Here is a 57,671-nt window from a genome sequence, read left to right as displayed (position 1 = left end):
ATCGGCAGTAAATCGGCCGGTATGACAGGCAAATTAAGCGGTAGCATATTTGCCGACCCACACTCCAATATTACTTTTGATGCCATTTCGTTGGTGAAAGAGTTGGGTGGCAATGAAGATTATGGCTATAATAACTACAACACTTACATTCAGGTTAAAAAAGGAACTGACGTTGAGGCGCTTGAAAGTAAAATAAATGCGATTTATAAAAGGGAAATGCTCAAAAACGGTGCTGATCCAAAGGAAGAAACTTTTAAAAACACAAAAGCTTTCCTCGATCCGTTAAAAAACCAACACCTTAAACCAAAGGCCGGTACCGATGCCAATTATAAAATACTAGTGGCTTTATCGGTTTTAGGCGTTTTAATTTTGGTAATTGCCTGTATCAATTTTACCAATCTGAGTATAGCACAGGCAGCCAAACGTGCTAAAGAGGTTGGCGTTAAAAAAGTAATGGGGGCTTACCGCTATCAGTTGGCCTTACAGTTTTTAACAGAAATACTGATCCAGTGTTTTGCCGCAACCATTTTGGCGCTGATTATGGCCGAAATTATCCTGCCAAAATTTAACAGCCTGTTTGTGGTAAATTTATCCATCTGGACAGCCAATAATGCGCTGTTTTGGCAGCTTCCGCTCATCCTCATTTTTATTACGCTAATTGCAGGCATATACCCGGCAATGGTTTTATCGGGCTTTAAACCGGCACTGGTTTTAAAAGGTAACTTTCAAACCAGTAAGCAAAGCTATTGGCTGCGCAATAGTTTGTTGGTATTTCAATTTAGTATTGCTGTAATTTTTATAACTGGTTTGCTCATCATCAACTCGCAGTTAAAATATATGCGCACGCAGGATATCGGTTTCAAGCCAGAGCAGGTGGTGTATATTAAAAACCTGGCTTATTTTGCTTCTCCCAGCAAGTTTGAGCCGATAAGGGATAAAATATCCAAAATTGAAGGCGTAAAATCGGTTACCGTTGCCAATGCTGTACCTGATGGTTCAGAAAGTGGAACCAACCGGTATACGGTTGATGGAGAAGAGCAAAGTTTAAGTTTTACTGATGTAGATTTCGACTACTTTGAAACGTTAAATATTAAGATAAAAGAGGGAAGAGCTTTCTCCAGGGCTTTTAAAACTGATACCGCAAACAGTGCTATACTGAATGAAGCTGCTGTAGCAAAATATGGCTTAACCGATCCAATCGGCAAAACCATTAGCGGTTGCCAGCATAAAGCATATCAGATTGTCGGTGTAATTAAAGATTTTAAAGCGCTTGGCTTCGAAAAAGCAGTACCGCCTACCATTTATGCGATTAACGATCCCTGCGGAAATCCGAAAACGGAAATTATGCTAAAAATCGAAGAAAGCAGGATGTCGGAAGTGCTGAGTACTTTAAAATCGCAATGGCACGAAATCAATAAATTGGATGGAGATAATTTCCGCTACCAGTTTCTTGATGACATGTACGGTAAACTATTTAAAAAGCAAGAGCAGCTGCAATCTGTATTTTTTGCTGCGGCCATGCTCACCATATTCATCGCCATACTCGGGCTGTTTGCTTTTGCAAAGTATATTACCAATGGCCGGATAAAGGAAATTGCCGTTAGGAAAATATTGGGAGCGAGCAACCTGCAGATCTTTAAGCTCATTAACAGTTCGTTTTTTACAATGGTGCTTGTGGCCAATGTCATTTCGTGGCCACTGGCTTATATTTTAACCAAAAAATGGCTCGAAACCTTTGCTTACCGCATAAATCTGCCAATTTTTCCATTTATAGCCAGTGCAGCCTTAACCATTTTATTAACCATTGTTACCGTGAGCATCCAGGCCAATAGCGCCGTGAAAGCAAAACCTGTTGATGCCCTTAAATACGAATAAAGGTTGAAGGTGGATGGTAATAAGGTAGAGGGCTTAGGCGGCCTAAATTTTAAGAAATATTAAATAAAACACAATGGCTGGAAGATATAAGGTAATACAGTAGAAGGCTTAGATACTTCAACCTTCAAACCCTTAACCTTCCAACCTTTAACCTCATAAAGATGTTCAAACTTAACCTAAAAATTGCCTGGAGAAACCTTTGGAAAAACAAGGGTTACACGTTTATTAATATTCTTGGTCTATCGATCGGGATGGCAAGCTGTATTCTTATCTTTATTTTTATCCGTTATCAGATGAGTTTTGATGAAGGCTTTAAAAACGAAGACCGGATTTACCGCATAGTATCAACATGGGATTACGCCGATGGAAATCAGTTCTCTTCACAAGGCGTTCCCTTGCCGCTTACACCCGCCATGCGAAATGATTTTACACCCTACATGGACAAAATTGCTGCGATAGAAAAGAGTGCAGGATTAATCAAAATTACCGATGCCAATGGAAAAGAAAAGCTTAAAAGCATCGAGAATGTATTTTACATTGAGCCCGATTTTTTCCAGATTTTTAATTACAATTGGTTGTCCGGTAATTACAGGGCCTTGGCTAGCCCGGGCAATGTGGTGCTCTCCAAAGAAATGGCCACCAAATTTTTTGGCGATTGGCAAAATGCTTTAGGCAAAAGTTTAAATTTTGATGGAAATACAAACTATACAGTTAGTGGTGTAATTGATGATGTTGCCGAGAATAATTCAATTCCGCTACGGATTATGCTTTCGTATAAATCTTTTAAAGACCGCAATTTGACCAACTGGGGTTCAGTAGGCTCTAATTCTGAAAGTTACTTTAAATTAAAGCCGAATATCCATATTGATGCATTGCAGGAACCTTTAAAGGCTTTCGTGAAAAAATATTATGTAGAAAATGCACCGGGTAAAGAAGGACATTTATTTCAGCATCTGAGTGATATTCATTACAACTCAAAATTTGGGAATTTCTCGGGCAGGATTATGCCGAAGAAGCAGCTTTACGGTCTGGCGGTAATCGGTTTCTTCCTGATCATTACCGCATCAATTAATTTTATAAACCTGGCAACAGCACAGGCGGTAAGCCGTTCAAAAGAGGTTGGTGTGCGTAAAGTGATGGGCAGCCGAAGAAGCCAGCTTGTGGTACAGTTCTTAACCGAAACATTAACCATTGTATTAATCTCATTGTTAATTGGTTGTGTATTAACTGAAATAGCTTTGCCCGGCATGCAGCGCCTTTTCAACTCAAAAATCTCTTTCAGCATTTTCGAGCATCCAATTATTCTGGTTTTTATGTTAGGCTTGGTGGTGTTTGTCAGTTTTCTAGCCGGGTTTTATCCAGCCATGGTCATGTCGCGCTTTAATCCAGCCTTGGCCATTAAAAATAAAATTTCAGCAAATACCGGGGGACTTGGCTTAAGGAAGGTTTTGGTGGTGGTTCAGTTTGCACTTACCGTTACCTTGATAATCGGCACATTGGTTATCCTCCAGCAAATGAAATATATCAGGGAGCAGCCACTTGGTTTTAATCCAACCGCTGTTGCCATGGTCGATCTCCCGAACGATAGCCTCACCACACAGCGGTTTTCCAGCTTTAAGGCCCAGTTAAAACAGATTCCAGGGGTGCAGGAAGTTAGTTTCTGCCGTACAGCACCCTCATCTCAAAATAACAACGGCAATACTTTTTCTTACAATGGAGGTAAGGATCAGGATTTTCAGGTGAATACCAAAAATGCAGATGAAGATTACCTCAAAACTTTCGACCTGAAACTCGTTGCCGGTAGAAACCTGGTTAAATCAGATACCATAAACGAATACCTGGTAAACGAAACTTTAATTAAGAAACTAAATATCCGTAACCCGAATGAAGCCATCGGGAAAATGATTTCGATGGGGGGAATGAAAGCGCCAATTGTGGGTGTGATACAGGATTTCAAAAATAAAAGCCTGCACGAGGCTATCGATCCGATTTTGATTGGAGCACTTAAACCTAGATTTTTTTACGCCGCCATTAAATTAAACGCTAAAGAAATGATGGGAACCATGAAAACTGTGAGTAAAATATGGCAGGCTACCTTTCCCGAGTCGGTTTATAACGAGTCGTTTTTAGATGAAGAAATTAATAATTACTACCAGGGAGAAAAAATAATGGGTACCCTGTTCGAGGTTTTTGCCGGTGTAATTATTTTCATTTCTTTTATCGGGCTGTTCGGATTAATTTCGTTTGTGGCCACCCAACGCACACGTGAGGTGGCTATTAGGAAAGTTTTGGGCGCCTCTACACTCGAACTGGTTAAAATGCTAAATGGCTCATTCCTGATGATGGTTTTTATTGCCAATGTTGTGGCCTGGCCATTAGCCTATTTATTTGTGTCCAAATGGCTATCTGGCTTTGCCTACCGCATCAATATCAGCATTTGGCCTTTCGCACTGGCCATGCTCATTTCGATGGTCATTACTTTAATCACGGTAAGTCTCCGCTCTTATAAAGCTGCGGTTGCCAATACTATTGATGCACTTAAATACGAATAAAGGATGAAAGGTGGAAGGTAATAAGGCTTAAGTGGCCTAAATTTTAACTTTCCAACTTTAATAAAATATTAAATAAAACATAATTGTTAAGGGTAAAAGCGGTAGAAGGTTTAGATATCTCAACCTTACAACCTTTAAACCTCCAACCTTCAACCTCAGAAAGATGTTCAAACTCAACTTAAAAATTGCATTGCGTAACCTATTTAAAAACAAGGTTTATGCAGCCATTAATATTGGTGGCTTGGCCCTTGGCCTAACTGCTTTTCTGTTAATGCTTTTGTACATTAATCACGAAGAAAGTTACGATACCTGGTCGCCAGATCTGAAAAATGTTTATCAGATAAGGGAAAAACATAACTTCTTTACGCCTGATAACCAAGATCATTGGCAGGAGATCAGCAATTCGAGGGTAGCTGTTCTGGTTAAAGAAAACGTACCTCAATTTAGCGCGGTTACCAAGGTAGATCAGGATTGGGGGAGCGGTTTTTCGGTTAAAATCGACCATGCCGATCCAATATTGGTAAAAGGAATTAAAGATGCCGATTCTGCATTTTTCAATGTTTTCCCCTACCAGTTTGTTCAGGGAAATGGAAATACGGCTTTGAAAGAACCCAATACAGTTGTTCTAAAACAGCATTTGGCCATTAAGTTATTCGGAACTGACCATGTTTTGGGTAAAACATTTAAATTGGTGAGATGGAGGGATGATGAAGGTACACCACTAAAAATTACCGGTGTTATTGCTGATGTGGATGCACCCGAAAGTATAAGCTTTAATGCCATAAGCCATACCGGAGATCAAGATCATGACCCCGATCAGATTGGCAGTTCGCATTATACCCAGGTGTACGTAAGATCGGTTGATCAGGTAGATACCTTATCAGCCAATAAAAGTTTACAAAAGGTATATGTAGATTTTAAAAAGAAATCGTTTGCCGAAGAGAAACTGAATTTCAAAGATGTTTACAAAAACGGCAAAACTCCCGGACTTAAAGCCATTCCCTTAAAAGAGGTGCACAGCAATCCGCCTTTTGCCATTAACTGGATAAACAAATTAAAGCCCGTAATCGGTATCACTGTTTTTCTGCTGCTCGTATCCATCATTAATTTTGTTAACCTGGCCACTGCACAATCCGTTCAAAGAGCAAAAGAAGTTGGTGTTAAAAAAGTGCTCGGTGCCTATAAAAAACAGTTAATGGCTCAATTTTTGATCGAGTCGGCCCTGCAGAGCGTTGTTTCACTGTTTTTAAGCATAATTTTAATTGAAGTGCTCTTGCCTGCATTTAACCAACAGTTTAATGTTCAGTTAAGTTTTTGGCACAATGCCTATTTTTTTAGTCTGGCAGGTCAGCTTATGGCGGTTTTTCTTCTGGTTACCCTTTTGGCCGGTTTCTATCCCGCATGGATTTTATCAAATTACAATCCCGTTTCGGTACTTAAGGGCAGCTACGAAAATAGTTTGAAAGGCGTGGTACTGCGTAATGTGCTGGTGGTTTTTCAGTTCGGAATATCTGTAACTTTTATTATTGCCATTGGCGTAATGCAAATGCAGACCAAATACATCAGCAATAAAGATCTGGGCTTTGAACGCAGCAAGCTGGTTAATCTCCAAACTGGTTATGATGAGGGTTTTGCCGATAAGATCAGGCGTATTCCGGGGGTTAAATATGTTTCTACCACAACCCAGGTAATGGGGAATGCCTTTAACAATAAAAGTGAAATTATTTATAAAGGACGCGAAATTAACTTAAACGGCGTAACTGTTAACATCGATGCCTTACAGACCCTGGGCGTAAAGCTGGTATCCGGACGGTTGTTTTCTAAAGCTTACCAACAGGATACCGTTAATTCGGTAATCCTTAACCAAGCTGCGGCCAGCCTGCTGGGCAAAAACGTAGTTGGACAAACTTATGGAAAGGTTGATTATCGGGGTAAAACAATTACCTTTCAGGTTGTGGGTGTGATCAAAAACTACCACAACGAGGGTTTTGATAAGGCCGTATTGCCCACCGTTTACAAAGTAACCAAATTAGGGGGAACTTCCAATACCAATAACCTGTTGGTGAGTTTTGATACCGAGAATTATAAGGGGATTATCGGTAAAATAGAAACAGAATGGAAAAAACTTTATCCCGATTTTCCTTTGCGGTACCAATCTATGGATGAGGCTTTCTCCGAAATCCTCGAAGAAAACAAGCGCTTTATGAACATGATTGTTCTTTTTAGTGTGGTTTCGATTTCTTTATCGCTGCTCGGCCTATTTGCTCTATCTACTTTTGTAGCAAAACGCCGTACCAAAGAAATTGCGGTTAGGAAAGTTTTGGGTGCATCAAACATGCAGATTGTAAACCTTTTAAACCGGTCTTTTATGGCCCTGGTAGTAATTGCCAATTTAATCAGCTGGCCAATAGCCTACATTTTGGTTAAAAAATGGTTAGAAGGCTTTGCCTACCGTATAGATATGCCGATTTTTCCCTTTTTTATTGCCAGCGTAACATCAGTTATTATTGCAGTTTTAACCGTAAGCATTCAGGCAAGGAAAGCGGCGGTTAGCCAACCTGTACATGCACTTAAATATGAATAACGGCGGGAAGGCAGAAGGTTTTGAGGTAGAAGGCTAAGTTGCCCAAAACCTTCCAACCTTTAACCTTTCAACCCTCAACCAAAAAAAATATGATACAACTTACCAATATCGAAAAGTATTACGCCAATAAAGGTGTTAAAAATTATGTTTTACGCCTGGTAACCACAACCATTAAACAGGGCGAATTTGTTTCCATTATGGGGCCATCAGGCGCAGGTAAATCTACGCTGCTCAATATTATAGGCATGTTGGAAGAGCCAACCTATGGCACCTACCAGTTTTTGGGCGAAGATGTAACGGCCCTGAACGAGCGTAAGCGTATTGAACTTTACCGCAACCATATCGGCTTTGTATTTCAGGCCTATCATTTAATTGATGAAATGACGGTTTACGAAAACATAGAGGCCCCACTTTTGTACAAAAAAGTTGGAAGTGCTGAGCGCGCCAGCCGGATTGCCGATTTGTTAGACCGTTTTAACATTGTGGCCAAAAAAGACCTCTTTCCAAATCAGTTATCAGGCGGGCAGCAGCAGCTGATGGGCATAGCCCGCGCACTGGCGGCCCAGCCCAGCATCATTTTAGCCGATGAACCTACCGGGAACCTGCAATCGGCACAGGCCGAAGAAATTATGCAGTTATTTAAAAAACTGAACCAGGAAGATGGCATTACCATTATCCAGGTAACCCACTCCGAAAAAAATGCACAGTACGGAAACAGGATCCTCCATATTGCCGATGGTGTTGTGAAAGAAGATATTGCTGTTTTAAATTAAAATCTGGTGTAACCGGGCTAACCACAGCTAAGCACATAACAATTATCCTATTGTTTATCTTTTTTAGCTGTGGTTAAACTAACTTTGCTACATGCAAAAAACTTTTACCGATCAGCTCGGAAGAGAAATTACCCTCAATTTTCCCCCAAAAAGGATCATTTCTGTTGTACCCTCGCAAACAGAGCTGTTGTTCGGCCTGGGACTGGACAAGGAAATTATCGGATTGACCAAGTTTTGTATTCATCCGATAGAAAAGTTTGCAGAACGGACCAAGGTAGGTGGTACCAAAAAGCTGAATATTGATTTAATTAAAGATTTAAAGCCCGACCTCATTATCGGCAATAAGGAGGAAAACACACAGGCCGACATAGAAGAATTAGCCCAATATTTCCCGGTGTGGATGAGTGATATCTTTAATTTGGAAGATGCCATGAAAACCATTGGACAGATAGGGGAGCTGGTAGACAGGCAGCCAGAAGCCAGTTACCTCAACCATTTAATATCAGCAGGTTTTAACGATTTAAAAACACTTGCACTCCAGCATCAGTTGGCTAAAAAAGTAGCCTATCTCATTTGGCGAAAGCCCTACATGGCGGCGGGGAAAAATACATTTATTGATGATATCCTGTTGACTAACGGTATGACCAATGTTATCAATCAGGAGCGCTATCCAGTAGTAACGCTCGATGAACTGAAAGCAAGCAACTGTGAACTGATTATGCTTTCTTCCGAGCCTTATCCTTTTGCCGAAAAACACATAGAAGAGATACAGGCGGCCATTCCCGATGCTAAAATTATGTTGGTTGATGGTGAGATGTTTAGCTGGTACGGAAGCCGCTTAGTTAAAGCAGTTCAGTATTTTTTCGAGTTCCAGAAAGAATTTTACTAGTTTCGGGTATTAAATCACATCCCAATGAAAAAAATATTGATCATGTCGCTATTTGTGGCTTCGCTTTCCAGCTGTATTTCCATGAAAAAAAACGGTTATACCGGTACTGTTACGGTTAATGGAAAAATCGAAAAGCTGGGAATGAGTACTTTTCAGTACGGCACACATTTAATAAAAGCCGATAATAAAACCTATGCCTTAAAAAGTGCAGCCATAAACCTTGATAACTATGTAGATAAACCGGTAACGGTAAAAGGTAAAAAGGTTGCAGGTTATCCGATTGATGGAGGTCCTGAGCTTCTTGAAGTAACGCTTGTTAAGTTTTAAGATTGGGCGGTTAGGAGAGTGCTTCTGAAGCGAAGAGTGTATTGTGGTGATATGATAAATTATCTGCCAATATAATATGCTGTATTTCAGCTGTTATTAAAAATAGCTCAATTTTATGTTGTTACAAAGCGCAACTAAAATTTGAATATTCAATTTAGTTTCTATCTTTGCAGTCCTTAAAACAACCTAAGCGGAAGTGGCGTAATTGGTAGCCGCACCAGACTTAGGATCTGGCGCTTCACGGCGTGGGGGTTCGAGTCCCTTCTTCCGCACAATACGATAAACCGTTCCGATTTAAAATCAGAACGGTTTTTTTATTACCCGTTCCGTAAGAACGTTTCACGGGTAGCCAATTTCAAAATTGGCGTTTTCATCGGGATAAAGCATACAGCGGGATTGCATTAACCTAAACGCTACCGAACCTGCTTTCCAAAAAAATAAAGCCTGTTCCATGGTTTGTGCCCCCACAAACCATCACCAAAACTCCCACTAAACTTTTTTTTAATTTTTTTCTCCTTAAAAACTAAATAGTTACCATTTTGCAATCAAAATAATCAATAAAATATTGCCGATAGCTTTTGATTATTCAATCTTGTTTCTATCTTTGCAGTCCTTACAACATCCTAACTGCGGAAGTGGCGTAATTGGTAGCCGCACCAGACTTAGGATCTGGCGCTTCACGGCGTGGGGGTTCGAGTCCCTTCTTCCGCACAACAAGATAAAGGCCGTTCCGATTTAAACATCGGAACGGTTTTGTTTTTTAAAACATTGATTAATAAAAATTGATGTGCTGTTTTAATTGGAGCGATATGTGCCATTTGTCTCAAATCTCATATCTCAATATTCAAATCTAATTGCACATCTCAATACTCATATCTCAGAAAAAATGAATATTACACAGGAAAAAACCGGCAACTTAAATGCTGTTGTAAAAATCAAGATCGCACCTGCTGATTACACTGGAAAAGTAGAGAAAGCCATTAAAGATCAAGCTAAAAAAGCACAATTACCTGGTTTCCGTAAAGGAATGGTTCCTGCGGCCCACATTAAAAAAATGTATGGTAAAAGTATTTTGGTAGAAGAGGTTAACAACCTGTTAAATGATACCTTATCAAACTACATTGCTGAGCAGAAATTAGAGATTTTAGGTCAGCCACTTCCAAAAATGGATGATGAGCGCGAATTTAAATGGGATAATACCGATGATTTCGAGTTTGATTACGAGTTGGGTTTAGCACCTGCTTTTGATGTAAACATTTCATCTAAAGATAAATTTACCGAATACGTTGTTAAGGCAGATAAAGAAACTTTAGAAAGCCGTATCAAAAATATCCGCCGTAGCTATGGTAAAATGACCAACCCTGAGGTTTCTGCTGATGGCGACGTGTTGTATGCCGAGTTAACCCAGTTAGGTACTGATGGTGCTGCTTTTGAAGGTGGTATTGTAAGTACTGCAACCCTCCGTTTAGATCAGGTTAAGGATAAAAAAGCACTTAAATCTTTAATCGGTTTAAAGAAAGATGATGAAGTAACTATCGATATCCAGAAAGCATTTGAAGATGCAGCAGTAATTGCTAAAGCTTTAAATATTTCGGAAGAAGATGCAGCTGATTTAAAATCGAACTTCAAATTGGTAGTTAAAAATGTAAACCGTTTAGAAGAGTCTGATTTGAACCAGGAGTTTTTCGATAAACTTTTTGGCGAAGGTACAGTAACTGACGAAGCTGGTTTCAGGGCTAAAATTACCGAAGAGGTAGAAAGCATGTTCAAACAAGATGCTGAGCGTAAACTTTCGAACGATATTTACGAAGATCTTTTAAAGAAACACACTTTTGAATTACCAGATGAGTTTTTACGCCGTTGGTTAAAAGCAACAAACGAAAAATTAACCGATGAAGAATTGGCAGAAGGTTATGACGATTTTGCTAAAAACCTGAAATGGACTTTAATCGAAAACAAAATCATTAAAGATAACAGCATCGAAATTAAATATGAAGATGTTGTTCAGGCGGCTAAAGCTAAATTAGATGCGCAGTTCAGAATGTACAGCCCAAGCCCGCTTCCAGAAGAACAATTAGCACAATATGCAGTTCAGTTCTTGCAAGAGAAAGAAAATGCAAACCGTGTTTTCGAAGAAGTTAAAGCTTTAAAAACTTTCGAACAGATTAAATCTATCGTTACCCTAGAGCAAAAAGACATAGACTACGATAAATTTGTAGCGCTTGCTGAGAAAAAGTAATAGCGGTTGGCGCTTGGCGCTGAGCGTTTAGTAAAGAGCCTAAGCGTTTTGAAAATGATTGTGCTATTCCTATATTTAGTTATGGCCCAATTTAAATTTCAATCGCTCGAAGTTTGGCAGTTATCGATAGTTTTAACTGATAAATTACTTGATATAGCTGACCGATTGTCAGTTGATAAAAAATACAGATTTGCAGAGCAGCTCAATGGGGCTGCTCTTAGCATATCCAATAATATTGCAGAAGGCTCAGGCTCTGTTTCAAATAAGGAATTCGCTCATTATCTGAATATTGCGCACCGTTCTACCTTTGAGAATGCAAATATTTTAGTAGTTTTAGAACGGAGAAAATATATTTCTGACATAGAACTGAATGATTATCTGGAAGATTTAGATAAATTGGCACGGAAATTAACCAACTTCAGGAAATATTTATTAAAATAACCCGCGTATTTGGTTTAGGCTTAAGACGCTTATCGCAAAACGCCAAACTCTATAACCATGAACATAGATTCACAAGAATTCAGAAAATTTGCCGTTAAACATCAGGGGATTGGCGGTTTACACGTAGATAAATTTATTGCACAGGCTAATCTTTCACCGCAATCGATGACGCCATATATCATTGAAGAACGCCAGTTGAACGTAGCTCAGATGGATGTTTTTTCGAGGTTGATGATGGACCGTATTATCTTTTTAGGCGATGCGATTTACGATCAGAATGCAAACATCATTCAAGCTCAGTTGTTGTTCTTACAATCAACCGATGCAGATAGGGATATTCAGATCTATATCAACTCTCCAGGTGGTTCGGTGTATGCTGGTTTAGGTATTTATGATACCATGCAGTATATCCAGCCAGATGTGGCTACCATCTGTACAGGTATGGCAGCTTCGATGGGAGCGGTTTTATTGGTTGCAGGTGCAAAAGGAAAACGTGCTGCATTGCCTCACTCAAGGGTAATGATCCACCAGCCATCGGGAGGTGCACAAGGTGTAGCATCTGATATGGAGATCAACCTGAGAGAAATGTTGAAATTGAAAAAAGAATTATACGATATCATTTCAGAGCACTCTGGCCAAACTTATGATTGGGTAGAGAAAGCTTCAGATCGCGATTACTGGATGACTGCCGATGAGGCAAAAGGATTTGGTATGGTTGATGAAGTGTTATCGAGAAACGCGAAAAAAGATGGCGAAACAAAATAAAGAATCCCGTTGCTCATTCTGCCATTCTGGCAAGCATGAAACTTTAATGCTGATTGAAGGTATGGATGCATTTATCTGCGATAAATGTGTTACCCAGGCCAACCAGTTGCTTGCGCAGGAATTAGGAACCAAAGGGACAAAAAATATTCAGGAGGCGATTAATTTATTAAAGCCTCTTGAAATTAAACAACACCTTGATCAGTATGTAATTGGCCAGGATGATGCGAAAAAAGTGCTATCGGTTGCTGTTTACAACCACTACAAACGTTTAAACCAGAAAGTGGATAAAGACGAGATCGAGATTGAAAAATCGAACATCATGTTAGTGGGAGAAACCGGAACAGGTAAAACGCTTTTGGCTAAAACCATTGCCAAGATTTTACATGTGCCATTCTGTATCTGCGATGCAACTGTTTTAACAGAGGCAGGTTATGTAGGTGAGGACGTAGAAAGTATCTTAACGCGTTTGCTTCAGGCGGCAGATTATGATGTAACAGCGGCAGAGCGTGGTATTGTTTATATTGATGAGGTAGATAAGGTTGCGCGTAAAAGCGATAATCCATCTATTACACGCGATGTATCAGGCGAAGGCGTTCAGCAGGCATTATTAAAGATTTTAGAAGGTACAGTGGTTAACGTTCCACCTCAGGGCGGACGTAAGCACCCCGATCAGAAAATGATCCCTGTAAACACGAATAATATCCTGTTTATCTGCGGTGGAGCGTTTGATGGTATTGAGCGTAAAATAGCTAACCGTTTGCGTACACAGGCTGTAGGATATAAAGTAAAGAAAGATGAGACCATTTTGGATCTTAAAAATCTTTATAAGTATATTACACCGCAGGATTTGAAATCTTTTGGATTAATACCCGAATTAATTGGACGTATTCCAGTTCTTTCTCACTTAAACCCACTGGATAAAGAATCGTTGAGGAATATCTTAACCGCGCCTAAAAATTCACTGATCAAACAATACGTTAAGCTTTTTGCTTACGAAGATGTTAAATTGGTTTTTGAAGATGATGTTTTAGATTTTATTGTGGATAAAGCAATGGAATATAAACTTGGTGCGCGTGGGTTAAGATCAATTTGTGAGGCAATTATGCTCGATGCGATGTTTGATACACCAACGCAGACGGATGTCAAGGAGTTGCACATTAATCTCGATTACGCGATAGAGAAATTTGAAAAGGCCGACTTTAAAAAGTTGCAGGCCGCATAAAAAATCAGATCCTTCCCGTAATTCGGGAGGGATTTTTTTTTATATACTATTTGTTAACGCTATGCTCAAAGCTATAAGAATATGAACGAAGAAAAAGACGTAAAGAAAGACGAAGCGGCAGTAGAGAAATCGAAAAAAGTAAAAGAAGTAGAAAGCCCGGTTAAATCGGGGCTAAAATCAAAAGATGAAATCGTTAAAAACTGGTTGCCACGTTACACAGGCAGGCCATTAGATCAGTTTGGCGATTATATCCTGTTAACCAATTTCAGCAAATATGTAACCATGTTTTCTGAATGGAACGATAACGCACCAATTATGGGCTTAGATAAGCCTATGCAAAGCGTTACCGCAAACGGAATTACCATTATTAATTTTGGGATGGGAAGCCCATTAGCGGCAACCATGATGGACTTATTGACCGCCATTAAGCCAAAAGCCGTGCTGTTTTTGGGTAAATGTGGTGGTTTGAAAAAGAAAAACCAACTGGGCGATTTAATCCTGCCCATTGCAGCAATCAGGGGAGAAGGAACATCTAACGATTACCTGCCTGCAGAAGTGCCCGCACTGCCAGCCTTTGCCCTGCAAAAAGCCATTTCTACCACCATCCGCGATCATGGAAGAGATTATTGGACCGGGACCTGTTACACCACTAACCGCAGGGTTTGGGAGCACGACAAAGAATTTAAAAAGTATTTAAAAACTTTAAGGGCAATGGCTGTGGATATGGAAACGGCTACTATTTTTACCACAGCATTTGCCAATAAAATTCCGGCAGGTGCTTTGCTTTTGGTTTCCGATCAGCCGATGATCCCTGAGGGGGTTAAAACTGCAGAAAGCGATAGCAGTGTAACCGAAAAATATGTAGAAACACATTTAAGGATTGGCATCGATTCGTTGAAACAGTTAATCAATAACGGTTTAACGGTGAAACACCTGTTGTTTTAAGCTTAATCATGAGAAGAAGCCGTCACCCTGAATTTATTTCAGGGTCGTTGAGTGGAGGGGTTTCAATAGGAAAGATGCTGAAACAAGTTCAGCATGACGCCTGAGTGAGGAATTTCATAATGTTATAAACAAAAAAAGATCGGCCGATAGCCGATCTTTTTTTTGTTTCAATCAATCCTAATCCCTTATCCTAAGTAAGATTTTAAGATTTTGCTTCTTGATGTATGACGCAAGCGTTGTAACGCTTTATCTTTAATCTGACGAACACGTTCACGTGTTAAGTTAAATTTCTCGCCAATTTCCTCTAAAGAAAGTGGGTGGTTAGAACCCAAGCCGAAGAATAAAACAATAATTTCTCTTTCCCTTTCAGTTAAAGTAGATAAAGAACGCTTAATTTCTTCTGATAAAGATTCGTTGATTAATGAGCTATCTGTGTTTGGCTCATGGTTTTCCAATACATCCAATAGTGTATTTTCTTCACCCTGAACAAAAGGCGCATCCATTGATACGTGACGGCCAGAGTTGCTTAGCGTGTCCGAAATCTTATCAACAGTAGTTTCTAAAATATCTGCCAGTTCTTCTGGAGAAGGTTCACGTTCATATTCCTGCTCTAGTTTAGAGAAAGCTTTACTGATTTTACTTAATGAACCTACCTGATTTAAAGGCAAACGAACAATACGGCTTTGCTCGGCAATTGCCTGCAAAATAGATTGACGGATCCACCAAACAGCATAAGAAATGAATTTGAAACCTTTGGTTTCATCAAAGCGTTTTGCTGCCTTAATTAAACCCAAATTCCCTTCATTAATTAAGTCTCCTAGTGTTAAACCTTGATTTTGATATTGTTTTGCAACAGATACAACGAAACGCAAGTTGGTTTTAGTTAATCGCTCTAATGCAGCTTGATCGCCCTCACGAATCTTCCTTGCTAAAATTACTTCCTCTTCTGCTGTTATTAAATCTACTTTACCAATTTCGTGAAGGTATTTGTCTAAAGATTGACTTTCACGGTTGGTAATGGATTGCGTTATCTTGAGTTGTCTCATTTATACGAATTGTGTGCTCTTTAATTATTGAGTGTGCAAAGTTACGAAATTGTATAGCAATCCGAAAGGATAAAATGCTGAAAATGTTACTGTTTGCACAAGTTTTTTACAGTTTTACTTACAACAAAAATCATTCCAAATAAAATATTGGCATTATTTGTACTACAGGATTGGTTATAGTTGTTATTCGATTATAATTTATTGTAAAACAATAAATTTATTTTGATTTATAATAATTAATTGTTTAGGTTTGAGCTGTAAATAATTGAATAAATATGACGTTTATCGAATTTATATTATTTATGGCAAAAAATAGAACCAATGGTTTTTTGTGGGATTTTAGGATCAGAATTTTTGTCTGATTTTTTGTTCAACAAAATTTCATCCGACCAAAATTGAAATCGCTTTGTACAGTTAAAGAGATGCTTAATTTTTAAAATTATGAATAAGTTCACCCTAACTCTAAGCAAATGCAGTATATGGCCTAATCGAATATTCGAAAAGGCTTATACAAGAAAACGACTTAACGATTATAAACTATGGATAATATTTTAAAGGTTTTTAAGTATGCCGGCTTAAGCCTGGTATTTATTGCGCTGGTATCTATTAGCAATCATTTAATCAGTGCAGTGGGTAATTATAACAATGGCCAGCTTGCTGTTAGCCTGGTAGAGCAGAACGCGGCACAAGAGGTTAAATCAATTAACAGCGCCAAGTTTACCAATAGCCACATTGGTGTATACGAATTTAAACCTACCTTTACCCAAGCTATTGTTTTATCGGGTAAGGGTTTAGGTGATGTTGGTGCAAGCGCTGCTTTTTATCTGATACTTGGCGTTGCAATTTTGATTGTGGCCTATAACAAGCCTAAAAACTTCGAAAATTTAACTGAAAATAGGTTGTGGCAATTTGTTGCTGCGGGCGGAATATTGTTTATGGCTTTAAAATTTGTGGCGCTATTCCTTGTTAATGGTTATGTGGCAGATTTAACCGGTAGTGCGTTTAAATACCGTAATTCGGACGCTGGAGATATAAACTTGGGTATACTATCACTTTTTGCGATACTCAGCGTAATTTATGAACTGCTTTCGTATTCAAGAAAACTTAAGCAGGAAAACGATTTAACTATATAACTTTGCCAAATTCACAATGTCCATCGTCGTAAATTTAGATGTTATGCTTGCCAGGCGCAAAATGTCGCTCACTGAATTAAGTGAACGTGTAGGGATTACCATGTCTAATTTATCCATATTAAAAACGGGTAAGGCAAAAGCAATCCGCTTTGAAACCCTGGAAGCAATATGTGGCGTACTGGATTGCCAGCCTGGCGATATACTGGAGTTTCGTGCAGAGTAAACCTGCAAGATTTGATCGCATCCAATAACCACTAACATTGTTCAATAAACCTGATAGAACGGAAAGCCCGATTTTATATCGGGAGAGGACTTGGAGAGATAGCAGGACAGGAGGCCGCCATAACAAACAGGGCTGTTCATTTTCAAAAAAAAGAAATCTTTTTAAATAGCAAACCTATAAGGTCTTAAAGATCTTATAGGTTTTTAATAACACTCCGTCCTGCGGACACCCTCCGAAAAGAATCGGAGCAGGCTCTCTAAAAGGGAGAGTAAGTAAGGGGAATAAAAAAAGCCTTCCAGTAAAACTGAAAGGCCTTGATTATAATATCGCTTTAAAGCTTTGGTCTTTAACCTTTAAAAACTATGCTTGTTCAGCCAAAACTTTGGTTACTAAATCAGCTGCTTCTTTTAAAGCAATTGCAGAGTAAACCTGAAGTCCAGACTCATCAATTAATTTTTTAGCCTCTTCTGCGTTAGTACCTTGTAAACGGCAGATAATTGGCACAGGGATATTTCCGATTTCTTTGTATGCATCGATAACACCTTGTGCAACACGGTCGCAACGTACAATACCACCAAAAATGTTGATTAAGATTGCTTTAACGTTAGGATCTTTCAAAATGATATTGAAAGCTGCTTTTACGGTTTGAGCGTTTGCAGTTCCACCTACGTCTAAGAAGTTTGCAGGCTCACCACCAGCTAATTTGATAATATCCATGGTTGCCATGGCCAAACCAGCACCGTTAACCATACAGCCTACGTTACCATCAAGGTTAACGAAGTTTAGGTTCGAAGCACTTGCTTCAACTTCCATTGGATCTTCTTCTGTTACATCGCGCATGGCTGCGTAATCAGGGTGACGGAACAAACCGTTTTCATCCAGGTTAACTTTAGCGTCAACTGCGATTACTTTATCATCAGAAGTTTTTAATACCGGGTTGATTTCGAACATTGAAGAATCGGTAGCTTCGTAAGCTTTGTATAAGGCAGAAACAAATTTTACCATTTCTTTAAAAGCGTTACCGCTAACACCTAAGTTAAAGGCAATTTTACGTGCCTGAAAACCTTGTAAACCAACTTTAGGATCGATTTCTTCTTTGAAGATTAAGTGCGGCGTGTGCTCAGCAACTTCTTCGATATCCATACCGCCTTCGGTACTGTACATGATGATATTGCGGCCTTTTGCACGGTCTAACAATACCGAAATGTAGAATTCTTTAGTTTCAGAAGCACCTGGATAATAAACATCCTGAGCTACCAAAACCTTGTTCACTAATTTACCTTCTGGGCCGGTTTGAGGAGTAACCAATTGCATGCCGATAATGTCAGTTGCACGTTGTTTAACTTCTTCAAGGTTTTTGGCTAATTTAACACCACCGCCTTTACCGCGACCACCAGCGTGGATTTGCGCTTTAATTACAACCCAGTCAGAATTGTAATCAGTTTTCAGTTGCTTAGCCGCCTCAACAGCTTGCTCAGGAGTATCGGCAACTATTCCTTCTTGAACGTTAACACCGAAACTTTTTAATATTTGTTTACCCTGGTATTCGTGAATATTCATCTGTTTATATTTTTATCTTTATCTGTCAGATGGAGCCTTTTACCATTAAAATAATTATTTTAATCGCATCGGGTTCATTTGCTACAAATTTGCCCAAAGCTACAATTTCAAAGCCTTTAAACAAATAGAATTTGCCGATTTTTTCAGAAAATGAACGTTTTATGTTAATCAGTAAAAAGAGGCGTTCGGTATGGCGCTCTTTTCGTTCAAACCTTGTTTGCCACTTGTGGTTTTAAAATCAAAGCGGGCTCTGTACCTGTGCTAAAGTACTTTTTTAGCCAGATTTTTAACTTCATCTTTAAATTTCTGATCAAAAACCCCTTTAAGTGTTTTTGTTTTTAAGCTGTAAACAAAATATTCAACCTCATCCTCGTCATTAAATTCCTTATCCCCATTCGAATCCTTGGTTAAATTCATTAAGATGAGATCGTGTTTATCGTCTATTTTCCAGCTGCTTAATTCGTAATTGTTTGGTGATATTCTGGTAAAGGATTTTCCTTCCAGGTTTGATATGTAAAGTTTACTGGGATCTTTCGAGGTTAGTTTTTTGTCGCCATCATAATCCGAATCTGTAATGTTGTAATAAATAAATTGATCGGACAAAGTTGCTGGATGGTTTGAAGCTTTTTCTGCCTGGCCAATAGAGAAAGAATTGATGATGATTTTTTCTTTGGTGAGCAATTCGTTTTGACCAGAAATGGTATTGTAAAAAACAAGATTCCAATGAGCGGTATTGGCTTCTCTTTTATAACTTTCTTCATCATCGCTGTTTAACCTTAAAGGGTAGATCAGCATATCGGTCTTATCAACAATTATAGGAGAATCATACTTAATTTTTGGGTAAACCTTGGTTTTTGTCGTGCTGGTTTCATTCACAGAAACGGTCTTGCTTTCTTCCGTACAGGCCAATGTGAGTAGTGCGCTGCTTAATAACCCTAAGGAGATGAGTTTTTTCATGGTCGTTAATTTTGAGGTTTGAGTAAATCAAGATAGTTATTTTAAGCTTTACCTCCCGGCTTTAATTGAGGCGGGAGGTAGTAGGCATATCAGCTTCCGGCAAAAGGTGTTCCGAATATACCAACGGCCAATTCTGCCCAGATAAGAAATAGCGCCAACAAAATGGCAATGAGGATTACGGTTTTTAAAGTGCCTGCTTTTAGGTTTCTAACTACCAGTTCAATGGCTAGGCCGGTACTCAGCAATAATGCGCCCGCGGTTAAAAAATCGCTTAAATCCCAGTTTACTTGGTTGGTAAACTGCATGGCTATTAGCGGAATGCTTAGGATTAACGTAACAACTGCCAGAATTATGATGATTCTGGTTTTGGGCAAGTTTAGTAGTGATTGTAGATTTTGCATAATTTCTAATATTAATATAGTGTTTAATTTTTAAACAGTACTAAGCCTATGCTTTCCCGATGCAAATTGCACCGGGATAAAACTAAATCCAACAAAAGTTTAGCAAAGGCGAGAGATTAATTGTACAGGGTTTTTAATATGATGGACTACTTAATAGGCTTTTTCTTTCTTCATTCTCATAAAACACTTTTTTGCCTGCAACTTTACTTAGTTTGCGTTTCATTTTTTTGAAGTACAGTGCGAAGTTTAGTTTCCCTGCTTTAAAGAGTTTACGATGGGCCAGCCATATAACTAAACTGGTGCCTATAAAAAAGCAGGCATATGCCTTGCAGGCTATCCACCTTGAAAAAGCGCTCTTATGACTGCATATGATGTACAGACGTTCTTTTTGAAACTGAATATGAGCTGCTTCATCAATCAGGATATCGGTGCAGATCTGTTTAAGAAGCTTGCAGTTTGTGGCATCTTTTAGGGCCTGATAAAATAGTTGTGCAGCGCTTTCTACAATCAATACTGTAATGGTCCAAAGTTCCATGCTATTGTTGAAATACCTTATCTGTCTAAAAAGCGAATCATCCCAGTTTTTTTGTAAACGTTTTTCTGCTATCAGGTCAATATACCTGCCTAAATTTGCTCCATGCTTTTGCTCCTCTTTGATGAATAATGCGGCAGCTTTTGGGTATACCGGATCATCAATCTTTTGGCCATATATTCTAGATACATGCATTAAATGTTCTCCTTCTCCGGTTTCGGCCAGTTGCCATGCTTTTAATGATTTAAGGATGCTTGCCTTTTCTTCCCGTGTAAGCTCTGGCTTCATGCTCCAATCTATTCTGTCGATTTGGGCATTACAGGTAAAATAATCGGTCCAATAAGTAGATGAATGCGTTTTCATGTCTTAGATTTATTTTTTGTTTAGCCCAAAATATTTAGCGGTATTCCAATCCTGTAAGTTCCACGATAACCAGCTTACTTGTTCATAACGTTCTTTAAAATAACCGATACGTTTATCCAGTTTTTGACTATAAAATTCAACATCGCATGGTTTTGAGATTTCCCTCCCATAAAGACCTTTGGAAGGTATGTCGTACAATTTTGAACGGTTTTTGTCCAATATGGGCAGCGTTTTATCCGATAAATACAGCAGGTAGTCGGCATCAATGGCAACCCGTTCACTTTGTGCCAGGTTGTATTTGGCAATAAAAACATCCCAGTTAACGAAACTGAAAGCCAGTAGCAGAACAAACCAGATGTTTCCATTCACTTTAAATAAATAGAAAAGTGTTTTCTCTTTGGCAACTTTTAGGTACACCGTAGCCAAGCCAATAATGCAGAGCACGGCAAAAACCACAACGCCAATTCTTTTATGCGTTAAGCCATAAAATTCGATGTAATAGCCATCGCGGATAAAAACAGAAATGATCAGGATGAAATTCTGCACCATCCATGCAAAGGCCAGTGTTTTGAGTGTGCGGCTTTTGCTGTAAAAATTTAAGTTGCCACGGAAAAAGTATAAGATTACCGCCATCGCCAGAACAATACTGAAGATTAAGGCATTGGTGCCCTCGTGCAGATCGGTAGAAAAATTGCCCGAGGGTTTATAACCGAACCAGAGCGTAGAAATATCGATAAGGTTTACGCTCAATAAAAGCAGGTTTAGCGAAACAAACGAAATTACGCCAATGATGTACTCTGTTTTTAAGGCGAGTTTTTTGGTAATCATCTGGCTGGTAAAGGTGTGTGCAATCTCGTACCAGATGCTTTTTGGCCTTTGGCTACGCCTTATCCTCAATAGGGTTTCGTTGCAGTTGGCCTCTACTTTTTCGATGCTCTTGTTGTAAAAGGTAATGGTTAGGCCTGTGGTTACAAGTATACCCAAACAGAAATGAAAGAAACGTTCAATACTTAAATCCTGAAATATAAAGCCAAAAACATAGTTTAGAAAATCGGAGATGTGCGTTAACGTTTTTTCCAGATACTGACCGAATATTTCGTTGGCACCACTGTAAATCGTAGTAAAAATGAGTAGGATAATAATAGGGAGCAAAATGTATTTGATTGGCCTGAAAACCGGTTTTAAGTTAAAATTGCCAATTTTAACATCCGATAATCTCTTAATTAAAGTAGCCGGTACTGTGAGCAGCTGTATTGCAGTGCCTAAACCTGCAGTATAAATGGTTTGCAGGGCCTGGTAGTGCGCAAAGCCAGTAAATAAAACCAGACTGATATAATAAGTGGCTGCTGTTAAATCTGAATTGTTGACTACCACCAATACTGCCGCCAGCAGATGGGCCAACGCATAGAATTTATATTTGGCACCCTTAATTATCTCGGGGTTAAATGCCGTTATGGCAATGATAAAGATGCTGTAAATTAATTGGTTTAGTGCCAGCCACTCATTCCAAAAGAGAAAGCTGAAGAGCAGCCCTCCAATTAAGGCAGAGAGCAGGAGAAAGTTGGATTTTGTTTTCATTTTATTTTAGGTTTAAAAAATAGGATGCGTTACAAGGAAGAAATAGAGCATGCTTAAAGGGATATTTAAAAGCATACAGATTATGGTGGCCAGGTAGCTTCGCCAGTGTATTGGGTTGTAAATTAATTCGATTACCAGCACCAATAAAAAAATAGCGTTTATAACTGTTGCCGATAAAATGTAAACCAGCCCCAGGCCCATTAAATAAGTGGCTTTGGATAGTAAAAAACTAACAAAGATTATGGTGCCGATAAGCGCTGAATAGTACGCCAGCTTCTTGGCGATATAAATCATCTGGGGATCAGGTATTTCTTTCATTTTATGTTTTTAAAAGTGCTTTGAATTTCAAAGTAAATAATTAAAAAAAATTGACTACAGTTTCTTGATCATTTTTTCGAGCGCATCTAAATGGGCTTTAAAAGCCTGCTTGCCCAAATCGGTGATGGAGTAGGTGGTACTGGTTTTACGTCCGATAAAACCTTTGTGTACCTTAATAAATTCAGCCTGCTCTAAAGTATTCAGGTGCGAAGCCAGGTTGCCATCCGTTAGCTCGAGCATCTGTTTTAAATCGTTAAAGCCTATTTCGTCATTTACAATGAGTATAGACATAACGCCCAACCTGATCCGGCTATCGAATATTTTGTTTAAATCTGCTATTGGGTTTTTCATCTTATTGGCCTTTTTCGTATTTAAAATACATTACCAATCCGTAAACAATATGCAGCACGCCGAAGCCAAAAGCCCAAAAAATAAGTCCGTAACCAATATAGAACATGCAGATTAAGCCTAAAACAACTTCAAGGTAACCCAAATAACGAATATCGCTAAAAGTATATTTGCTGGCGTTAATTAAAGCCAGACCATAAAAAATTAAGCAGCTTGGCGCAATAATGCTGTAAGTATTTGGATGATTTACCAATAATGCAATAATAAACAAGCCTCCGGCCACCAGTGGGATCATTAGGTTTAACAACAGCGATTTTGATGTTTTGTCCCATATCGGCAGATTGTTTTTCTGGCTTTTCCTGTAGGTAAACAAAATACCTCCGGCCAAAGCAATTACCAGAACAAAGATGCCAAGTTTCAACAGGTTAAATTCCAGGTCCATTTCGCCTTCAACACCATAACTATAACCGCGTTTGTTGATGAATTTATTGATCTCATCGTTTGCAAAATAAGCCCCAATTAAAGCAATAACGCCTGCAAAAACGCCAGATAAACCACTTAATGAAATAAATCTTGATGATCTATCCATCATTTGCCTGATATCTTTTAATGCATTTAACTGTTCCTCTGGATTGCTCATTTTAAAAGTGCTTTGTTTTTCAAAGTTATGCAAGAAAATGATAATTGCAAATTTTATTTTTTTTTAGGGGGATGGGGGAGTATTAAGTGTAGGGTATCAAGATGAGAGAACTTTTAAACTTTCTTCCCTACTCTTTACGTATTGTGCTTTAACCTCTAGTCTTCCTTGGTTTTTCAATTGATCTTTCAACTTTAATCTTTTAGCTCTAGTGTTAACCTTCGTCTTTCCACTTTAGTCTTTAACCTTTTTTGTTAAATTTGGAGCATGCTAAAAGCCACTGGAATAAAAAAGTCGTACGGAAATCTTCAAATCTTAAAAGGTGTAAATTTTGAAGTTCAAAAAGGGGAGATTGTGAGTATTATTGGACCATCTGGCGCCGGAAAAAGTACTTTGCTGCATATTTTAGGCACATTGGACAAGCCGGATAGTGGCACTGTGGAGTTAAAAGGTGTGGCCATAAATAAATTAGTTGGCGATATGGTAGGCGCTTTCCGCAACCAGAATATCGGTTTTGTTTTCCAGTTTCACCACTTGCTGCCCGAATTTAGTGCGATAGAAAACATCTGCATCCCCGCGTTTATAGCTAATGTGAATAAAAAACAGGCAGAAACCAGGGCGCTTGAGCTTTTAGATCTGCTGGGGTTGAAAGATAGGGGGCATCACAAACCCAATCAGCTTTCGGGCGGCGAACAGCAGCGTGTTGCCATTGCCAGGGCACTTATTAATAATCCAGCAATTATATTTGCCGATGAACCTTCGGGTAACCTAGATTCTGAAAATGCTGCCGGGCTGCACCAATTATTTTTAACCCTACGCGATAATTTCCATCAAACTTTTGTTATTGTTACCCACAACGAGCATTTAGCCAAAACCAGCGATAGGGTAGTGACCATGAAAGATGGGTTAATTGTATAAATATCAGCATTAAGACGGACTGTGGCTTTAACGCAAAAATGAAACCATTCGATCATTGAAAAATCAATTAATCTCTCATTTCAAATAACAATCATTCATTAATTTACTATTCAACATTGAAAATACTGATAACGGGGGGCAACAATGCAAAGGCATTAAAGCTGATGAAAGCTTTTCCCAGTCACTTTGTGCTCCTGGCCGATTATGGTGAGGTACCAGGTATTATTACCGAGAATTATGCATTTGCTTCTTTAGGAACTTTAAACAAAGACAGCATAGCACATATTTTATTGAATTTTTGCATCACCGAGGCGATAGATTGCATTATTCCACTTCACCATTACGAAGTAGAACCTTTAGCAAAATCTGCCGTTCTTTTTGGCGAATACGGTATCCAGGTTTTATTGCCTGAGGCAGATACGGTTGCGGGTTATCTGAAAGCTGAAGAAACAGCCTATCCTGATTTTGCGGTTTTTATACAGGGCGATCGAATTTTTTCTGGTTCGGATAGTCCGCTGCCCGGAAATTTATCTCCAGCGTTAAATGGGGTATTTAGCTATAACCAATCAGATTTAAAACTTTTCACAATATAATATGGATGCCGAATCTTTAAAAGATAAAAAGCTGGTAATTTTTGAACTGGATAATGTGCTTTTTCCCGAAAAGGATTATTTGCTTCAGGTATATTATCTTTTTGCACAGTTTATCGAATATAGCGAGCAAAAAGGTGCAGGGCCAATTATTGAGTTTATGCGCACTGAATATGAAAATCAGGGTGCCGAGCAGCTTTTCGAAAAAACAGCCAGTCAATTTGAAATCGATCAAAAGTACCAGTACAACTTCGATCTGTTGCATCAAAATGCCCGTTTGCCCTTAAAGCTCTTGCTTTTTAAAAACATGCTTACCTTTATGCAGGAGCTTGTTGTAGACCGGAAACAGATTTATATTGTAACCGCCGGAAACCCCGAGCAGCAGCTCAATAAAATAAGACAGACCGAGTGGAATGGGTTGGAACAATACCTTACCGTTTACTTCGCGGATGAACTTAACCAACCAAAAGCAGAAATTTTTCAGAACATCTTAAATAGCAATAATTTATCGTCAGATAATGCGTTAGTTGTTGGTGCAAATAATTTGGATGAACAGCAATCCAAATTAATTAATTTGCCGTATATTGAGTCACTAAAAATTTACAAATAAATATGCTTAGAAAGTTTATTGCTCAAAACACATTTTTATGTGCTTTGGTTATTGTGGTGGGGTTGGCTGCATCTTGTAAAAAATCGAACAAAGCCGATGTGGCGGATGCAGCACCAGGCGCTTCTGGAACAAGGGCCGAATTAACTAAAGATTCTATTTACCTGTATGCACAGCAAACCTATTATTGGAATGTGGGTATGCCGAGTTATTCTTCTTTCAATCCGAGGCAATACAGTACCAATAATGCGGTTCTGGCTGCTATAAAAGCATTGCCAAGTACCGGTGGAAAGGATAAATATTCTTTTATTGATGATGGTAGTGTGGCTACGCAGTTGGGCGGTACCGGTGGCGATTATGGTTTTTCTGCCAATTTTGATGAGAAAGATTCTTTACGCGTAAAATACGTTTATCCAGCTTCTCCGGCGGCTACGGCAGGTTTAACGCGTGGCTCAAAAATAGTTAAGGTTAACGGAAAAACGGTGGTAAGATCGGATGTTGACTATTTAAACAATGCCATTTTTGGTAACAATGCTTCAGTTACACTTACCGTAGAAAAAGGTAAAATCGAAACCGATTATTTGGTTACCCGAGGCATTTATAGCATTAATCCAGTTCTTTATACCAATACATTTACCGTTGGAGCCAAAAAAATCGGTTATATCGTCTTCAACAGTTTTACCTCTAATGCGACCGATAAATTAGATAATGCTTTTGCTAAATTTAAGGCTGATGGCGCTACCGAGCTGATTGTAGATCTGCGTTACAATGGAGGCGGTGTAGTAGAAACGGCTGATATATTTACCAATTTAATTGCCCCGGTAGCTCAGAATGGTAAAGTAATGTATACCACTTACTACAATAAAACCATGCAGGATGCACAGGCTACCATTTTAGAAAATCAAAAACTTTGGTATACCTTTTCTGATGGAACGAGAAAAATCATCAGCATGTTCGATTTTAGCTATAAACCTACTATTGCAGCATTTAACCAAGAAGTTTTTACGAAAAGAGGTTCGTTAAATTTAAATAGGGTTTATTTTATTGTTACCGGTAATACGGCATCGGCAAGCGAATTGTTGATCAATAACTTAAAGCCTGTTATGGATGTTAAATTGATCGGTTCTAAAACTTATGGAAAACCGGTAGGCTTTTTCTCTATCCATATTGATAAATCTGATTTGTATATTCCACAGTTCCAGACGAAAAACTCTGTTAATTATGGTGATTATTTTGATGGAATGACCGTTGATAAAAGTGCAGCAGATGATTTAACGAAGGATTTTGGCGATGCAGACGAAAGACTATTGTCGCAGGCATTGTATTATAGTGCCAATGGAAGCTTTAAATCATATGTTAAAGAAAACGGATTGGGCAGTACCAGCGGAGCAGCTAAAGCCTTAACCGATAATGCAAATGATGTGTTAAACCACGAATTTAAAGGAATGGTTGAAACCAGAAAGCTGAAATTAAAGTAATTAACTTAAAATAGATATTTCAAAGGCCTGATTTAAATTCTAAATCAGGCTTTTTTGTGCAGTTTTTTAGAAAAAAGGAGTGGATAAGAGTTGTTTTTTTTCTAAAAAATTGATAAGCTTGTTTAACATTAATCGTTAAAGAGATACCATGCCAGTAGAAATTGTAGAAAAAGAACACATAAGCTATTTAAATATCATCAATGCCAAAGAAGACCATACCAATGAATTAAAAACAAAGCTTGGTGAAGCGCAGCGGTTAGGGAACGAATTTAAATCGAAAGCTGTTATTACATTTAACACCACCATTGGCCCAAAACGTGTTGATACAACTGTTTGGGCAGTTACAGAGAAATATATACAGCTAAAAAACAATATTCATATTCCATTAAAAAGCTTAATCGATATTGATTTTTAATCTGTGATAAGGAAATAAATCATCCCGCATTTATTTAACCTTACACACATGAGCACACTCCATCAAATTGCTTTAACATTTATTAAATCCATTGGGCCTATAACGGCTAAAAATTTACTCGCCTACTGTGGAAGTGCCGAAAACGTATTTTCTGCGTCCAAAAAGCAATTGCTTCAGATTCCTGGTGTGGGCAATAAAACAGTCGATGCGATTTTAAGTACCAATGCTCTATCCAGGGCAGCGCAAGAGCTTGCATTTGTTGAAAAACATGGCATTGATGTGCTGTTTTTTTCGGATGAACAATACCCCAGGCGACTGAAGAATTGCTATGATGCGCCAATTTTGCTTTATTTTAAAGGACAGGCAGATTTAAACCAGAAAAGGATAATCAGTATAGTGGGTACCAGAAACGCCACCGACTATGGGAAAAACCTTTGCAGGCAGCTTTGCGAGGTATTGGCGCCTTACCATGTTTTAATTGTAAGCGGCCTGGCCTATGGTATTGATGTAACTACGCATAAAGAATGCATAGCCAACAATATTGCTACTGTTGGGGTGTTGGGCCATGGTTTAGATCGGCTTTACCCGCAGGTGCATAAATCGGTTTCGCAAAAAATGGTTTTAAATGGCGGATTACTTTCTGAATTCCCTATTTTAACCAATCCCGATAGACAGAATTTTCCACAGCGCAACCGTATTATTGCTGGCCTCGCTGATGCCACAATTGTTGTAGAAGCGTCAATTAAAGGTGGGGCCTTAATTACTGCAGAGATTGCCAACTCTTATAACAAAGATGTATATGCTTTTCCTGGCCGTACTAACGATGTTTTCTCTGAAGGCTGTAACTTTCTGATCAAAACAAACCGTGCCGGCCTGATCAATAACGCTCAGGATTTGATATACTATCTGGGCTGGTATGATGAAGTACCGGAAAATAAGAAGCCTGTACAGGTTAACCTGCAGCTGAACCTTACTGCGAACGAACAAAAGGTAATTGATGTTTTGAAAAACGGCCAGTTATCCATTGATGAAATTGCGATTTCAATGAATATACCACAGAGCAAACTGGCCATTGTAATCCTCACCTTAGAAATGCAGGGCTTAATAATTTCTTTACCTGGCAAGGTTTATAAATTGGTTTAAAGTTGCCTTTGATAAATCTTGATTTGTAATTTGCCCAATAAACAATCTATAATGCCCATCATAATTGTAGATTATGGAATTAAATTTTAATAAATTATATTTTTCGAAATAATGTTTTAAATAAATATTAGTTTGTAAAATACTTAATGCCTTTACTTAATTTTGCAATATGTGGTACAATAATATTTTAGAAACCATTGGTAATACACCATTGGTAAAATTAAATACGATAACTAAAAACGTTCCGGGTACAATACTGGCCAAAATTGAAACGACCAATCCGGGCAATTCAATTAAAGACCGTATGGCGGTTAAAATGATTGAAGATGCTGAGAAAAGCGGTAAGCTTAAGCCAGGTGGAACCATTATTGAAGGAACTTCAGGAAATACAGGTATGGGTTTGGCCATGGCCGCCATTATAAAAGGTTACAAATGTATTTTTACCACAACTGATAAACAATCGAAAGAAAAGGTTGATGCTCTGCGTGCCTTTGGTGCTGAAGTAATTGTATGTCCAACAAATGTTGAACCCGAAGATCCCCGCTCTTACTATTCGGTTTCTTCGCGCTTGGAGCGGGAGGTTCCAAATTCATGGAAACCCAACCAGTACGATAATTTAGCCAATTCGCAGGCCCACTATGAACAAACCGGTCCTGAAATTTGGGAACAAACAGAAGGGAAAATTACCCACCTGGTGGTTGGTGTTGGTACAGGCGGAACGATATCGGGAACAGGTAAATATTTGAAAGAGAAAAATCCAAATATCCAGGTTTGGGGAATTGATACTTACGGTTCGGTTTTTAAAAAATACAAAGAGACCGGTATTTTTGATAAAGATGAAATTTACCCTTACATCACAGAAGGAATTGGGGAAGATTTTTTACCGGCAAACGTAAATTTTGATGTAATAGATCTGTTTGAAAAGGTTACCGATAAAGATGCGGCTTTAATGACCCGCGATATTGCCCGTAAAGAAGGTATTTTCGTTGGAAATTCGGCTGGTGCCGCAATTGGCGGATTGATCCAGTTGAAAGATAAATTAAAACCAGAAGATGTTGTGGTAGTAATTTTTCACGATCATGGAAGCCGCTACATGGGCAAAATGTATAACGAAGATTGGTTGCGCGAACGTGGGTTTTTACAGGATGAAAAATTAACGGCAAAATCAATCTTAGCTAAAAAAGAAGCGACAGAAATTGTAACACTTGATGCACAGAAATCGGTTTTGGAAGCAATTAATACCATTAAATCGATGAATATTTCGCAAATCCCGGTTACACAGCAAGGAATGATAGTAGGTAAAATTGCGGAAAGCGATATCCTGAGTGCTTTATTGGAAAACCCTGGATTAAAATCTGCGCCAATTTCTGAAATTATGACAGCCACTTTTCCTTTCGTGGATTTAAATACTTCAATTGATAAAATCTCATCATTGATCAATAAAGAAAACTCAGCAGTTTTAGTTGAAGATCAGTCAGGAAAAATTGAGATTATTACACAATATGATATTATAAACGCTATTTCCGGATAAAAATATTTCGGTCTATGGAGACACAGACCGAGGGTTGAAACGGGTGTGAATGGAAGATGTAATATTGGAAGATGTAGGTGAGGTATAATTGAGAAACATAATAAAATTTTTAGAATGGCCATAAGTTGTTAACTTGTGGCCATTCTTTTTATAATATGGCAACGCTCAAAGAAATCTTATCGGTTAAGACTGACGATCAATTAAAATATTACTTAAATAATGTAGATAAACATACTGCTGAGGGAGTTAGGGCGGCGCTGGCGGAATTAAAGAGCCGGAATGTCGAACTGCCTGAAGATATTGATGAGCAGATTGAGGATAAGATTAAGCAAAAAGAAAATTCGACTTATGATACGGTTTCTAGCTGGAAAAAAAATATAGTAAATGATATTGATGCTCCGGAATATTATTCGCAAACCGCTATTTATGTTTTTTCAATTCTTTTCTCCGTGCTTTTTGGATCGTTTATGATGGCTATTAACTTAAAGAATTCGCAGAAAGAATGGGGCTGGCCAATTTTGTTCGGCTTTTTATTTACAATTGGATTTATTTTTCTTGGACAGTTTCTTCCTAGTTCTCCAACTGGTATATCATTAATTGTTAACGCTTTGGGAGTAACCATTATGTACCAATTATTTTGGAATAAACATATTGGAAAGGAAACAAAATATAGAGCAAAGCCTATCTGGATTCCTTTAGTTATTGCAATTGCTGTTACAGTTCCTATTATTTACCTGGTTATTAAAAGTTACTAATAACAAAACGACATTTTTTCCCGGGCATGTTGTTTTATAATTATTTGGGCGGTAAAATAATTTCGGTCTGTGGAGACACAGACTGAGGGTTGGGAATACCGTTCGTTGTAAGATTGATTCGTGCCTCGCAATGAAAAAAAAACGCCCATGAAAATTTCACGGGCGTTGCTGAGTTATGCTATTTCGGCTTTGGGTTTTTACCTTAAACCCTCCACCTTTATACCTTCCACCTAATGACTAGGAGCATCTGCATTTACACGCTTAATCTGTGCGCCTAAGGCACGCAAACGGGTGTCTATATCCTGGTAGCCCCGCTCAATCTGTTCGATGTTATAGATCGTCGATTTGCCTTCTGCTGATAATGCTGCAATAAGTAGTGAAACTCCAGCCCTGATATCAGGAGAAGTCATGCTAATGCCGCGAAGTTTATATTTTTTATCGATACCGTTAACCGTAGCACGGTGTGGATCGCACAGGATAATTTGTGCCCCCATATCAATCAGTTTATCCACGAAGAATAAACGGCTCTCAAACATTTTCTGATGGATGAGCACATTTCCTTTAGCCTGTGTAGCCACCACTAAAACAATACTCAATAAATCTGGTGTAAAACCAGGCCATGGCGAATCGGCAATGGTTAAAATAGAGCCATCAATAAAAGTATCAATTTCATAATGTTTTTGCGATGGAACGTAAATATCATCACCGCGGCGCTCTAATTTAATCCCCAATTTCTTGAAAACCTCCGGAATTACGCCAAGCTCATCGTAACAAACATTTTTAATGGTAATTTCCGATTCCGTCATGGCGGCCATACCTATAAAAGAACCAATTTCAATCATATCAGGCAGCATACGGTGTTCTGTTCCACCCAATACTTTAACGCCTTCGATGGTTAACAGGTTGGAGCCAATGCCGGTAATTTTTGCTCCCATGCGGTTAAGCATTTTGCAAAGCTGTTGCAGGTAAGGCTCGCAGGCAGCATTGTAAATCGTTGTAGTACCTTTAGCCAAAACAGCAGCCATTACAATATTTGCGGTTCCGGTTACCGATGCCTCATCCAATAATATATAGGCGCCCTGTAAATTGGTTGCATCAACATTAAAGAAAGCTTTTTTGCTATCGTAAACAAATTTAGCGCCCAGTTTTTCAAACCCGATAAAGTGGGTATCTAATCTTCTGCGGCCAATTTTATCGCCACCTGGTTTAGGAATCGCCGCTTTACCGAAACGGGCCAATAGTGGGCCAACAATCATGATCGAACCGCGTAAACCACCGCCCTTTGCTTTAAAAGTATCAGATTCAAAGAAGTTTAAATCGATGTTTTTCGCCTCAAAAGTATAAGTGTCTTTATCAATACGCGTTACCGTAACACCCAAATCGCCCAATAATTCGATCAGTTTGTTTACATCCTTAATATCAGGAATGTTGCTGATCGTTACTTTTTCTTCAGTAAGCAGTACAGCCGATAAAATCTGTAGGGCTTCGTTCTTGGCTCCTTGAGGGGTAATTTCGCCTTTTAATTTAATTCCGCCTGTTATTTCAAATGCGTTCATATATTTTGTATTTAGTTTCAGGTATCAGGTATGCGTGCCGGGTTTAACCTTCAAATCATGCCTTTTACCTTTCGCCTTTAATATTTGGGTTTATTGTTGTTGCGTTGACGATTATTGTTGTTGTTATTTTGACGGTTTTTTCCGTTGTTGTTATTGTTATTGCTTCTTCCCCGGTTGTTATTGTTGTTATTGTTTTGACGAGGGTTCTGGGCTCTAAATTCTACTTTGGCCAGGTTAACGCCTTCATCAAGTACCAATAAACCACCTGACAGATATTTTAGATCTTTGATAATGGTATCATCACTTACATTATCCTTATTCCAGGTAACATAGGCCATTTTCATAAAGTTGGCGATACTCTGCACCATTGCCTTTTTAATTTCCGGATTTTCCTCGCGCATGGCCTTTTCGATCAGATTCTCAACCGTTTTACCATAATGTTTATAGGTAATTCTTTGCTGAGGATAGGCAAGGGGCTCTGGTTTAACGTAGGCATTCTCTATTAAAGGCTTTGGATACGGACTATCCACATCGATCTGGTAACCAGAAATGATGTGTAAGTGATCCCAAAGTTTATGTTTAAAATCAGCAACATCGCGTAAATGCGGTTGCAAAAATCCCATCAGGTCTATAACTGCCTGGGCATATTTATTGCGTTCTTCAATGGTTGGTAATTCGCAGATATACTTCACCATGTTTTGAACGTTACGGCCATATTCCGATAAAATTAAATGGCTACGTGTGGTATTATAGTCAAAACTCATGTTCAGATAAATTAATGGAAAAAATTATCTGGCGATACGAATTATGAAATAACCAGAAGAGTTTAGGTTATGAATTCACCGAAATGTCTATTGCCAGATTTTCGTTTTATATAGCCAAAGGTAATAAAATTATTTGATTTGTGTTTTTTTAGTTCACAAGCAGTTGACGGAAGTCAACTGTCAAGAATTAGTTAAAGAATCAAAGTCGTTTTCTGTGTTAATCTGTGAATCCGTGGCTGATGGATTAACTGATTAATTGGGAGTTGAAAATTGGTGATTAAACAGCAATCTTATTATTTAATGGCGAGTCTACATCTCATCACTATTTTTAGGATAATCAAAAAACACCAGTTGCCCGGTTCCTTTGCTTACCATTTGCCACGAATCAAATGGGAAAGAAATTAACACCATGCCTGCTGTTGGTATATTGTAAATATCGGCACCACTTAGCTCATTTGCAAAATCGGTAAAGCCAGGGTTGTGGCCAAACATAATTACCGTATCTGCATCATCAGTTAGTTGATTAACCACATGTAGCAAAGCTCTGGTACCGGCTTCATAAATGCTTTCTTCGTATTGGATCTGATCTACCTGGTAAGCCTCGGCAAAATATTTGGCTGTTGATTTAGCTCTTTTTGCAGGACTGCTTACCATCAGGTCGAATTTAAATCCACGATTGATTAATCTTTCGGCCATTTCTGGGGCATTTTCCTTGCCACGTTTGTTTAAAGGCCGGTCGAAATCTTTTAAATCTAAATTTCCCCAATCCGATTTTCCGTGACGTACCAATAGTAATTGCTTAGCCATTTAATTTATTTTTAATTTTATCTACAATTGTTTCAGGCATAATTAAATCCATACAGCTTTCAACACCACAAAGGCAGGGTTTGTTTCCGTATATCGAATTTGGTCTCGAAGGATGATCAATCTGCACACAATCATCTTCCGATTGTCCGTAGCCTAAAAAGCCGGCATAAGGATGCGTTGGCCCCCAAACCGAAACAACCGGTGTACCAACCAATGATGCCATGTGCATACCCGATGAGTCCATGCTCAGCATTATATCTAAGTTTGAAATAATTGCGAGTTCTTCTGTTAAATTAAAATTACCAATTAAATTATGGGTGTTCTGGAATTCATTACACCATTTTTCGGCAATTTCCTGCTCAGATTTACCGCCACCAAAAATAAAAACTTCGTAACCCAGCTTGCTCAAAGCTGCAATTACCTCTTCCATTTTATTTAAGGGATAAACTTTATAAATGTGCTGGGCAAAAGCTGAGATGCCTACCTTTTTTGTACTATTATCCGCAAATAAAGTTTTGGCCTTGGCAGTAATCTTTTGAGGGGATTTATTTAATTTATGACTGAGCTTAAGTTCAAAGCCTAAACTGCGGAAAACATCGGCATAACGTTCTACTGTTTGCCTAAGGGGTTTTAGTATTTTATTTGTGGCCCTGGTTAATGCCTTTTTCTCAGCTCTGCCTTTATCAATCCGTTTAATTTTTGTGCCCGTAATGCGAAAAAAGGAAGAAATTGCCCGGCTGCGCAAATTATCGTGCAGATCTGCAACAGCAATTGGTCTGTATTTTCTTAATTCTTTAAACAGCCTGTACAGGCCATCAATGCCTTTATGTATGGCTTTAGGCTGTATGGCATGGAAAATTAAGTTGGGGATAGAATCAAAAAAAGGTTTAAAGGCCTCCCGGCTAACCATAATAATTTCGGTAGCTGGGTTTTGTTCAGCAAATTCGCGTAAAACAGAGGCTACCATGGCCACATCGCCCATTGCCGAAAAACGTAGCACAATAATTTTGGATGGTGAAGCCATGGCTTTCTGCTTTCAGCTTTTGTCTTTATGCCTTATTATACAACACCGGATTTAAGCTCGGGTCGTTATACATTTTCATCTGTTTATATACTTTCATGTATTTTTTGCCAGCCTCAATATCAGCCAATAATTCATCAATACTGGTTGATAGATCTTCGCGTTGCGCCAACAGTACATTCAATTTGTTTTGGCACTGCGCACGGTGCTCAGCTGATGCACTTCCGCGTTCAGCTTCTTCTTGCATGTGGTAAATTTTTAGTGCCAGTATGGAAAGCCTATCTATTGCCCATGCAGGACTTTCGGTATTGATTTTTGCATCTGGCAAAGCTGAAATTCCCTGGTAAAGGTTTAAGAAATAACCATCAATAAACTCAACCATATCCGTACGCACTTGGTTTTGAGCGTCTATGCGCCTTTTCCAGCTTAAACCTTCTACAGGATCAATCTGTGGGTTACGCACTACGTCTTCCATATGCCATTGCGCCGTATCGATCCAGTTTTTAACATAAAAAAGATGCTCTAAACTTTCTGCATCGTATGGGTTTTCAACCGGATGGTCAATATCATCAAACTTGTGGTAGTCTGTAATTACTTCATTAAATATGCGGTTGGCAATTTCACTTATCATGGGGCAAAGATATTAAAAGATTTCTTACAGTTTTATTGCACTGATTAAAGGATTACACAGATTTATTTTTAAGGTTGAAACAACATTAATCAGGCCCTATCTTACCATTAACCATTAACCTTTCTTACTTTCAAAATACGTCGTTATCTCTTCCAAAGAAAAAGCATTCAAACATTTATCAGCGCTTAATCCGCCTTTACGGGCCACTAAAATGCCATAATGCATATCATGGAAACCCTCGGTGCGGTGTGCATCGGGATTTACCGATAATAAAACGCCTTTTTCGAGCGCATATCGGTGCCAGCGCCAGTCTAAATCCAAACGCAGCGGGTTAGCATTAATTTCGATTACCACTTTATTGGCTGCGCAGGCATCGATAATTTTTTTATAATCGATCGGATATCCGGCCCTGCTCAATAATAAACGCCCTGTTGGGTGCCCTAAAATGGTGGTGTAAGGATTTTCAATGGCTTTTAATAAACGGGCTGTTGCTTTGGCTTCATCCATCCTTAAATTGCTGTGCACTGATGCCACTACAAAATCAAATGTTTTTAAAATATCATCCGCATAATCCAACGAACCATCGCTTAAGATATCGCTTTCAATACCTTTAAAAATCTTAAAAGGAGCCAGTTTTTTATTCAGTTCGTCAATTTCCTGGTGCTGTGCAAAAACACGCTGTTCATTTAAGCCTTTAGCGTAAACTGCGGTTTTAGAGTGATCGCAGATCCCCAAGTACTGAAGGTTTAAATTTTCTTTGCAGTATAGGGCCATCTGCTCAAGGGTATGTACACCATCGCTCCAGGTAGAGTGGTTGTGCAAACTGCCTTTCAAATCTTCGTACTGGATCAAAGTTGGGAGCTTGTTTGCCTTTGCCAGCTCAATTTCATCAAAATCTTCGCGCAGCTCGGGCGCAATGAAAGCTAAGCCTGCCTTGCTGTAAATTTCCGTTTCATCGGCAAAAGGCCCCTCACCAGCTAAGCTTAAAACCTTTTCTACATGTTCGCTATTACCGGTAAATTTGAACCAATGTAAATAGAAAGCAGATTTTTCAACCGCATGGATTTTTATTCTAAAACCAGCCTCAGTTGTTGCAATAAAAGCATTTTCAGTTTCAATCAACGAAAGCGGTTCAAAAGCAGGCAGGGTTTGTTTAATAGATTCGATATTATCTGTACCGATAACAATTTCCAGTTCATCAATAATCTCGCATGCGCGGCGGTACTGGCCGGCAAACCCCAAAAGTGCATTGGCATCAATACCTACAGTCCAATCCGAAAGTTGGGTAAACAGTGTTTTGGCAAAACCTTCTACCTGAGCGTATAAGAACCTGCCGTTTGCAGCCAGTTTAAATTCAATGGCGTTTTTAATTTCTTCCTGGGTTTTTAGTCCAAAACCTTTTGCTTCAATTAAGCGGTTCTCGTTGCAGGCATAATACAGTTCGCCAATGCTTTCTATACCCAGCGTACGCCAGATGATGAAAATCTTTTTTGGTCCGATGCCTTTAATGCCCAGCATTTCTACCACACCTTCTGGCGTTTGCGCGATAATGTCGTTTAACTCTTTTAGCTCACCGGTTTGCAGCAGTTCTATAATTTTAGAAGCCAGTCCTTTACCAATACCCTCAATTTTATCAATCTCATCCAAAGGCTTATCCTTTAATGAAAACGGAAGCTTATCAACCTTAAAGTATGCATTGGCAACCGATTTAATTTTGAAGGGATTTTCTTCATGCAGTTCCATTAACTGCGACAATAGACGTAAAGTGCGTGCGATGGTTTTATTTTCCATAAGCGGTAAAATTAGGAAATAATGCCTCAAAATTACCAAATGCCTTTGCCGATTTATAAACACAATTTGATAATGACGTTGTTTAACTGTTATGAAATTAATGAAATTTGCGCTTTTAGGCCTGGGTATAAGTTTGGCCGCTTGCCAAGCTGTAGATAAAACTACAGGCAATAATGCCGATTCGGTAAATAGTTCGAAACCGGCCCAGGCACAAGCTGTTGATGAACGGTTTGTAATTGTTGAGGGACATGCAGTGGGCGAAATTGCCCTTGGAGAAGATATGGAACAGGTGGGCAAAAAATTGGGGCGGCCAAATGCTGGCGATGCTGCAATGGGTAAAGCCTGGGGGATTTGGTACAGTAACGATTCGACAGGCGATCAGCTTAATGAAATTGCCATATATTCTGCCTACCGGGATACCAGTATGCGGGTAAAAGATGTTAAGCAGATCAGGATTACCTCAAATAAATTTAAAACTAAGGATGGTTTTGCGACAGGAAGTTCTTTGGAAGAAACAAAAAGTAAATACCCAGATTTGCAAAGGCTCTCGGCCTATTTAAACGAACATAAAGATACCGTAACTGTTTATGATGCCCTAAAAGATGGGATAGGATTTGAGTTTTTAAAAGGGAAAAGTATTGCCTTTACTGTTCATCAGGCAAACATTCCAGTTAATGCAACTTATTTAACGCTGCACCCAGAGTGGAAAATATTAGAATGATGGGGAAGGATGTGAGAGGTGAGATGTAATATGTGTAATGGAAGATGTGTGAGGTGAGATGGAAGATGTATGAAGTGGGGGGTGATGGTTTAATGGCTTATAGTCAATTGCTTGTGGAGTTATAATCTATAGCTATAAACTATTTTCCATAAGCCATTAACCATGAACCTTTATAAATCTTAACCCATCATCCGTTTTACATCCCCCATCTTACATCACTACTTAATTACTGCTTCAAACGGCATTCTGGCCTGGATACCCGAGCTAGCCATTACCTTTTTCATCTGTTGGTATAAAAAGTAATTTTCGCCTAGTTCCTGTTTGGTATAGTAAGTTTTGATCTTATCAGTACCTTCATCCATTAACGATTTCCAAGGATCGATAACATCAGGATATTCAACCACCTTATATTCTTTTAGTTTCGCTTTTTTTGCAGCGGCTTTTATGGCATCATTAAAACTGCCGATCCTATCGGCCAAACCAATCTGAACGGCATCTGTTCCTATCCAAACGTGGCCACCGCCAATGCTATCGATATAAGCTTTGCTTTTCTTTCTGCCATCGGCTACGCGGCTTACAAAACCACTGTAAATTCTGTTTAATTCATTCTGGATAATAAACCTTTCACCAGCAGTCATTGGTCGGTTAGTGGCCATAATATCGGCGTATTTGCCTGTTTTTACCCCATCGAAAGTGATTCCGAGTTTATTGGTCATTAGGTTTTGAAAGTTTGGAATAATGCCAAACACACCTATAGAGCCGGTAATGGTATTTGGCTGTACAAAAATACTGTCGGCCGCGCAGCCAATGTAATAACCACCAGATGCTGCAACATCACCAAATGAGGCAATAACAGGTTTTTCTTTTTTGGTTAATACAATTTCCCTCCAAATTACATCAGAAGCCAGGGCGCTACCACCAGGAGAATTTACGCGCAGCACAATTGCTTTAATATCATCGTCCAAACGTGCTTTTCTAATGGCTCTCGAAATGCGTTCCGAGCCGATCTGATTATCAGAGCCTTCGCCGCCATTAATTTCGCCATTGGCATAAATAATGGCTACTTTATTTTTGCCGGTGCCGCTGTCTGTATTGTTTTTAGCGTAATCGTTTATTGTAACCGAACGGATGTTTTCGCCCCTGGTTCTGCCCGATAATCCCCTTAATTCTTCTAAAATCTGATCTTTGTATTTCAGCGCATCAATCATTTTAAAATTAACCGCATCTTGTGGCTGTTGTACCTTGTAGTTATCAGCAATGCTGTACAGGCTATCTTTTTGAATATTTCTGCTCTGTGCAATATCCGTTAAAAAAGTATTATACAGGCCGCCAACATAGGCTGTTACCTGTTTGCGGTTATAATCGCTCATTTTATCTAAAATAAACGGCTCAACGGCACTTTTATAGTTCCCCACACGGATTACCTGCATTTCTACACCAACTTTTTCTAAAGTTCCCTTAAAGAAAGTTAATTCAGAACTGAAACCCTTAAACTCTAAAGCACCTTCAGGATTGAGGTAAACCTTATCAGCTACCGAAGCCAGGTAATAAGCGCCCTGAGTGTAAACCTCGCTATAGGCAATAATCTTTTTATGCGATTTTTTGAAATCGATCAAAGCATTTCTAACTTCGCGCAGGGTAGCATAGCCGGCATTCGGACTGCTAACATTTAGATAAAGACATTTAATATTATCGTCTGTTTTGGCTTTTTGCAGTGCTTTTAAAAAATCATTTAAACCAATACCATCTTTTTCTTCGCCGCCAACTATAGGCAGGTTGCCAAAAGGATTTTTGGGTGTACGTTCGGTAATGGCCTGATCTAAGTTTAGAAATAACACCGAATTGTTGGCCACAACCACTGTTTTATCACTATCGATTGATGATATGGCACCTACTACGATTACAAAGCAGATAATAAATATAATTACCATCGATAAGAAAAAGCCCAACATGGAGGCAAATAAATACTTAAAGAATTCTCTCATTTAAATGTTTTAGTTTTGTGTTGTAAAGATATAAAAATACATGATGCTTAATACAGCTTTAGAGTACAGTACTGCCTATTTGTTACTGGGTGGAAATTTAGGCGATAGAAAGGCAAATCTGCAAAAGGCTATCGGCCTTTTGGAGCAGAAAATAGGCAAAGTTGTATCAGTTTCGGCACTTTACGAAACTGCTGCCTGGGGCAAAACAGATCAGCCTGCTTTTTTAAACCAAGCGGTAGGTTTGCAAACCCATTTAAGTGCTTTGGAGGTTTTGGAAACTGCACTCGAAATAGAGCAGGAGCTGGGCAGGATTAGAAAAGATAAATGGGGCGAACGGCTGATAGATATCGATCTGATCCTTTTTGGGGATGAAGTGATTGATATTGCCGATAAACTACAGGTGCCACACCCTCAGATGCAGTACCGAAGGTTTGTAATGGAACCCCTTGCCGAAATTGCACCACAACTGGTACATCCGGTTATCGGGCAAACGATTTTGGCCATCAGTCAGGGGATTATCGATCCTTTAACGGTAAAAAAATTATAGCTCAATCAAAATTATGGCGCACAACTACGATAAACAGGCTTTAAATTTTTCGTATCTTATCGAAATGGTAGGCGATAGCCCCGAAGTTTTGGTCGAATTTTTAGAAACTTTTATGGCGCAGATTCCAGTTTACCTGGTTGAGCTGGATAATGCGCTGTTGAGTGAAAATTGGGATAAACTGGCTAATTGCGCGCACAAAATAAAACCCACATTCTTTTACATTGGCAGGAATGATGTGCGGGATTTTATTCAATCTATTGAAAACAAAGCAAAAAACAGAACCGCACTGGCCGAAATAAGCGGAAACATAGAAAGCCTTAAGCTAATATATGCCGAAGTTTATGCCCAGCTTGAAAAAGAAAAAGCAAGCTTAATGGCCAGTATAAAAAAGAGTTGATAATTTAGTTGTTACTGGGTGGTATGCTTCTGAAATGTAGTACCGATGAAGCAATATAAATTACCAGTACAAAAGGTATGGCAGCAAATTTGAGCACCGCAATCAACATGGCCGATAAAATCAGAAATATAAACTTGATTTTATTTTTCGCCCAGCTAAAATCGCTGAATTTTAAAGAGAAAATCCTGATCTCGCTTACCAGCAACAAACTTGTAATTAGGGTAATGGCTATTAACAGGATGCTGGAGTAAACAACCTGTGGATAATCAACCGCTATAAAGGGCAGCGAACAGATAAACAGTGTGTTCATTGGCGTGTTTAAACCAATAAAATCTTCCGTTTGCCTTTCATCATTATTAAACTTGGCCAAGCGCAACGCAGAGAAAACAGTAATCAGAAAACCTACATAGGGCAGGTAATCTGATGGATAATAGCTCAGCTTTAAAAGGTTGAACATAATTACCCCTGGTAAAAAACCAAAGCTTACCATGTCGGCCAAAGAATCGAGGTCCTTACCAATTGCCGATTTAACATTTAACAAACGGGCAACCATGCCATCAAAGAAATCGAAAATTCCAGAAAGAACAACGAAGTAGGCTGCGGTCTGCAAATCGCCCTTAAATGCAAAAACGATTCCGATACAACCAGAAAAAAGGTTTGCACAGGTAATCGCGTTAGGGATATGCCTTTTCATAAGGTTTAAGGTATCTGGTTTAAGGTGTAAGGTTTTGGGAGCAAATGTAAGTTTAAAACCTTTAAAATTGTAAGGCTTAAGGAATCAAATTAATAAACCTTAAGCCTTACGCCTTTTACCTTTCAGCTTAATTTAGCTGTTCATCGAAATTAAGAACTCTTCGTTGCTTTTTGTTCCTTTGATTTGAGATTGAACAAACTCCATTGCTTCCTGACTGTTCATATCGGCCAAGTGGTTACGTAAAATCCAAACACGCTGTAACGTATCTCTGTCGTGCAATAAATCGTCGCGGCGCGTACTTGATGCCGTGATATCGATAGCAGGGAAAATACGTTTGTTCGATAATTTACGATCCAACTGAAGCTCCATGTTACCGGTACCTTTAAATTCTTCGAAAATTACCTCATCCATTTTCGAACCAGTATCGGTTAATGCTGTGGCCAAAATGGTTAACGAACCACCGTTTTCGATGTTACGCGCAGCACCGAAGAAACGTTTCGGTTTGTGTAAAGCGTTTGCATCCACACCACCCGATAATATCTTACCCGATGCCGGTGCAGTAGTATTATATGCCCTGGCTAAACGGGTAATCGAATCTAAAAGGATTACCACATCGTGCCCGCTTTCTACCAAACGTTTAGATTTCTCTAAAACGATGTTGGCAATTTTAACGTGGCGTTCAGCAGGTTCGTCAAAAGTAGAGGCAATTACCTCGGCCCTAACACTACGTGCCATATCGGTAACCTCTTCCGGACGTTCGTCAATTAAAAGGATAATTAAATAAACTTCAGGGTGGTTTTTAGCAATTGCATTGGCCACCTCTTTCAGTAAATTGGTTTTACCGGTTTTAGGCTGTGCTACAATTAAACCACGCTGTCCCTTACCAATCGGTGTAAACAAATCCATTATACGGGTAGAATAGTTATTCGTATCCGTAAACAAATTTAATCTTTCAGTAGGGAAAAGGGGCGTTAAATAATCGAAAGGAACACGGTCGCGCACATCAGCAGGAATTCTGCCGTTAATGGTTTCTACGCGAACCAATGGGAAATATTTTTCACCTTCTTTTGGCGGACGGATACTGCCTTTTACGGTATCGCCGGTTTTTAAGCCAAAAAGTTTGATTTGAGATTGTGATACGTAAATATCATCAGGAGAGGTAAGGTAGTTGTAATCTGCAGAGCGTAAGAAGCCATAACCATCGGGCATAATTTCCAGTACGCCTTCATTTGTGATTACATTATCGAAATCGAGGTTAGAGTAGCTGTTTTCGTTTTTGTGGTGGTTGCCACCGCCGGGTTGTTTTGGCTGGCGGTTATCATCGCGCTGCGGTTTTTCCTGTTTTTCTTTTGGCTCTTGTTTTTGTTTAGGAGCAACCGGAAGTACTTCTGCACTTTCTTCAATTAACGCTGAAATCGGTTTTACACTTTCTTCTGCTTCCATAATCCGGTCGGGCTGTCTTTCGGGCTGCTGATGTTGCGGCTCATCAAATAACGTTACCGAATCTCTTCTTCTTTGTACCGGTGCTGCCGGTTCATCTTTGCTTAATCTTGCTCTTTTTTTAACAGGTTTTTCTGCGGCAGCTGGCTTATCGGCAACAGTTTCTGCAGGTTCTGCTACTACTGCGGCGGCGGCTGCAGTTTTTGATGCTTTTGCGGCTTTAGTTTTAGGAGCTGGGGTAGGGGTAATAGGTTCTATTTCGCTATAAGGGTCTGCACCAGCTTTAGCGGCATTTATAATTTCTTGTTGGTGTAAAAGTACTTCAACAAGGTCGATTTTTCTTAGGGAGTCGGCACCTTCAATGCCATAGCTTTTGGCCAGCTCACGTAATTCTGTTGTGAGCTTATCATTTAATTCTGTTTTACTAAACATTCTAAATATATATGTTTCAAGAAATTTTTCATTTGTTTATAACGGATGTTTCCAGTTATAAATCTACACGGGCCAAAAATTATTTGTGTTAGTCTAAGCCCAGCAGTTTCATTGTGTATAAATTCTTATGGCTATAAAACTTAAATGAGTGCATTATGGAAAATGTCCAAATAGTTTCATAATTGTTTACAAACTGAATAAAAAGCAAAATGTGCCTTTAAAAAATGGTAACAAAAAACAAGTCTTGATAAATTTTTTCTGGGATATTCAGATAAACGGTTGAGAAATTATGCTGCAATTGTATGTATTTGAAACGTAATCTGCAAGCAAAAGTTTAAAATGTTTATAAAATATTTACAATGCACACGGATTTGTTGTTCAGAAAAAGTTAAAAATCTTCATATTTGCAGCAAATAAGCCCATATATGACCAAGCAACAACTTTTCGAGCAGATTCAAAAAAAACGTTCATTTTTATGTGTCGGACTAGATTCTTCGTTGGATAAGATTCCAAAACACCTGTTAAAATATGAAAATCCGATCTTAGAGTTCAATAAACAAATAATTGATGCAACCAAAGATTTGTGTGTGGCCTATAAGCCTAATACTGCTTTTTATGAGTGTTATGGCAAAATAGGCTGGGAAACCTTAATTGAAACCTGGAAATACATTCCTCAAGATATTTTTTCTATTGCAGATGCCAAACGTGGCGATATTGGCAATACCTCGGCCATGTATGCCGAAACATTTTTCAACGCCGCATCGTCTGATATGAGTTTCGACTCGGTTACAGTTGCTCCTTATATGGGAAGTGATTCGGTAAGCCCATTTTTAAACTTTAAAGATAAATGGGTAATTCTTTTGGCCCTTACCTCAAACGCCGGGCATGCTGATTTTCAATTACAGGAAATAGGTGGCGATAAGCTTTTCGAAAAAGTAATTAAAACTTCACAGCAGTGGGCTAGCGACGAACAGATGATGTATGTTGTGGGTGCAACCCGTGGTGCTGCTTTTGGAGATGTGCGCAAACTGGCTCCCGATCATTTCCTACTGGTGCCGGGTGTAGGTGCACAGGGTGGCGATTTGCAGGAAGTATGTAAATATGGTTTAAATGCACAATGTGGCCTGTTAATCAACTCATCGCGCGGTATTATTTATGCTGGCCAAGGCGAAGATTTTGCCGAAAAGGCCCGTGCAGAAGCATTAAAACTTCAGCAGGAAATGGAACAGATCCTGATCAGTGCATCACTTATTTAACCGTAAATGGTCTGAGGTTACACCTAAACCTTGTATTATTACGTGTATTGTAATTGTATAACTACTTAATAGTATTAAATTATTTGTATTTTGAAGTAGTATTTTATTTCTTTTCTGGAAAATTCTGTACCTTGATGCATGAATTTTCCAGAAAATTTTCTTCATTATGTGTGGCAGTTTAGATCATTTGATTTTACTGCCCTGCAAACTATTGATGGAGAAGAACTGAAAATTATAAGTCCGGGTTTGCTCAATAAAAACGCCGGACCGGATTTTTGCCACGCTAAAATTCAAATAGCCGATACCGTTTGGGCGGGTAATGTAGAAATCCACCTTAAATCGTCCGATTGGTTAAAACATAACCATCAATTCGATTCTGCTTACGAAAACGTGGTGCTACATGTTGTTTACGAACACGATGCAGTTATCAAAAGGATAGACGGTTCTGTGCTTCCCGTGCTGGAACTGAAAAACCGCATTGCCAACAGTCTGATCCAAAAATACGAAAACCTGTTTTTAAGCCTCATCGATTTTCCCTGCGTTGCCCAGATCCAAACGGTAGATCAATTGATAATCGATTCCTTTTTATCGAGAACCTTGGTAGAACGCTTTGAGCAGAAAAGCCATGCTGTTAACGAAACCTTAAACGAGCTTAATGGAAACTGGGACGAAACATTTTATCGGTTTATGGCGCGTAATTTTGGCTTTAAGGTAAACGCACTCCCTTTTGAGCTTTTTGCCAAAGCCGTATCCCAGCACATTTATGCCAAAAACAAAAATAACCCGCTGCAGATTGAGGCCTTGGTTTTTGGAGCGGCCGGGTTTTTAAACGATCATTTTGAGGACGAATATCCCCGGAAACTGAAAGAAGAATTTAAGTTTCTCCAAAAAAAATATAACATCAAGCCAATAGCGGTTTCGATGTGGAAATTTATGCGGATGAGGCCCCAAAATTTTCCGACGGTACGGTTGGCCCAGTTTGCTGCATTAATTGTTAAGGCAAATCATCTTTTTTCTAAAGTTATGGATGTTAAAGATGTAGCCCAATTGCGCGCTTTGTTCGAAAACCTGCCTGTAAACGATTACTGGAAAACACATTACCATTTTAAAAAAGAATCTGCCAGTGTAAATACCCAGATAGGAAAAGCATCTGTTGATAATGTGCTGTTAAATACCGTAGCTTTATTTTTATTTGCTTACGGTAAACATACCAACACACAGTTTTACATCAACAGGGCAATAAAATTGCTCGAAAGCCTGCCTGCCGAACAAAACGCCGTTATAGATAAATTTACCGGTGCTGGTGTAGAAGTAAAGAACGCTTTTGCCTCTCAGGGCATTTTACAACTGAAAAAACAATATTGTGATGAAAAAAAATGCCTGAGCTGCGGTATTGGTATTAAAATTTTAAAACAGACAAACTGATCTACAATAGCTTAGCAGGTTTTGTAAAGATATTTTAATGTGGAATATGCTAATTTAAACAGTATATTAGTTAATGCAATCAGCGGATTCATTCGCAGATTGAAACTTTTTACCACCTAAACGGTTTAACTGATATGGAATTCCCACACGAGCTAAAAGAACTTTACCCAGATACAATAATCGAAGTTAGGGGCAATGCCGATGCTTTGACCGTTATTTTGAATAACGATGCCGATATGCATAAATTTAAAGCCGAATTAATTAAAAAATACTCTGGCCTTGAAGAACAACAGATTCTTTTTATCAAACATGAAGACAAGCAGGATTTTGAAAAACTGGTTTTAGAATAATCAGCACTTCCTATTTTAAGATAATAGAAGATTGTTAATTAATTTCCTTAATTTAGTTCAATAATATTTTAAACTCAGTTAAAATGTTTCAAAGGATTATTACTTATTTTGAACAACAAAGCTTCGGTGTATCTACTTATTTGGCCAATAAACTGAATATGAGTACCGCAAAAGTACGCCTGTTTTTCATTTACTCATCTTTTTTGGCTGTGGGTTTTCCCATATTGTTTTACTTTCTGGCGGCTGTGGTTTTGGATATCAGATCGTATATGAAACGGATGCGCCTGCGTGTTTGGGAATAGTTCAGTTTCCGTTTGGCAGTTCTCAGTTCGCGATTTACTGTTTGCAGTTTTCAATATGCAGTTAGCAATTCTCAATTATAGGTAACTGATAACTGAAAATTGACTAATCATCATCCCTTAAAATCTCAGCAATTTCGGTAAAGCCTTTTTCAGCAGCTAAGTCGGCCGGTAATTTTCCACCTTCCATGCGCAAAGAAACTTCGGCTCCGTGCTCCAAAAGCAAAATAATCAGTTCTATATTTCCCAGTTGTGCTGCCGTATGTAAGGGCGCAAGACCTGCTTTTTGGCAAACATTTGGATAGGCACCTGCATCTAACAGTGTTTTGGTAATGTTAAGGTTGTTTGCGGCAACGGCAGAGTGGATAGGAAAAACATTAAACCCATTTTTAGAGGCTAAATTTACATCTGCACCTTTTAAAATCAGGAATCTGGCCAATTCCTCGTGTCCAAAATAACAGGCTAGGCCCAGAGGGGTAAAACCATCGTCCGAAAATTGATTAATGCTATCGGGATTTTGGAAAATCAACAGTGTGGCCGCATCAAATTTGCCAACTGCACAGGCTTCAAATAAGGTAAGCTGATCAACAAATTCGGTAATTAACTCTGCTATTTCCTGTTTTTTATAGTAACACGCCAATAATAACGGCGAAATATGGTGCGATGTATCCGTATTTGCCAATTTTGGATTTTGTACCAAAATTTCTTTTACTGCGTTTAAGTTACCGGCCTCAATTTGTTCTTCGAGCTGCGCTATACCCATAATATTGTTTGAAAAATCGATTTAAATTAACAAAAAATATGTAATTAATTAATTTTCTAAATATATAGAGTGTAGGGCAGATTGCAAAATTATAGTGTTAGGCCCATTTCGATCAATAAAATGATTAGAATAGCAGCTTAGCGTTAGGGGAACGGATTTTGCTGTGATAGTTAAAAAATAATCCCGTTTCACCTCTCCAGGTCAAACGGGATAAACCTAAAACAAAATCCGTTTCATTTGACAAAACGTAACAACTTGTGTGTTGTCGAAATAATAGACTATATTTTTTGTGCAAGGTTTAATGCAATTATTATTTTTATTTAATTTAATGGAGAATAGAAAACTCATGGCAGTTGTTTTATATTTGTTGATCAATAATTATTTAGGATAGAAAATGTCGGTAAGGGGTAACCAGTTTAAAACCAATACATTCAAGGATAAAGGTGCTGAAAATGCATCGGGCAAAGGAACATCAAGCCGCCAGCCGAAAGAAAAAAGAGCATATCTGCCAAATTTTGATCTGGCCGATGGGCGTGCAGTTAAAATTGTAGGCCTGTTCTTCGTGATACTTTCACTATATTTTTTAATTGCTTTTACATCTTATTTATTTACCTGGCAGGATGACCAGAGCTATGTAATAGATGCGAACGGCGGTTGGAGCAACCTATTTAAAACAGCCGACGAACTGAAAGATGCAGGTGTTACCACCCCAATTGTTCAGAACTGGTTGGGTAAATTTGGCGCCTTATTGTCGCACCAGTTTATCTACGAATGGTTTGGATTAGCGTCTTTCCTATTTGTACTGGCCTTTTTTATTATTGGCTACCGCTTGTTATTTAAGGTAAGGATCCTTTCTATTTCAAAAACACTAGGCTATAGCTTTTTCTTTTTATTGTTTATATCGTTAACCTTGGGCTTTGCACATGGTTTTTGGTCGGAGTCTCCGCATTATTTAGAAGGTGAGTTTGGCTATTGGAGCAATAAATTACTGAGCGCACAAATTGGTGCAGCAGGGGTTGCGGGCCTAATTGCATTTGCCGGCTTAACCATTTTGATTATTGCCTACAACATTGATTTTAAATTCCCTGAACGTAAAGAAAAAGAAGTTTACCTGGATAACGAAACGCCAGATTATGTAAACGATATTAGGACGCAAACGGCCAAAAACACGGCATTTGAAGAACCTTCAGCGCCGATAGAATTTCCGGTCCGCGATAAACCGCCGTTAAGCAATGAGCGTAAACCGCAAAATGTAACCTTACAGCCAAGCCGTTTCGAAGAAAAAGAAGAGGAAGAAGAAGTAACGCCACCCGTAATTTTATCTCCGCTGGCTACCAATTTACCTTTGGCCAGTACAGCTGCAGCTGCCATGCCCCTAGTGGTAGAGCCTATGGTGGAAGCAGAAAATGAGCCTTCATTCACTATTGAAAAAAGTGAAGAAGAGAAAAAGTCTGACGATCTGGTAGAGCAGTTCGGTAATTATGATGAGAAACTGGATTTATCAGGGTATAAATATCCAACCGTTGATCTGTTGGAGAATTATGGGACCAATAAAATTTCGGTAAATGCCGAAGAGCTGGAGGCCAATAAAAATAAAATTGTAGAAACGCTTAATCATTATAATATTGAAATTGATAAGATTAAGGCTACAATCGGCCCAACGGTAACCCTTTACGAAATTATCCCGGCGCCCGGTGTAAGGATTTCAAAAATTAAAAACCTGGAAGATGATATTGCACTTTCGTTGGCTGCCTTGGGTATCCGTATCATTGCGCCAATGCCAGGTAAGGGTACCATTGGTATAGAGGTGCCTAACCAGCATCCAGAAATGGTGCCTATGCGCAGTATCCTGAACACCGAAAAATGGGTTCAAAACACAATGGATCTGCCCATTGCCCTGGGTAAAACCATTAGCAACGAAGTATTTATTGCCGATTTGGCCAAAATGCCGCATTTGTTGGTGGCAGGTGCCACTGGGCAGGGTAAATCGGTTGGTATCAATTCTATTTTGGTTTCTCTGTTATTTAAAAAACACCCTGCACAGCTTAAATTTGTATTGGTCGATCCTAAAAAGGTAGAGTTAACCTTATTCAATAGGATTGAAAGACACTTTTTGGCCAAGTTACCTGGCGAAGCTGATGCAATTATTACCGATACCAAAAAGGTTGTAAATACCTTAAATTCCCTTTGCATCGAAATGGATCAGCGTTACGATTTGCTGAAAGATGCTCAGGTAAGGAATTTAAAAGAGTATAACGATAAATTTATCAAACGTAAACTTAACCCGAACAACGGTCATCGGTTTTTACCTTTTATTGTTTTGGTGGTGGATGAGTTTGCCGATCTGATGATGACGGCAGGTAAAGAGGTTGAGGCGCCGATTGCACGTTTGGCACAATTGGCAAGGGCTATCGGTATCCACTTGGTGCTGGCTACGCAGCGTCCTTCGGTTAATATTATTACCGGTACTATTAAAGCCAACTTCCCGGCCAGGTTAGCTTTTAGGGTATTATCTAAAATCGATTCGCGTACCATTCTGGATAGCGGCGGCGCCGATCAGTTAATTGGCCGCGGAGATATGCTTTTATCTACAGGTAGCGACTTAATCAGGCTACAGTGTGCATTCGTTGATACACCAGAGGTAGATCGTATTTCGGAGTTTATCGGTAACCAGCGGGGCTATTCGGATGCCTACCAATTGCCAGAATATATTGATGAAGCTGGCGAGGGAAGTAAAGCAGATTTTGATCCAAACGAGCGCGATAAGTTCTTTGAGGAGGCTGCAAGGCTGATTGTAATGCACCAGCAGGGCTCTACATCACTTATTCAGCGAAAATTAAAGCTGGGTTACAACCGCGCGGGCAGAATTATCGATCAATTAGAAGCTGCAGGTATTGTTGGTCCATTTGAAGGAAGCAAGGCCCGCGAAGTTTTATATCCTGACGAGTATTCTTTGGAACAGTTCTTGAATAGTATGAATGACAAAGATTAGATTAAACCAATAAGGAAAAATCTACTCTAATGTTTCAAAAAGAAAATTAAAATAGAAAAGATGAAGAAATTAATTTCAGCATTAATGGTTGTGGTTGCTTTTACAACATCAACTTATGCTCAAACTGATGCAAAGGCTAAAGAAATTTTAGCTGAGGTGAGTAAAAAATACAAATCGTATAATATTGTAAAAACTGATTTTACTTTTACTTTGGATAATCCAAAGGCTAAGGTTAAAGAAACCCAGCAAGGTACTTTGTATGTTAAAGCCAACTCTAACAAGTATAAAGTTGCGATGACCAATCAAGAACTTTTTAGCGACGGTAAAAGCCAGTGGACTTATTTGAAAAAAGATAAAGAAGTTCAGGTAAGCAATGTAGATAACAGTGGCGATGCCATTAATCCGGCTAAAATTTTTACTGTTTACGAAAAAGGGTTCAAATATGTGTATACCGGCGAAGAAAAAGCAGGAGCAAAAACCTATCAGATGATTGATTTAACGCCTGTTGATAGTAAAAAATCTATTTTCAAAGTGCGTTTAAGCATTGATAAAGCTGCCAAACAGATTGCCAATGTGGTACTTTTTGATAAAAACGGAAACAAATACACTTACAATGTGAAAACTTTTTCACCAAATGTAAATGTACCAGAAACTACATTTGCTTTCGATGCCAAAAAATATCCTGGTGTTGAAGTGGTAGATTTAAGATAATCGAGATTTCCGCAAAAGCGGTATGAAATAGGAAAGGTTCAGTTGGAAACAGCTGGACCTTTTTGTTTTTTATTTGCCAAGAAGTTATTCGATTCTATTTGCCACGGAAACAAAGAAAAAACGGAAGACAAAAGCTGATAAAAAACACTTTCCCAGATCGTCATTCTATTACTATAGTTATCGGATTTAATTCAGAATCTTAATAGTTGTGCCATTCTATTTGCCACGGAAACACAGAAAAACACGGAAGAAAGAGCTGATAAAAAACACTTTCCCAGATTGTCATTCTATTCCTATAGTCATCGGATTTAATTCAGAATCTTAATAGTTGTGCCATTCTATTTGCCACGGAAACACAGAAAAACACGGAAGAAAGAGCTTATAAAACACACTTTCTCAGATCGTCATTCTATTCCTATAGTTATCGGATTTAATTCAGAATCGTAATAGTTGTGCAATTCTATTTGCCACGGAAACACAGAAAAACATGGAAAAAAGAGCTTATAAAACACACTTTCTCAGATCGTCATTCTATTCCTATAGTTATCGGATTTAATTCAGAATCTTAATAGTTGTGCCATTCTATTTGCCACGGAAACACAGAAAACACGGAAGAAAGAGCTGAAAAAAAACATTCACAAAATCGTCATTCCTGCGCAGGCGGGAACCTTAATACATAGACTTTACGGTTAACCTAACAATTTTGCCAACGTATTTATGAATGCTGACGAGATTTATTTAAGTTTGCTTCAACATGTCATTGCCGTTAACAAACCATACTTTAGAGAAACTGGAAGCCTTGCTTTTTGCCATAGGTTATAAGGTTCGTTATGAAAAGGGAAACTTCAAAACGGGTTCTTGCCTGTTAGAACACAATAAGGTAATTGTGGTGAATAAATTTTCCAACCTCGAAGGAAAAATTGCTGCACTGGTTAGCCTCGTTAAACAAACCAGTGTGGAAGAAAACCTATTGGACGAAAAGCAGCGGCAGTTTTATCAATCGCTACAGCAAACAGAGTTGTTTTAATTGGTAAATGACCAAAATCTCTAACTGGTACGGCAGCTCAACTGTTTTTTAAATAAAAAGCTTTAAATTGCCGCGAAAAGCGTCCATTCACTTTTACAATTAAAAATTGAAGATCACATTTTTAGGCACTGGTACATCACAAGGGGTTCCCGTAATCGCTTGTAACTGCGAAGTTTGTCAATCAACTGATAAGCGTGATAATCGTTTAAGAACCTCTATTTTAATTGAAACTGATGATAAAACCATTGTGGTAGATAGCGGTCCGGATTTTAGGTATCAGCTTTTAAGGGAAAAAGTAAAAGATTTAGATGCGGTATTGTTTACCCATGAGCACAAAGACCACATTGCCGGTTTAGACGATATTAGGCCCTTTAATTATTTATTGCATAAGGTGATTGATGTATATGCGACAGAGAGGGTGCAAACTTCTTTAAAAAGGGAGTTTTACTACATTTTTGCTGAAACGAAATACCATGGTCTTCCGCAGATTAAACTGCATACGGTAACAAATGGAGAAGATTTTAAAATAGGCGAAAGTACAATTATTCCTTTTGAAGTGATGCACCATTTATTGCCCATTACCGGTTACCGCATAGGCGATTTTACCTACATTACGGATGCGAAAACCATTTCGGAAGAAAGCTTTGCCAAAATAAAGGGAACAAAAATCCTCGTGATCAATGCTTTGCAAAATGAAGCACACATTTCACACTTCACCCTGCCCGAAGCCATTGCCTTTGCAGAGCAGGTAGGAGCAGAAACTACTTATCTTACCCACATTAGCCATAATTTGGGCAAACATGAAGATGTGGAAAAAAAACTGCCTAAATCTATTAGGTTGGCTTATGATGGGCTAAAAATAGAATTGTAAATCATTGTTTCGAAAATCCAAAATTAAATTATATTTGCAGCACAAACCCAGGTGGCGGTCCCGATAGCTATCGGGGTGGTAGACGTCCATCTGAAGAATTAAATAATTTAATAACATGAACCCAGGTGGCGAAATTGGTAGACGCACCATCTTGAGGGGGTGGCGCTGGCAACGGCGTGGCAGTTCGAATCTGCTTCTGGGTACGCAAGCAGATCGAGTGTTTCTTTTAACACTTGATCTGCTTTTTTTTGTTTTATAACAGTCTGTTAATCTGGTAAATAGCTAAAAATACTTCGTTCATTTTTATAGTTCGATGTTTACCTTCTTATAAAAAGTCCACTTTTCAGAAAGTATTGAACTAATTATATGCAGTTTACCCGAAATATCAGCGTTTAAATACATCAAATCAATGTTTTTCAGGTTTTCAAACACTTTGTAAATTGTACCTTCATAATCCACTTCACCCGTAGTTTTACACTGACATCATTGAGCTTAGCTTCCAATCTCCAAGTTATTTTCAGCCTCTTTTTTGATATCCATATACTCCACATCACCCAACGTACCCTTCAACAATAGCTCCCTTGCCCTATGCCGGGGTTCTTTTACAGCTTCTTTTTCCAAATCCACAAGCTGGTTACCTGAAATTTCAGCTTTTAAAAACTGATATTGGCCTACCAGAAACTACCGTTTTTTTGAAAAATGGGAAAGGGGAGACCGATTTAACACTTCGTCAGGTCATACAGGCGGTAAATGTTTATGAACAAGGGGCATTCGAGGCACGAAATAGGAAATGGGATTATTTGGATCAAAAAGATAAATTTCATGAAAAATAACCCGTAATCGGCTTATTCTCTGCTTTTAGGGCTATTGCAATGGGATAGGCCTATTTTTGTGCGCGGCCTTAAGTGAGTAATATGTGCCCTGTAAGTCTTTGGAGATAATTCCTTAAGGGAATTTCAGCAGTTTTAAATTTCCGCTGGTCAGGTACTCGTAGATGAAGGTTGCCGTTTCGGCACTGATGATTTTATCCAAAGCTAGGTCAAGGAGTTTACCTTTAAGCAATTGTGACCAGGTTTTTTTGGATAGGGTGTATTGTAATTCTTTTAGTTCTCCGATTTCATCAAAAATGATTTCCTGTCCAAAGCCAATCTTATTCAAATGTTCAATCACGCTATCCAGTTTTTTATCAAGATCAGCACCGGATTTCCTGTTTTTGTTTTGTTTGGCCTTTCTTTCTACATAACTGGCCCCTTTAATCGATATCTTAGCTAAGCTAGATTCACCATACTGGCTTTCAAGGGCCAGGTATCCCCGGCGGCGTAGGTCCTCTGCAATTTCCCTGGGTTCCCCTGACCGAAATTCGATGTTGTTGAGTTTTAAGATCAGCAGAATGGAATAATACCCGCCGCTAAACAGGGTATGCAATTTAGATAATACAAAATTATTTTTTTCCGATACGCTTTCAATTTTGGGATGATTGTTTTTGTCGATGAGGGTATCAATTACCTGGAGATATCCAATTAACTCTTTCAGGCTTTGATGAAATTTTCCAAATCGCTGTATCTCTTTACGGATCTCAGGTTCCCTTTCAAAATTATAAAAGGCATAATCAAAGTCATACTCATGGGTATAATGCGTACTCAATAGATCGAGAATGTCTAATGCATCGGGTAAAATATGGTTTCTGATGTGGTCTTGGGTGACCAGAATCAATTCATCAGCTTGTTTTTTAAAATCTTCGGTGGCTAAATCTTCCTGATCGTTCAATTGCATCGCAGAACCAGTCATTTGAGCTAGTGTTTCAAAGAAATCGGAATGAGATATGTTATGGAGAGTATAATTCATGTTTCAAAACTAAAAAATAAGCTGGATTAATAAACGGCTATGTCTTCATTAGGGTGTTATTGGATTGGCCATCTTCTATTTAAACCCTAACTTTATATAAAACTTATTAGATATGGATCTTTCAGCCTTGGATACCAAAGGACTTCAATTGTTACATGCGATTGCACAAGAGAATGTAGAAGATTTTTCTGCTCAAATGGAGCAAGAAACCGATGTGGAATCCGGAAAATTCAAGCAGTTGGCGGAGTATTTATTAAATTCATCTATATGGGAGGGAACTGTACTTGCCGAAATTGAGAAAAGACAGAAGGAAAAACTTAATTTTTCAGTTGAAGATTTATTTGTCCATGCCGGGCAGTATGATAAGTTTGTTTCTGTAGAATTTTATCGCAATAGTGATGCTTTTGCTAAGTACGGGGAATCGGTAAACGGGATGATTGTTTACGGGCGGAAGCAGAGAAAGGATTTAACCGGGTCGATATTGGTAGAAAACTATGAAAGAAACGATGGCATCATACTCTTCAATTCAAAAGTTAAGGATCAAGAATTGAACTGGCAGTTAAAGACTGAAGGTTTTTTAGCCAGCGAGGTATGTTCTATTTCGACCTTTACCGAGGATCCCAATGAAGTTGTGTATCGAAAGCCGGGTAAAAGAGAAATACCCAATACCATTACTATTCCCTTTGACTTCGAGGGCTTCGAACTCCCGGTAATGGAAAATCAGCAGACATCTTGGAAGTTTAAAAAAAATACTAAGGTATTAAGCCACGAGCTGACGCGCTATTTTACCAATGAATTGATCATGGGCAAGGATATCCCGGAAGCCATTAAACTGGAGTTTCTTTATGATGATACGGGCAGCCAATTTAAAGAAGATGTATTGATTCAATTTTATGGTTACGGATATGAGAAACAGCTGCTTGACCAGAATCAGAAAAACCTACTGAATAAACTTTTAAAAAGTAGAGCCGATAGGCGGGAGGGGCTGTTGAAAGGTGATTTGAGTATTAGTAACAAAAGATTTGAGCAATTTAAACTGGATTTTCCGGATGCATACAGGCAAACCCGCGCAGCATTTTTAAAATTTACCGACGAAACCCTGTCTGAAAATGAGACCCAGCATCCGGTATACTGGGATGAAGAACGGTTTGTGCATATTTATGGCCGCCATTACGTTGATCATTTCATAAATATGTCCACCTACAAGGGCACCCATTTCCAATATTCTTTTAAAGATATCAGAAGGTTACTTTGTTTGGTCTTAAAAAGTCTGGAAGATGAAATCGAAGCGGCATTATCCAGCGGTAGAAATTATAATAAATACGGTGATCAGGGGTACTACTTTGATGGCAATTACTATACGCTAAAGATTGATGCGGACGGCCGTTTGATGACATTTTTTCCGATGTCTTAAGGATTTTTACGGTTTGCTGTATTCAAAAGGCGATCAATTGTTAATTTCTTCACAGCAAGATTAAACCAACTTTTTGCAATATTTGGAAACCAGTTTTAATACTGGGTGCGAAAGAAATGTTTAATCCATTTTTGAAAGCGCAGAACTTAGAGAATTTTATGACAGATTTAATAATACGCCCGAGGATCAATGATTTTTATGGGAAATCTTTTACGCAACAGGAAGTAGATTTTGCAATTCCCTTCTTGAATGAAGATTTACCGTTATATATAGATCCATTTTTGATGTGGAAATCCCCTTCTCAGCAGGATAGCAGTTTACACTTGAATTTGGTAAATTCTTTCAATTATTTAGGCAATCAATTCTTAAAAGGGAATGAACAGGCACTGAAAATACTAATCCATTCGTCCGAGTGTAATGAAATTGGACTGGGTAATTCTAAGACTAGAAATGGAAAACGGATTGGTGAAAAAACAGCAAGAGAAGTATTATCTCTGTATAAGGATATTCCACAAATTTCTTCCGCGGGGTTTACCCATTTTGAAGAAATTCAGCTGTTTGTTGATAATGTCGCACAGGATAGAATTAGTGATATATCAGCTAACCTGATTAAATCGTTTTTGATTGATTATACTATCGATCAAGCTGAACGATACGGTATACCTGTGCACTTCCCAAAATTCAGACCAGTTAAAAGTATAATTCTAGACCGAGCGCAGCGAGGCTATTAGAAAAAACTATTAATTTTAATTGGTAATATGAAAAGAATCAAGTTTACGGAATCTCA

General features: G+C 38.7%; 55 protein-coding genes and 3 tRNA genes (1 of these 58 running past the window's edge). 37 read left to right on the top strand and 21 right to left on the bottom strand.

Annotation, left to right across the window (positions count from 1 at the left end; genetic code table 11):
* The 13 genes from ACS5PU_RS18720 to ACS5PU_RS18660 all read left to right on the top strand — a co-directional run.
* On the top strand, window positions 1-1,875 hold the 3' portion of the coding sequence (locus ACS5PU_RS18720) for an FtsX-like permease family protein (RefSeq protein ID WP_439460687.1). Its footprint begins 501 nt before the window's first position; only the last 1,875 of its 2,376 coding nucleotides appear in the window; its start codon lies off the left edge, out of view; the stop codon is at window positions 1,873-1,875.
* 161 nt (window positions 1,876-2,036) lie between these two features.
* Entirely contained in the window at window positions 2,037-4,427 is a 2,391-nt protein-coding gene (locus tag ACS5PU_RS18715) for an ABC transporter permease (protein ID WP_439460686.1), read from the top strand.
* Between the two features lie 163 nt (window positions 4,428-4,590).
* Window positions 4,591-7,011: an ABC transporter permease gene (locus ACS5PU_RS18710; RefSeq protein WP_439460685.1), complete on the top strand. Its 2,421-nt coding sequence runs from the start codon at window positions 4,591-4,593 to the stop codon at window positions 7,009-7,011.
* Between the two features lie 89 nt (window positions 7,012-7,100).
* Window positions 7,101-7,784 (top strand): ABC transporter ATP-binding protein, encoded by a 684-nt coding sequence (locus ACS5PU_RS18705; RefSeq protein ID WP_439460684.1) that lies wholly within the window; start codon window positions 7,101-7,103, stop codon window positions 7,782-7,784.
* 91 nt (window positions 7,785-7,875) lie between these two features.
* A complete protein-coding gene (locus ACS5PU_RS18700; RefSeq protein WP_439460683.1) occupies window positions 7,876-8,673 on the top strand; it encodes a helical backbone metal receptor in 798 nt (265 codons plus the stop codon).
* 24 nt (window positions 8,674-8,697) lie between these two features.
* Window positions 8,698-9,000 (top strand): hypothetical protein, encoded by a 303-nt coding sequence (locus tag ACS5PU_RS18695; RefSeq protein WP_439460682.1) that lies wholly within the window; start codon window positions 8,698-8,700, stop codon window positions 8,998-9,000.
* 190 nt (window positions 9,001-9,190) lie between these two features.
* Window positions 9,191-9,272 (top strand) — tRNA-Leu (locus ACS5PU_RS18690).
* Between the two features lie 357 nt (window positions 9,273-9,629).
* Window positions 9,630-9,711 (top strand) — tRNA-Leu (locus tag ACS5PU_RS18685).
* 175 nt (window positions 9,712-9,886) lie between these two features.
* Window positions 9,887-11,239, top strand: coding sequence for a trigger factor (tig, locus tag ACS5PU_RS18680; RefSeq protein ID WP_439460681.1), 1,353 nt, complete (start codon window positions 9,887-9,889; stop codon window positions 11,237-11,239).
* A gap of 6 nt (window positions 11,240-11,245) precedes the next feature.
* Entirely contained in the window at window positions 11,246-11,680 is a 435-nt protein-coding gene (locus ACS5PU_RS18675) for a four helix bundle protein (protein WP_439460680.1), read from the top strand.
* A 57-nt stretch (window positions 11,681-11,737) separates the two neighbouring features.
* Window positions 11,738-12,445, top strand: coding sequence for an ATP-dependent Clp endopeptidase proteolytic subunit ClpP (gene clpP / locus ACS5PU_RS18670; protein WP_121951459.1), 708 nt, complete (start codon window positions 11,738-11,740; stop codon window positions 12,443-12,445).
* Complete coding sequence (gene clpX, locus ACS5PU_RS18665) at window positions 12,429-13,667, top strand: ATP-dependent Clp protease ATP-binding subunit ClpX (RefSeq protein WP_439460679.1); 1,239 nt, start codon at window positions 12,429-12,431, stop codon at window positions 13,665-13,667. The genes clpP and clpX overlap by 17 nt, the downstream gene beginning before the upstream one ends.
* A gap of 81 nt (window positions 13,668-13,748) precedes the next feature.
* Entirely contained in the window at window positions 13,749-14,612 is an 864-nt protein-coding gene (locus tag ACS5PU_RS18660; RefSeq protein WP_439460678.1) for an AMP nucleosidase, read from the top strand.
* Between the two features lie 185 nt (window positions 14,613-14,797).
* Here the strand turns inward: ACS5PU_RS18660 and ACS5PU_RS18655 are convergent, their stop codons facing one another.
* Window positions 14,798-15,658: a sigma-70 family RNA polymerase sigma factor gene (locus ACS5PU_RS18655; RefSeq protein WP_010601359.1), complete on the bottom strand. Its 861-nt coding sequence runs from the start codon at window positions 15,656-15,658 to the stop codon at window positions 14,798-14,800.
* Window positions 15,659-16,197: 539 nt separating this feature from the next.
* Here ACS5PU_RS18655 and ACS5PU_RS18650 point away from each other — a divergent pair.
* The gene (locus ACS5PU_RS18650) at window positions 16,198-16,791 is read left to right on the top strand and encodes a hypothetical protein (RefSeq protein WP_439460677.1); all 594 of its coding nucleotides are present in this window, start codon (window positions 16,198-16,200) and stop codon (window positions 16,789-16,791) included.
* 16 nt (window positions 16,792-16,807) lie between these two features.
* The gene (locus tag ACS5PU_RS18645) at window positions 16,808-17,014 is read left to right on the top strand and encodes a helix-turn-helix domain-containing protein (RefSeq protein ID WP_439460676.1); all 207 of its coding nucleotides are present in this window, start codon (window positions 16,808-16,810) and stop codon (window positions 17,012-17,014) included.
* A 360-nt stretch (window positions 17,015-17,374) separates the two neighbouring features.
* Here the strand turns inward: ACS5PU_RS18645 and sucC are convergent, their stop codons facing one another.
* From sucC to ACS5PU_RS18605, 8 genes are all read right to left on the bottom strand, one after another.
* On the bottom strand, window positions 17,375-18,574 hold the full coding sequence (gene sucC, locus ACS5PU_RS18640; RefSeq protein WP_124559604.1) for an ADP-forming succinate--CoA ligase subunit beta: 1,200 nt from the start codon (window positions 18,572-18,574) through the stop codon (window positions 17,375-17,377).
* 261 nt (window positions 18,575-18,835) lie between these two features.
* Window positions 18,836-19,531, bottom strand: a complete 696-nt coding sequence (locus ACS5PU_RS18635) for a hypothetical protein (protein ID WP_439460675.1) — start codon at window positions 19,529-19,531, stop codon at window positions 18,836-18,838.
* Between the two features lie 89 nt (window positions 19,532-19,620).
* Window positions 19,621-19,932: a hypothetical protein gene (locus ACS5PU_RS18630; protein WP_439460674.1), complete on the bottom strand. Its 312-nt coding sequence runs from the start codon at window positions 19,930-19,932 to the stop codon at window positions 19,621-19,623.
* A gap of 133 nt (window positions 19,933-20,065) precedes the next feature.
* Window positions 20,066-20,827 (bottom strand): ferritin-like domain-containing protein, encoded by a 762-nt coding sequence (locus tag ACS5PU_RS18625; RefSeq protein ID WP_439460673.1) that lies wholly within the window; start codon window positions 20,825-20,827, stop codon window positions 20,066-20,068.
* A 9-nt stretch (window positions 20,828-20,836) separates the two neighbouring features.
* Window positions 20,837-22,405 (bottom strand): DUF4153 domain-containing protein, encoded by a 1,569-nt coding sequence (locus ACS5PU_RS18620; protein ID WP_439460672.1) that lies wholly within the window; start codon window positions 22,403-22,405, stop codon window positions 20,837-20,839.
* A gap of 12 nt (window positions 22,406-22,417) precedes the next feature.
* Window positions 22,418-22,723 (bottom strand): hypothetical protein, encoded by a 306-nt coding sequence (locus ACS5PU_RS18615; RefSeq protein WP_439460671.1) that lies wholly within the window; start codon window positions 22,721-22,723, stop codon window positions 22,418-22,420.
* A gap of 54 nt (window positions 22,724-22,777) precedes the next feature.
* Entirely contained in the window at window positions 22,778-23,074 is a 297-nt protein-coding gene (locus ACS5PU_RS18610) for a winged helix-turn-helix domain-containing protein (RefSeq protein ID WP_439460670.1), read from the bottom strand.
* Between the two features lies 1 nt (window position 23,075).
* Complete coding sequence (locus tag ACS5PU_RS18605; protein WP_439460669.1) at window positions 23,076-23,711, bottom strand: hypothetical protein; 636 nt, start codon at window positions 23,709-23,711, stop codon at window positions 23,076-23,078.
* A 264-nt stretch (window positions 23,712-23,975) separates the two neighbouring features.
* Between ACS5PU_RS18605 and ACS5PU_RS18600 the strand changes: the two genes are divergently transcribed.
* The 8 genes from ACS5PU_RS18600 to ACS5PU_RS18565 all read left to right on the top strand — a co-directional run bounded on the left by ACS5PU_RS18600 (window position 23,976) and on the right by ACS5PU_RS18565 (window position 31,145).
* Complete coding sequence (locus tag ACS5PU_RS18600) at window positions 23,976-24,626, top strand: ABC transporter ATP-binding protein (RefSeq protein WP_439460668.1); 651 nt, start codon at window positions 23,976-23,978, stop codon at window positions 24,624-24,626.
* 116 nt (window positions 24,627-24,742) lie between these two features.
* Window positions 24,743-25,219, top strand: a complete 477-nt coding sequence (locus tag ACS5PU_RS18595) for a hypothetical protein (RefSeq protein WP_439460667.1) — start codon at window positions 24,743-24,745, stop codon at window positions 25,217-25,219.
* A gap of 1 nt (window position 25,220) precedes the next feature.
* Entirely contained in the window at window positions 25,221-25,826 is a 606-nt protein-coding gene (locus ACS5PU_RS18590) for an HAD family hydrolase (protein WP_439460666.1), read from the top strand.
* Window positions 25,827-25,828: 2 nt separating this feature from the next.
* Window positions 25,829-27,301, top strand: a complete 1,473-nt coding sequence (locus ACS5PU_RS18585; RefSeq protein ID WP_439460665.1) for a S41 family peptidase — start codon at window positions 25,829-25,831, stop codon at window positions 27,299-27,301.
* Window positions 27,302-27,449: 148 nt separating this feature from the next.
* The gene (locus ACS5PU_RS18580; protein WP_439460664.1) at window positions 27,450-27,716 is read left to right on the top strand and encodes a hypothetical protein; all 267 of its coding nucleotides are present in this window, start codon (window positions 27,450-27,452) and stop codon (window positions 27,714-27,716) included.
* A gap of 48 nt (window positions 27,717-27,764) precedes the next feature.
* Window positions 27,765-28,859 (top strand): DNA-processing protein DprA, encoded by a 1,095-nt coding sequence (gene dprA / locus ACS5PU_RS18575; RefSeq protein WP_439460663.1) that lies wholly within the window; start codon window positions 27,765-27,767, stop codon window positions 28,857-28,859.
* Window positions 28,860-29,028: 169 nt separating this feature from the next.
* Entirely contained in the window at window positions 29,029-30,390 is a 1,362-nt protein-coding gene (locus ACS5PU_RS18570; protein WP_439460662.1) for a pyridoxal-phosphate dependent enzyme, read from the top strand.
* 155 nt (window positions 30,391-30,545) lie between these two features.
* Window positions 30,546-31,145, top strand: a complete 600-nt coding sequence (locus ACS5PU_RS18565) for a hypothetical protein (protein ID WP_439460661.1) — start codon at window positions 30,546-30,548, stop codon at window positions 31,143-31,145.
* Between the two features lie 230 nt (window positions 31,146-31,375).
* On the opposite strand, the gene murA is transcribed toward ACS5PU_RS18565, so the two are convergent.
* From murA to ACS5PU_RS18535, 6 genes are all read right to left on the bottom strand, one after another.
* Complete coding sequence (gene murA, locus ACS5PU_RS18560; RefSeq protein WP_439460660.1) at window positions 31,376-32,701, bottom strand: UDP-N-acetylglucosamine 1-carboxyvinyltransferase; 1,326 nt, start codon at window positions 32,699-32,701, stop codon at window positions 31,376-31,378.
* Window positions 32,702-32,778: 77 nt separating this feature from the next.
* Window positions 32,779-33,465, bottom strand: coding sequence for a DUF4290 domain-containing protein (locus ACS5PU_RS18555; protein WP_439460659.1), 687 nt, complete (start codon window positions 33,463-33,465; stop codon window positions 32,779-32,781).
* A 309-nt stretch (window positions 33,466-33,774) separates the two neighbouring features.
* Complete coding sequence (locus ACS5PU_RS18550; RefSeq protein ID WP_439460658.1) at window positions 33,775-34,272, bottom strand: SixA phosphatase family protein; 498 nt, start codon at window positions 34,270-34,272, stop codon at window positions 33,775-33,777.
* Complete coding sequence (locus tag ACS5PU_RS18545; protein ID WP_439460657.1) at window positions 34,265-35,296, bottom strand: glycosyltransferase family 9 protein; 1,032 nt, start codon at window positions 35,294-35,296, stop codon at window positions 34,265-34,267. Before ACS5PU_RS18545 ends, ACS5PU_RS18550 begins: the two co-directional genes overlap by 8 nt.
* A gap of 25 nt (window positions 35,297-35,321) precedes the next feature.
* Window positions 35,322-35,924 carry a DUF4254 domain-containing protein gene (locus ACS5PU_RS18540; protein ID WP_439460656.1) on the bottom strand — a complete coding sequence of 201 codons (603 nt, stop codon included), beginning with the start codon at window positions 35,922-35,924 and terminating at the stop codon, window positions 35,322-35,324.
* Window positions 35,925-36,038: 114 nt separating this feature from the next.
* Complete coding sequence (locus ACS5PU_RS18535; RefSeq protein ID WP_439460655.1) at window positions 36,039-37,715, bottom strand: helix-hairpin-helix domain-containing protein; 1,677 nt, start codon at window positions 37,713-37,715, stop codon at window positions 36,039-36,041.
* Between the two features lie 91 nt (window positions 37,716-37,806).
* On the opposite strand from ACS5PU_RS18535, the gene ACS5PU_RS18530 reads away from it, so the two are divergent.
* The gene (locus ACS5PU_RS18530; RefSeq protein ID WP_439460654.1) at window positions 37,807-38,436 is read left to right on the top strand and encodes a hypothetical protein; all 630 of its coding nucleotides are present in this window, start codon (window positions 37,807-37,809) and stop codon (window positions 38,434-38,436) included.
* Window positions 38,437-38,654: 218 nt separating this feature from the next.
* On the opposite strand, the gene sppA is transcribed toward ACS5PU_RS18530, so the two are convergent.
* Complete coding sequence (gene sppA / locus ACS5PU_RS18525; RefSeq protein ID WP_439460653.1) at window positions 38,655-40,421, bottom strand: signal peptide peptidase SppA; 1,767 nt, start codon at window positions 40,419-40,421, stop codon at window positions 38,655-38,657.
* Between the two features lie 40 nt (window positions 40,422-40,461).
* Here sppA and folK point away from each other — a divergent pair, with 40 nt between their 5' ends.
* Complete coding sequence (gene folK / locus ACS5PU_RS18520) at window positions 40,462-40,968, top strand: 2-amino-4-hydroxy-6-hydroxymethyldihydropteridine diphosphokinase (protein ID WP_439460652.1); 507 nt, start codon at window positions 40,462-40,464, stop codon at window positions 40,966-40,968.
* Window positions 40,969-40,981: 13 nt separating this feature from the next.
* Window positions 40,982-41,365, top strand: a complete 384-nt coding sequence (locus tag ACS5PU_RS18515) for an Hpt domain-containing protein (protein ID WP_439460651.1) — start codon at window positions 40,982-40,984, stop codon at window positions 41,363-41,365.
* Between the two features lie 4 nt (window positions 41,366-41,369).
* Here ACS5PU_RS18515 and pssA read toward each other — a convergent pair whose 3' ends face one another.
* Window positions 41,370-42,059, bottom strand: a complete 690-nt coding sequence (pssA, locus tag ACS5PU_RS18510) for a CDP-diacylglycerol--serine O-phosphatidyltransferase (protein ID WP_439460650.1) — start codon at window positions 42,057-42,059, stop codon at window positions 41,370-41,372.
* 132 nt (window positions 42,060-42,191) lie between these two features.
* The gene (gene rho, locus ACS5PU_RS18505; RefSeq protein WP_439460649.1) at window positions 42,192-43,931 is read right to left on the bottom strand and encodes a transcription termination factor Rho; all 1,740 of its coding nucleotides are present in this window, start codon (window positions 43,929-43,931) and stop codon (window positions 42,192-42,194) included.
* Window positions 43,932-44,356: 425 nt separating this feature from the next.
* Here rho and pyrF point away from each other — a divergent pair, with 425 nt between their 5' ends.
* The 4 genes from pyrF to ACS5PU_RS18485 all read left to right on the top strand — a co-directional run bounded on the left by pyrF (window position 44,357) and on the right by ACS5PU_RS18485 (window position 47,264).
* On the top strand, window positions 44,357-45,187 hold the full coding sequence (pyrF, locus tag ACS5PU_RS18500) for an orotidine-5'-phosphate decarboxylase (protein WP_439460648.1): 831 nt from the start codon (window positions 44,357-44,359) through the stop codon (window positions 45,185-45,187).
* Window positions 45,188-45,325: 138 nt separating this feature from the next.
* Window positions 45,326-46,612, top strand: a complete 1,287-nt coding sequence (locus tag ACS5PU_RS18495; RefSeq protein WP_439460647.1) for a DUF2851 family protein — start codon at window positions 45,326-45,328, stop codon at window positions 46,610-46,612.
* 134 nt (window positions 46,613-46,746) lie between these two features.
* On the top strand, window positions 46,747-46,962 hold the full coding sequence (locus ACS5PU_RS18490; protein ID WP_439460646.1) for a hypothetical protein: 216 nt from the start codon (window positions 46,747-46,749) through the stop codon (window positions 46,960-46,962).
* Between the two features lie 83 nt (window positions 46,963-47,045).
* A complete protein-coding gene (locus ACS5PU_RS18485) occupies window positions 47,046-47,264 on the top strand; it encodes a PspC domain-containing protein (RefSeq protein ID WP_439460645.1) in 219 nt (72 codons plus the stop codon).
* Window positions 47,265-47,367: 103 nt separating this feature from the next.
* Here ACS5PU_RS18485 and ACS5PU_RS18480 read toward each other — a convergent pair whose 3' ends face one another.
* Entirely contained in the window at window positions 47,368-48,024 is a 657-nt protein-coding gene (locus ACS5PU_RS18480; RefSeq protein WP_439460644.1) for an ankyrin repeat domain-containing protein, read from the bottom strand.
* Window positions 48,025-48,418: 394 nt separating this feature from the next.
* Here ACS5PU_RS18480 and ACS5PU_RS18475 point away from each other — a divergent pair, with 394 nt between their 5' ends.
* From ACS5PU_RS18475 to ACS5PU_RS18455, 5 genes are all read left to right on the top strand, one after another.
* Complete coding sequence (locus ACS5PU_RS18475; protein ID WP_439460643.1) at window positions 48,419-51,016, top strand: DNA translocase FtsK 4TM domain-containing protein; 2,598 nt, start codon at window positions 48,419-48,421, stop codon at window positions 51,014-51,016.
* Between the two features lie 60 nt (window positions 51,017-51,076).
* On the top strand, window positions 51,077-51,727 hold the full coding sequence (locus ACS5PU_RS18470) for a LolA family protein (protein ID WP_439460642.1): 651 nt from the start codon (window positions 51,077-51,079) through the stop codon (window positions 51,725-51,727).
* Window positions 51,728-52,481: 754 nt separating this feature from the next.
* Window positions 52,482-52,754 carry a hypothetical protein gene (locus ACS5PU_RS18465; protein ID WP_439460641.1) on the top strand — a complete coding sequence of 91 codons (273 nt, stop codon included), beginning with the start codon at window positions 52,482-52,484 and terminating at the stop codon, window positions 52,752-52,754.
* A 106-nt stretch (window positions 52,755-52,860) separates the two neighbouring features.
* A complete protein-coding gene (locus tag ACS5PU_RS18460) occupies window positions 52,861-53,625 on the top strand; it encodes an MBL fold metallo-hydrolase (RefSeq protein ID WP_439460640.1) in 765 nt (254 codons plus the stop codon).
* A 119-nt stretch (window positions 53,626-53,744) separates the two neighbouring features.
* Window positions 53,745-53,828 (top strand) — tRNA-Leu (locus tag ACS5PU_RS18455).
* A 289-nt stretch (window positions 53,829-54,117) separates the two neighbouring features.
* Here the strand turns inward: ACS5PU_RS18455 and ACS5PU_RS18450 are convergent.
* Together ACS5PU_RS18450 and ACS5PU_RS18445 are read right to left on the bottom strand one after the other, a co-directional pair.
* Window positions 54,118-54,246 carry a hypothetical protein gene (locus ACS5PU_RS18450; RefSeq protein WP_439460639.1) on the bottom strand — a complete coding sequence of 43 codons (129 nt, stop codon included), beginning with the start codon at window positions 54,244-54,246 and terminating at the stop codon, window positions 54,118-54,120.
* Between the two features lie 324 nt (window positions 54,247-54,570).
* Window positions 54,571-55,470, bottom strand: coding sequence for a hypothetical protein (locus ACS5PU_RS18445; RefSeq protein WP_439460638.1), 900 nt, complete (start codon window positions 55,468-55,470; stop codon window positions 54,571-54,573).
* A 112-nt stretch (window positions 55,471-55,582) separates the two neighbouring features.
* Here ACS5PU_RS18445 and ACS5PU_RS18440 point away from each other — a divergent pair, with 112 nt between their 5' ends.
* Both ACS5PU_RS18440 and ACS5PU_RS18435 read left to right on the top strand, forming a co-directional pair.
* Entirely contained in the window at window positions 55,583-56,884 is a 1,302-nt protein-coding gene (locus ACS5PU_RS18440; RefSeq protein WP_439460637.1) for a hypothetical protein, read from the top strand.
* A 158-nt stretch (window positions 56,885-57,042) separates the two neighbouring features.
* Window positions 57,043-57,615, top strand: a complete 573-nt coding sequence (locus ACS5PU_RS18435; RefSeq protein WP_439460636.1) for a hypothetical protein — start codon at window positions 57,043-57,045, stop codon at window positions 57,613-57,615.
* Window positions 57,616-57,671 lie beyond the last annotated feature (56 nt).

Origin of the sequence: Pedobacter sp. GSP4 (assembly GCF_051857575.1) — a bacterium.
Lineage (GTDB): Bacteria > Bacteroidota > Bacteroidia > Sphingobacteriales > Sphingobacteriaceae > Pedobacter.
Note: the sequence above shows the minus strand (reverse complement) of the source record. Positions and strands in the feature narration are given on the sequence as shown.

What these genes read in the sequence shown, in the direction of transcription:
- ACS5PU_RS18540 (WP_439460656.1), bottom strand. Translation starts at nt 35,924, where the DNA reads ATGATAAGTGAAATTGCCAACCGCATATTTAATGAAGTAATTACAGAC.
- ACS5PU_RS18705 (WP_439460684.1), top strand. Translation starts at nt 7,101, where the DNA reads ATGATACAACTTACCAATATCGAAAAGTATTACGCCAATAAAGGTGTT.
- ACS5PU_RS18580 (WP_439460664.1), top strand. Translation starts at nt 27,450, where the DNA reads ATGCCAGTAGAAATTGTAGAAAAAGAACACATAAGCTATTTAAATATC.
- ACS5PU_RS18655 (WP_010601359.1), bottom strand. Translation starts at nt 15,658, where the DNA reads ATGAGACAACTCAAGATAACGCAATCCATTACCAACCGTGAAAGTCAA.
- ACS5PU_RS18550 (WP_439460658.1), bottom strand. Translation starts at nt 34,272, where the DNA reads ATGGCTAAGCAATTACTATTGGTACGTCACGGAAAATCGGATTGGGGA.
- tig (WP_439460681.1), top strand. Translation starts at nt 9,887, where the DNA reads ATGAATATTACACAGGAAAAAACCGGCAACTTAAATGCTGTTGTAAAA.
- ACS5PU_RS18585 (WP_439460665.1), top strand. Translation starts at nt 25,829, where the DNA reads ATGCTTAGAAAGTTTATTGCTCAAAACACATTTTTATGTGCTTTGGTT.
- ACS5PU_RS18710 (WP_439460685.1), top strand. Translation starts at nt 4,591, where the DNA reads ATGTTCAAACTCAACTTAAAAATTGCATTGCGTAACCTATTTAAAAAC.
- ACS5PU_RS18445 (WP_439460638.1), bottom strand. Translation starts at nt 55,470, where the DNA reads ATGAATTATACTCTCCATAACATATCTCATTCCGATTTCTTTGAAACA.
- ACS5PU_RS18590 (WP_439460666.1), top strand. Translation starts at nt 25,221, where the DNA reads ATGGATGCCGAATCTTTAAAAGATAAAAAGCTGGTAATTTTTGAACTG.
- folK (WP_439460652.1), top strand. Translation starts at nt 40,462, where the DNA reads ATGATGCTTAATACAGCTTTAGAGTACAGTACTGCCTATTTGTTACTG.
- ACS5PU_RS18490 (WP_439460646.1), top strand. Translation starts at nt 46,747, where the DNA reads ATGGAATTCCCACACGAGCTAAAAGAACTTTACCCAGATACAATAATC.
- clpP (WP_121951459.1), top strand. Translation starts at nt 11,738, where the DNA reads ATGAACATAGATTCACAAGAATTCAGAAAATTTGCCGTTAAACATCAG.
- ACS5PU_RS18435 (WP_439460636.1), top strand. Translation starts at nt 57,043, where the DNA reads ATGACAGATTTAATAATACGCCCGAGGATCAATGATTTTTATGGGAAA.
- ACS5PU_RS18485 (WP_439460645.1), top strand. Translation starts at nt 47,046, where the DNA reads ATGTTTCAAAGGATTATTACTTATTTTGAACAACAAAGCTTCGGTGTA.
- ACS5PU_RS18660 (WP_439460678.1), top strand. Translation starts at nt 13,749, where the DNA reads ATGAACGAAGAAAAAGACGTAAAGAAAGACGAAGCGGCAGTAGAGAAA.
- ACS5PU_RS18470 (WP_439460642.1), top strand. Translation starts at nt 51,077, where the DNA reads ATGAAGAAATTAATTTCAGCATTAATGGTTGTGGTTGCTTTTACAACA.
- sucC (WP_124559604.1), bottom strand. Translation starts at nt 18,574, where the DNA reads ATGAATATTCACGAATACCAGGGTAAACAAATATTAAAAAGTTTCGGT.
- ACS5PU_RS18530 (WP_439460654.1), top strand. Translation starts at nt 37,807, where the DNA reads ATGAAATTAATGAAATTTGCGCTTTTAGGCCTGGGTATAAGTTTGGCC.
- ACS5PU_RS18555 (WP_439460659.1), bottom strand. Translation starts at nt 33,465, where the DNA reads ATGAGTTTTGACTATAATACCACACGTAGCCATTTAATTTTATCGGAA.
- rho (WP_439460649.1), bottom strand. Translation starts at nt 43,931, where the DNA reads ATGTTTAGTAAAACAGAATTAAATGATAAGCTCACAACAGAATTACGT.
- ACS5PU_RS18475 (WP_439460643.1), top strand. Translation starts at nt 48,419, where the DNA reads ATGTCGGTAAGGGGTAACCAGTTTAAAACCAATACATTCAAGGATAAA.
- ACS5PU_RS18695 (WP_439460682.1), top strand. Translation starts at nt 8,698, where the DNA reads ATGAAAAAAATATTGATCATGTCGCTATTTGTGGCTTCGCTTTCCAGC.
- ACS5PU_RS18440 (WP_439460637.1), top strand. Translation starts at nt 55,583, where the DNA reads ATGGATCTTTCAGCCTTGGATACCAAAGGACTTCAATTGTTACATGCG.
- ACS5PU_RS18620 (WP_439460672.1), bottom strand. Translation starts at nt 22,405, where the DNA reads ATGAAAACAAAATCCAACTTTCTCCTGCTCTCTGCCTTAATTGGAGGG.
- ACS5PU_RS18570 (WP_439460662.1), top strand. Translation starts at nt 29,029, where the DNA reads ATGTGGTACAATAATATTTTAGAAACCATTGGTAATACACCATTGGTA.
- ACS5PU_RS18630 (WP_439460674.1), bottom strand. Translation starts at nt 19,932, where the DNA reads ATGCAAAATCTACAATCACTACTAAACTTGCCCAAAACCAGAATCATC.
- ACS5PU_RS18615 (WP_439460671.1), bottom strand. Translation starts at nt 22,723, where the DNA reads ATGAAAGAAATACCTGATCCCCAGATGATTTATATCGCCAAGAAGCTG.
- ACS5PU_RS18535 (WP_439460655.1), bottom strand. Translation starts at nt 37,715, where the DNA reads ATGGAAAATAAAACCATCGCACGCACTTTACGTCTATTGTCGCAGTTA.
- dprA (WP_439460663.1), top strand. Translation starts at nt 27,765, where the DNA reads ATGAGCACACTCCATCAAATTGCTTTAACATTTATTAAATCCATTGGG.
- ACS5PU_RS18480 (WP_439460644.1), bottom strand. Translation starts at nt 48,024, where the DNA reads ATGGGTATAGCGCAGCTCGAAGAACAAATTGAGGCCGGTAACTTAAAC.
- ACS5PU_RS18645 (WP_439460676.1), top strand. Translation starts at nt 16,808, where the DNA reads ATGTCCATCGTCGTAAATTTAGATGTTATGCTTGCCAGGCGCAAAATG.
- ACS5PU_RS18465 (WP_439460641.1), top strand. Translation starts at nt 52,482, where the DNA reads ATGTCATTGCCGTTAACAAACCATACTTTAGAGAAACTGGAAGCCTTG.
- ACS5PU_RS18605 (WP_439460669.1), bottom strand. Translation starts at nt 23,711, where the DNA reads ATGAGCAATCCAGAGGAACAGTTAAATGCATTAAAAGATATCAGGCAA.
- ACS5PU_RS18625 (WP_439460673.1), bottom strand. Translation starts at nt 20,827, where the DNA reads ATGAAAACGCATTCATCTACTTATTGGACCGATTATTTTACCTGTAAT.
- sppA (WP_439460653.1), bottom strand. Translation starts at nt 40,421, where the DNA reads ATGAGAGAATTCTTTAAGTATTTATTTGCCTCCATGTTGGGCTTTTTC.
- ACS5PU_RS18610 (WP_439460670.1), bottom strand. Translation starts at nt 23,074, where the DNA reads ATGAAAAACCCAATAGCAGATTTAAACAAAATATTCGATAGCCGGATC.
- ACS5PU_RS18545 (WP_439460657.1), bottom strand. Translation starts at nt 35,296, where the DNA reads ATGGCTTCACCATCCAAAATTATTGTGCTACGTTTTTCGGCAATGGGC.
- ACS5PU_RS18700 (WP_439460683.1), top strand. Translation starts at nt 7,876, where the DNA reads ATGCAAAAAACTTTTACCGATCAGCTCGGAAGAGAAATTACCCTCAAT.
- ACS5PU_RS18495 (WP_439460647.1), top strand. Translation starts at nt 45,326, where the DNA reads ATGAATTTTCCAGAAAATTTTCTTCATTATGTGTGGCAGTTTAGATCA.
- pyrF (WP_439460648.1), top strand. Translation starts at nt 44,357, where the DNA reads ATGACCAAGCAACAACTTTTCGAGCAGATTCAAAAAAAACGTTCATTT.
- pssA (WP_439460650.1), bottom strand. Translation starts at nt 42,059, where the DNA reads ATGAAAAGGCATATCCCTAACGCGATTACCTGTGCAAACCTTTTTTCT.
- ACS5PU_RS18515 (WP_439460651.1), top strand. Translation starts at nt 40,982, where the DNA reads ATGGCGCACAACTACGATAAACAGGCTTTAAATTTTTCGTATCTTATC.
- murA (WP_439460660.1), bottom strand. Translation starts at nt 32,701, where the DNA reads ATGAACGCATTTGAAATAACAGGCGGAATTAAATTAAAAGGCGAAATT.
- ACS5PU_RS18635 (WP_439460675.1), bottom strand. Translation starts at nt 19,531, where the DNA reads ATGAAAAAACTCATCTCCTTAGGGTTATTAAGCAGCGCACTACTCACA.
- ACS5PU_RS18650 (WP_439460677.1), top strand. Translation starts at nt 16,198, where the DNA reads ATGGATAATATTTTAAAGGTTTTTAAGTATGCCGGCTTAAGCCTGGTA.
- ACS5PU_RS18565 (WP_439460661.1), top strand. Translation starts at nt 30,546, where the DNA reads ATGGCAACGCTCAAAGAAATCTTATCGGTTAAGACTGACGATCAATTA.
- clpX (WP_439460679.1), top strand. Translation starts at nt 12,429, where the DNA reads ATGGCGAAACAAAATAAAGAATCCCGTTGCTCATTCTGCCATTCTGGC.
- ACS5PU_RS18600 (WP_439460668.1), top strand. Translation starts at nt 23,976, where the DNA reads ATGCTAAAAGCCACTGGAATAAAAAAGTCGTACGGAAATCTTCAAATC.
- ACS5PU_RS18715 (WP_439460686.1), top strand. Translation starts at nt 2,037, where the DNA reads ATGTTCAAACTTAACCTAAAAATTGCCTGGAGAAACCTTTGGAAAAAC.